This is a genomic window from Cupriavidus sp. 10L45, from assembly GCF_056395225.1.
This window is the reverse complement of record NZ_JBFTJC010000014.1, coordinates 112,051-167,847: the sequence shown is the minus strand read 5'-3', so window position 1 is coordinate 167,847 and position 55,797 is coordinate 112,051. Positions and strand designations below refer to the sequence as shown.

Sequence of the window (55,797 nt, the reverse complement as noted above, 5' to 3'; positions counted from 1 at the left end):
GCCAGACGAGGCCTCGGCGGCGCGCCTGGCACGGGCAGTGCTGGCGGCCCGCGTGGCGGCCTGCGTGAACCGGCTCGCGCCGTGCCAGTCCGAGTACTGGTGGCAGGGCAAGCTGGAGCAGGCGCAGGAATGGCCGTTGCTGATCAAAACCACGCGCGTCCAGTATGCGGCCCTTGAGGCGGTGATCCGCGCCGAGCATCCTTATGATGTGCCGGAGCTCGTCGCGTGGCCGGTTGGAGCAGGATTTGCGCCATATCTGGCCTGGGTGCGGGAGGAAGCCAGCGGCATGCCCACTGGCGACGCCAACGCGCCGCGCTAACACTTTGAAGAATCGGAAAAGCGACATGGGATCGACGGGAACGGGCATCGGCATGGGGTGGAACGCCGTTGCGGAATGGCAAATGCAGGGTCGGCGGGTGCGGCAAATCGTCGCAATGCTGCTGATGCTGTGCGCCTGCCTGATGCTCGGGCGCGTGGCCCATGCCGCGACCGAGGAGGATTTCCTGCCGCCCGAGAAGGCATTCCGGTTCGCGGCGAAGCAGGTGGACCCGCAGACCATCGAAGTCCGCTTCGATGTGGCCGATGGCTACTACATGTACCGCGAGCGGTTTGCGTTCGCCACCCAGCCGGCCACGATCAAGCTCGGGCCGCCAGTGTTGCCGCAGGGCCAGGTTCATTTCGACGAGACCTTCGGCAAGGACATGGAGACCTATCGCGGCAGCGTGGTGGTGCGCGTGCCTGTGGTCCAGGCCCCCGCCGATGGCAGCTGGTCGCTGGTCGTGACCTCGCAGGGCTGCGCGGACAAGGGGCTCTGCTATCCGCCGATGGAGAGCATTTACAAGGTGGGCGGGTCGGTGCTCGGCAACCTGTTCGGCGACCGTACGACACCCGCACCTTCCACGCAGGCGCCGGCAACGCCTGACCAGCCTGCTGCATCCGCTAAGGCGCCGCCGGTCACATCCGGGGCCATCGCACTGCGGGATGACAACGATCGCATTGCCGGGGCGCTGGCAAGCCGCAATCTGGGTCTCATCGCCGCGCTGTTCTTCGGACTGGGGCTCCTGCTGACCTTCACGCCGTGCGTGTTGCCGATGGTGCCTATCCTGTCGTCGATCGTTGTGGGCGAGCATGTGACGCGCGGTCGGGCGCTGCTAGTCTCTCTGGCCTACGTGCTGGGGATGGCGGTGGTCTACACCGCTGTGGGCGTGGCGGCCGGCCTCGCCGGCGAAGGGCTTTCCGCCGCGCTGCAGAACCCGTGGGTGCTAGGCGCATTCGCCGCGCTGATGGTGGCGCTCGCGCTGTCGATGTTCGGCCTCTATGAACTGCAACTGCCCCAGCGCTGGCAGACACGGCTCACGGCATCCTCAAACCAGCGCCAGAGCGGCCAGATTTTCGGCGCTGCGGCCATGGGGGCGATTTCGGCACTGATCGTCGGCCCGTGCGTGACCGCGCCACTGGCCGGTGCGCTGGCCTATATCGCCCAGACTGGCGATGCGTTCACCGGCGGTGCGGCGCTCTTCGCAATGGCCATTGGCATGGGGGTGCCCCTCGTGCTGGTGGGCGTGGGTGCTGGCAACCTGCTGCCCCGTGCGGGCAAGTGGATGGAGGCTACCAAGCGCTTTTTCGGATTTCTGCTACTTGGCGTCGCGCTCTGGATGGTGACGCCCGTGGCGCCGGTGTGGGCCGTGATGGTTGCCTGGGCCGCGCTGCTAATCGTGGCGGCGGTCTATCTGGGAGCTTTCGATGCGCTTGGCCCCGACCCGCGCGGACTGATGCGGCTGGGCAAGGGCCTGGGCCTGCTGGCCGCGCTGGCGGGTGCGATCCAGCTGGTGGGGCTCGCCTCGGGCGGACGGGATCCGTTGCAGCCGCTGTCCCACCTCGGGGTGGTGACTTCGGGTACCGCACCGCAGGCGCGTGCGGATCACATTCGATTCGAGCGCGTCCGTTCGGTGGCAGAACTCGACGCCCACGTGGCGCAGGCAGCCGCCAGTGGTCGGCCGGTGTTGCTCGACTTCTATGCCGACTGGTGCGTGAGTTGCAAGGAAATGGAGAAACTGACTTTTCCGGATGCGAAGGTGCGCGCCAGGCTTACCGACGTCGTTCTGTTGCAGGCGGACGTCACCGCCAACAATGCCGACGACCGCGCGCTGCTGAAGCGTTTCGGGCTGTTCGGGCCCCCTGGCATCATCCTGTTCGGCCCTGATGGGCGCGAGCGCCCGGTCCGCGTGATCGGCTATCAGACGGCCACGCGCTTCCTGGACAGCCTCGAGCGCGCGCTCGGCCCCAAGACGCGTACCTGAACCAGCGTCAGCGGTCCAGCCAGCGGCCAATCGCCCAGATCGTGCCGATGGTGGCCACCACGCCGCCCATCAGGCCGATCGACCACCAGAACCCGTTCGCCTCCCGCAGCCACGGCATTCGATCGAAATTCATGCCGAAGACGCCGGTAATCAGGGTCAGCGGCATGAACAGCGCGGTGATGACGGTCAGCGTGCGCATGGTGCGATTGGTCCGATGGGCCACTGCCGAGAAGTGGATCTGCACTGCCGACTCGATCGAGTCCTCCAGTCGCCGGGCGTGGGCCAGTACGCGCAGGATGTGCTCCATCAGGTCCGCGATGCGGACCAGCAGGACCTCATCGCGGCCCGCCACCACCGTGCCTTCGCCGCCGTCGCCGACGGCAGGATCGTTACTGCTGTAGCGATTGTCGAGCAGGCTGTCGCGGAATTCCTGGAGCGCGTCGCGCTGCTCCTCGCTCAGGTGCTCGAGCCGGCGCAATTGGATCCGGGCGTCGAGCAGACCTTCCCAGCTCGAGAAGTTCTTCTGGGTGCTGAGCAGGGCGCGTTGCCAGCGGTCCAGCTGGCGAGTGAGTGGCGCGCGCAGGTCGAGGTAGCGGTCCACCATCGCATTGAGCAGCCGCAGCATCAGGTCCTCGGGTCGCGTGGGCGGCCGCACGCCATGCACGAGCGGCGTCTGGCCATTGGCGCGCGCGGAGACGGGGCGAGGGGCGCCGCATAGTTCGAGCAGCCGCTGCCGGACCTGGTCGACGGTCCGGGAGGGCCCGGGGCGCACCGTCACCAGCACGCTGTCGAAGACGAAGAAGGTCACGGGCTGGGTGTCGATGCGGGCCAGCGCCGGCAGGAAGCCGGCTGGATACTTGCGCGCGGGCTTCTGCGGCGCGGCGGCGGGTGGCGCAGCAGGCGCCACTGGCACGGTTGCCGCAGGCGAGCCCGCCACGGCAGCCATCCCCGCCGCCGGCATAACCGAGGCTCCGGGCGTACTCACTGCTGCGCCCAATGCAACCCCGCCGGCGCCAGCGTGCGCAGCGTCGGCTTCCGCGAAGAGCCTGCTCGTTTCAAACGTGAGCTTGCGGAAGATCATCATGTCGTACGCATTGGTCGTGTCGAAGAACGACGGATGCGTGGGATTGATGGCATCGACCAGGTGCAGGTCGTGGATCGGCGAGCCGGTCAGGCCCGCCAGACGATCGCGCCACGCGGCCGGCGCCGGGCTGACTTCGTCGAAGAGAAAGTCGGCCCAGACAAAGCGCGCGGCGGCGTTGCCGGCCAGGAAGTCGTGGGCCTCGTCCAGCGTGGCCAGTGGATGGACCTGGCTGGCCGAGAAGCCAAGCAGTTGCATGCGAGGGGATCAGCCGGCCAGCAGCCGCGCGGCGTCGCGCGCGAAATAGGTCAGGATGCCATCGGCGCCGGCGCGACGGAACGCCAGCAGCGACTCCATCATGACCTTGTCGTGGTCCAGCCAGCCGTTCTGCGCCGCCGCCTTGAGCATGGCGTACTCGCCGCTCACCTGATAGACGTAAGTCGGGAAGCGGAACTCGTCCTTCACGCGCCGCACGATGTCCAGGTAGGGCATGCCGGGCTTCACCATGACCATGTCGGCGCCCTCCAGGATGTCCTGGGCCACTTCGCGCAGCGCCTCGTCCGTGTTGGCGGGGTCCATCTGGTAGGTCATCTTGTTGCCCTTGCCCAGATTGGCCGCCGAGCCCACCGCGTCGCGGAACGGGCCGTAGAACGCCGACGCATACTTGGCCGAGTACGCCATGATGCGCGTGTGGATGTGCCCGGCGTCTTCCAGCGCCGCACGCACGGCGCCGATGCGACCATCCATCATGTCGGACGGCGCGACGATATCCACGCCGGCCTCAGCCTGCACGAGTGCCTGCTTGACCAGGATCTCGACCGTAATGTCGTTGATCACATACCCGTTGTCATCGAGCACGCCGTCCTGGCCGTGGCTGGTGTACGGGTCCAGCGCCACGTCGGTCAGCACGCCCAGTTCGGGGAAGCGGTCCTTCAGCGCGCGCACCGCACGCGGCACCAGGCCTTCGAGGCGCGTGGCCTCGATGCCATCAGGCGTCTTGATCGACGGATCGATCACAGGGAACAGCGCGATCACCGGAATGCCGAGCTTCACGCAGTCTTCGGCGATAGGCAGCAGCAAGTCCACCGACACGCGCTCCACGCCGGGCATCGACGCCACTTGCTGGCGCTGGTTCTGGCCTTCCAGGATGAAAACCGGGTAGATCAGGTTGTCGGGCGAGAGACGATTTTCACGCATCAGACGGCGCGAAAAGTCGTCGCGACGCATGCGGCGGGGGCGGTACTCGGGGAAAGTGGACATGTCGGGATCGAGGCAGATTTCTGAACGGAAGCGGGACGAATGCGGGGCGCGCGTCACCGCGAAACCCCGCGGCCAGCCATCTCGATCGCGCGCCGAAAGAAAAACTAAACTTTTGTGCCTGCCCGCTATCATACTCGCGGACACCTTGTGTTGCTTCGCGCAGCGCGGGTGTCCCCCGCTACTCCTCCCTGAGCGGGTACCCGCCCTGAACCGGTGGGAAAGTTCGTCCCCGTTGCTTGCAACGGGGCTTTTTTTTGCCGGTTCGATGGCGGCCCGCCGGCTCAGGCGGCGGGCGCCTCCGGGGCCACGGGCGGCTGGGCCTCGGGCAAGGACAACCATCCGGCCACTACGCGCTGGGCTTCCTCGATGCCGCGACGCTTGAGGCTCGAGAACAGCTGGGCGCTCATCGGCGGGGGATTGTCCATCTGGGTCGAGTACTCGGCCAGGATACGACGCGTCTCGCGCAGGGCGTTGGCGTTTTCATTGTTCGTGAGCTTGTCGGCCTTGGTCAGCAGCACATGGATCGGCCGCCGCGTGGGCAGGAACCACTCCACCATCTGGCAGTCGAGATCCGTGAAGGGGCGCCGCGCGTCCATCATCAGCACCAGGCCGGCCAGTTGCTGGCGCGTCTGGACGTAGTCGGACAGCAGGCCCTGCCAGTGGAACTTGGCCGAACCGGACACCTCGGCGTAGCCGTAGCCGGGCAGGTCGACGAGGAAGGCCTGCGGGTCCGGTACCTTCACCGGCGCCACCGAGAAATAGTTGATGTGCTGCGTGCGCCCGGGCGTGCGCGAGGAGAACGCGAGCCGCTTCTGGTTGCACAGGATGTTGATGGCCGTCGACTTGCCGGCGTTGGAGCGGCCGGCGAAGGCCACCTCGGGGACGGCCGTGGCGGGCAGGTCGCGGAGGTGGTTGACGGTAATAAAGAAGCGAGCCTGGTGTAGGAGCGACATGCGGGTGGTGCGTTGAAGCACGGTGAGGCGTTGAGGCGGACGAGCGCGCGCGCCGTGGGCGCGCGGGCGGAATGCTCGCGCCGCGGGAAGGGGAGCCGGGACGGCTGGTGCGCCGGTGCCACACGGGCAGGGCCAAGACCTGAGCCAAGTCAATCCGGAAAGCGATTTATTGTACAATAACCCGGTTTACGGTCTCCTGAGCGGGTGACGTGTGGCATCCTTGCGGGTTGTAGTGCAGGGTGTCCTGTCCGGTCCGGGGCACCTTCGTGTATCCCGTTCCATCATGATCGGATGCACGATGCTCAGGCCCTTGCAATAAGGCGCGTCCTCACCGCCAGCAGGGGCAGATCGGCATGCATTACGGTGTTCATAACAATTCTGACAAGGTGTGTGCGAATGAACCGCATTGCGAAACTTCTGGGAGTCATGGCGCTGGCTGTACCGGCCGCCGCGATGACAGGGCTGGCATCTGCCGCAGAGCAGGCCGCCGCCAAGGCTGATCCCGCCAAGGGCGAAACGCTGTACACCCAGGGCGCGCCCGATCGCAATGTTCCCGCATGTCTCTCCTGCCACGGCGCCGCCGGCAATAGCGGCGCGGCCGCCAATCCCAAGCTGGCAGGCCAGCAGGCTGAGTACACCCACAAGCAACTCTCCGATTTCAAGGCCAAGACGCGTACTAACGCCATCATGACGCCGTATGCCTCCGCCCTGAGCGATCAGGAAATGAAGGACGTCGGTGCGTACCTGGCCAAGCAGCAGCTGAAGCCGGCCACGGCGAAGAACAAGGATACGATCGAGGCCGGGCAGAAGATCTACCGCGGCGGTATCGCGGCCAAGGGCGTGCCCGCGTGCGCGGCCTGCCATGGCCCGACCGGCGCCGGCATCCCGGCCCAGTACCCGCGCATCGGCGGCCAGTATTCTGAATACACCGAAGCGCAACTGGTGGCGTTCCGCCAGGGCACCCGTAAGAATAATTCGGTCATGAGCACGATCACAGCCAGGATGTCGGATGCCGAGATCAAGGCCGTGGCGGATTACGTCGCTGGCATCCGTTAAAGTCGTACCGGCCCACGCGCCACGGCGCCTCCAGCGGTGAACCGGACGCGCGGGCAACAATCGAAGAGGGTGGCCCTGCCTGCAAGCGGGACCACCCTTTTTTCATGTTTTTGCGACGTCAGCCGCATGCTGCACCGGCATTACCCAGAAACCTGTCACAGCCCATGTCCACCCCATCCACTTCAGGGCTGCACCTGAAGACCCCCCACCGTGTGCTGCGCGACGGCGTGGAACTGCTGTCCTCGATGCGCTTCGCCATCACGCTGCTGACGGTGATCGCCATCGCCAGCATCATCGGTACGGTGCTCAAGCAGAACGAGCCGTATCCAAACTACGTCAACCAGTTCGGGCCGTTCTGGGCGGACCTGTTCCACGCGCTGTCGCTCCAGAAGGTCTACAGTTCCTGGTGGTTCCTGCTGATCCTGGCGTTCCTCGTGATTTCCACGTCCCTGTGCATCACCCGCAACGGTCCGCGGATGATTGCCGACATGCGCTCGTGGAAAGACCATGTGCGCGAACGCAGCCTGCGCGCGTTCCACCATCGTGCCGAGTACGAGGCCCCGCGCGGCCGCGAGGAGGCGGTGGGCAGGCTGACCGCGCTGCTGCGCAACCGTGGCTACCGCGTGAAGCCGGTGGCACACGAGGGGGCCACGCTGCTGGCGGCCAAGGCCGGGGCAGCGAACAAGCTCGGCTATATCCTGGCGCACACGTCCATCGTGGTGATCTGCATCGGCGGCCTGCTCGATGGCGACATGCTGATCCGCGCCCAGATGTGGTTCGGCGGCAAGAGCCCAATCGACGGCAACGCCATCATCAGCGAGATTCCGGCCAAGCACCGCCTGTCGGCCAGCAACCCCGGGTTCCGGGGTAATGCCTTCGTGCCCGAGGGCGCCACGGTGTCCACGGCCATCCTGAACATTGCCGATGGCGCGCTGGTCCAGGACTTGCCGTTCACGATCACGCTCAAGAAATTTTCGGTGGATTACTACACTACGGGCATGCCGAAGCTGTTCGCCTCGGATGTGGTGGTGACGGACCGCGCCACGGGCAAGCAGACCGAGGCAACGATCAAGGTCAATGAGCCGCTGATCGTCGATGGCGTGGCAATTTACCAGTCGAGCTTCGAGGATGGCGGCTCCAAGCTCAAGTTCGTGGGCTATCCGATGTCGGGCGCGGCGCACCGCACCTTCGCGCTGGCTGGCACGGTCGGCGGCAACGCCAAGCTGGCTGGCACCGGTACCGGGGCGGATCAGGAGGATCTGACCGTCGAATTCAGTGATTTTCGACTGATGAATATCGAGAACGTCACCGATGCCTCGGGCAAGCCCGACGCTCGGGGCGTGGCGCGCAAGTCGCTGAACCAGACGCTCGAGCAGCACCTGGGCGCGGCGGCCAGCACGGACAAGGAGAAGACGCTGCGCAACGTCGGCCCGTCGGTGCAATACAAGCTGCGCGACCGCACCGGCCAGGCGCGCGAATACAACAACTACATGGTGCCGGTGCAGCTGGAGGGCCAGTCGGTGTTCCTGGCCGGCATGCGGGAGTCGCCGAGCGAGGCGTTCCGCTACCTGCGCATTCCGGCCGACGACCAGAACGGCGTGGGCGACTGGATGCGCCTGCGCGCGGCGCTGCAGGACAGCGCGATGCGTGGCGAAGCCGCGCGCCGCTTTGCGGCCATCTCGATGCCTGGCGCCGATAAGGACACGCTGCGCAAGCAACTCGCCGAGAGCGCCCAGCGCGCGATGGACCTGTTCGCCGGCGCCACGCGCAGCGCGCCCGATGCGCCGCCGGGCGGCTTCACCGCCATCGCCGCGTTCCTCGAAAAGTCCGTGCCGCCCGCCGAGCAACAGAAGGCGGCCGATGTGCTGCTGAGGATTCTCAATGGCTCGATGTGGGAATTGTGGCAACTGTCGCGTGAGCGCGACGACCTGCCGGCCATCGCGAACGACGCGAAAAGCGGCGCTTTCCTGCAGCAGGCCATCAACACGCTGTCGGACAGTTTCTTCTACGGCGCGCCGGTTTTCCTGCAGCTCGATGACTTCCAGCAGATCAAGGCCAGCGTGTTCCAGATGACGCGTGCGCCGGGCAAAAACATCGTGTATCTTGGCTGTTTGCTGCTCGTTCTTGGCGTTTTTTCGATGTTCTACATCCGCGAGCGGCGCGTGTGGATCTGGATCAAGGACAGTGCCGCGCAGGGGCCGGACAATGCGGCGCAGCAGGCCGGCAGCCATGTGCTGATGGCCATGTCGACGCAGCGCCGGACGATGGATTTCGAGAAGGAGTTCACGGCACTGCGCGACGATATCGGACGCGCAGCCGGCGCGGGGCCATCGCCGGGGACGCACCCGTCGCACCCCTCAGCCGATTCGTCGGCACATTGATGCGCACCGATCACCGGGATTCACGGCATCAATGCCCGGTGATATGCGGGTGCGATCGATATAGTACATATGCATAACTCCCAAAAGCGCAGGAAATAGAGCAGGAATGTCATGTCGTCCAATGTCAACCACGCCAACCCGGGCCTGAACCCGTCGCGCGCCAACGCTTCCAATGCCGCCAACGCCTCGATGGCGGATGCATCGGAGGCCTACCTCGAACCCTCGTTCCTGCGCCGGCTGGGCTGGCTCGACTGGGCCTTCGCGCTGTTGCTGGTGGTGGGCGCCGGGTTTGCGCTCACGCGCTACGGCGCCTGGATGAATGTCTACGACAAGGCCGTGCTGGTGGCCGCCGTGCCCACCTTCGCGCTGCTGGGCTGGCACTGGAAGGCGGTGCGGCCGCTGATGGTCGGCATGGCCGTGCTGGCGCTGTTCGCGATCCAGCTCTACCAGGGCGACCTCGCTCGCGCTGAGCAGGCCTTCTTCCTCAAGTACTTCCTGTCGAGCCAGTCGGCCATCCTGTGGATGAGCGCGCTGGTCTACCTGTCCACGCTGTTCTACTGGGTTGGTTTCCTCGCGCGGTCCGATACCGGCTCGAGTATTGGCAGCAAGCTGCTGTGGGCGGCCGTGGTGCTCGGCTTCACGGGCCTGCTGGTGCGCTGGTACGAGTCGTACCTGATCGGCGCGGACATCGGCCATATTCCCATCTCGAACCTGTACGAAGTCTTCGTCCTGTTCACGCTGATCACCTCGCTGTTCTACCTCTATTACGAACGCCGCTACGCCACGCGCGCGATGGGGCCGTTCGTGCTGCTGGTGGTGTCGGCGGCGGTGGGTTTCCTGCTCTGGTACACGGTCACCCGCAACGCGCAGGAGATCCAGCCGCTGGTGCCGGCGCTGCAAAGCTGGTGGATGAAGATCCACGTACCGGCGAACTTCATCGGCTACGGCACGTTCGCGCTGGCGGCGATGGTGTCGGTGGCGTACCTGCTCAAGGAGCGCGGGATCCTGGCTGAACGGCTGCCGTCGCTGGAACTGCTCGACGACGTCATGTACAAGGCCATCGCGGTCGGCTTCGCGTTCTTCACCATCGCCACCATCCTGGGCGCGCTCTGGGCCGCAGAGGCCTGGGGCGGGTATTGGAGCTGGGATCCGAAGGAAACCTGGGCGCTGATCGTCTGGCTCAACTACGCAGCGTGGCTGCACATGCGTCTGATGAAGGGCCTGCGCGGCACGATGGCGGCGTGGTGGGCGCTGGTCGGCCTGCTGGTCACGACGTTCGCGTTCCTGGGTGTCAACATGTTCCTGTCGGGGCTGCATAGCTACGGCGAACTCTGACGCTGAGGTCTCCCGCTTGATCGACGAAGGCCCGCTTTGCTCAAGCGGGCCTTTTTCTTTGTGGCTACCCGGTAGAAAGTGCTGCATTGGGCTTTTATTGACGCCTGCACCACATTTTTTTAACTTTTCGGGAATAAACGGATCACATCAGGTGTTTACTGAGGAAGTACGGCGTCGACTGGCGGCGCCGCCCTGGAGAAAAGGAGACCCAATGATGACCACTCATCGTCACACCGCTGCATCGCTGCTGCGTCCCGCCCTGCTGGCCGTGGCTTCCGCGTCCGTCGTGCTGCTGGGCGCGTGTTCCAGCATGGGCATGGGCGGCGGCAACATGCCTCCGACCGTCAAGGTGACGAACGGCGCGCTGACCGATCCGCAGGGCCTGACGCTGTACACGTTCGACCGCGACCCGGCGAATGGCGGCAAGAGTGTCTGTAACGCCACTTGCGCGACCAACTGGCCGCCACTGCTGGCGGAACCGGGCACCAGCGGCACGGGCAGCTACACCATCATCACGCGTGACGACGGCACCCGCCAGTGGGCCTACAAGGGTATGCCGCTGTATCGCTTCGCCAAGGATGCCAAGGCTGGCGACCGCGCCGGCGATAACCTCAATAACGTCTGGCACGTCGCCAAGCCCTGACCGTCTACACATTGCTCCCCGGGCCACGTCCGGGGAGATGTCGGACGGCAAACGGCGGGGAAATAGTTGTCAGGTTTCCCCGCACCATCCGACCAAGCCCCATGTCCAACAGAACATGCGGCCATCAGGAACGCTCCCATCATGTTGATCCCTTCCCCCAAATGGCTTCGTGGTGACGATATCGCCACGTCCGAAATCACCCCGCGCCATATTTTCGAGTCGCGCCGCCGCCTGCTCGCGATGGCCGCCGCCGGCGCCGCGGGCAGTGTGCTGACGCCGTGGTTCGCCCGTGAGGCGTTTGCACAGGGCAACCCGGGCAAGGGCCAGCGCCTGGCGGCCACGCCGAACAACACCTACGTGATCACCGAGAAGCGCACGCCTTACGAGGACGTGACCACGTATAACAATTTCTACGAGTTCGGCACGGACAAGTCGGACCCGGCCCGCAACGCCGGCACGCTGCGGCCCCGGCCGTGGCAGGTGTCGGTGGAAGGACTGGTCAAGCAGCCGAAGGTCTACGACATCGACGAACTCGTGAAGCTCGCCCCGCAGGAGGAGCGCGTCTACAGGTTGCGCTGCGTGGAGGGCTGGTCGATGGTGATTCCGTGGATCGGCTACCCGCTCGCCGAGCTGATCCGCCGCGTGGAACCGCTCCCCGGCGCGAAGTTCGTCCAGTTCATCACGCTGGCCGACAAGAAGCAGATGCCTGGCATCAGCAGTTCCGTGCTCGACTGGCCGTATAGCGAAGGGCTGCGCATGGACGAGGCGATGCACCCGCTGGCGCTACTCACCTTCGGCCTGTACGGCGAGGTGCTACCGAACCAGAACGGCGCCCCGGTGCGCATGGTGCTGCCGTGGAAATACGGCTTCAAGAGCGCCAAGTCGATCGTTAAGATCCGCTTCCTGGACAAGCAGCCGCCGACCAGCTGGAACCTGGCCGCTTCGAATGAATATGGCTTTTATTCGAATGTGAATCCAGACGTCGATCACCCGCGCTGGAGCCAGGCTACCGAGCGGCGCATCGGCGAAGAGAAGGGCGGCGGCGGTTTCTCCGCGCTGTTCGCGCCCAAGCGCAAGACGCTGCCGTTCAACGGCTACGGCGCGCAGGTGGCGTCGCTGTATCAGGGCATGGATCTGAAGAAGAACTTCTGATGGCGGAGCCGGACATGATCGCGAATCAAGCCACGGCGCCGCGTGCGTCGGCCGCCGCTGCGCCCGCCCCGCGCGCCGGCGGGCTGGCGACGCTGTCGCCGTCGGGCGTGCGCGCCGTCAAGGTACTGGTGTGGATCCTGGCGCTGCTGCCGTTCGCCCGATTGCTCTATCTCGGCGCCACGGCGCAGTTCGGCGCCAATCCGCTTGAATTCGTCACGCGATCCACCGGAACCTGGACGCTGGTCATGCTCTGCGTCACGCTGGCCATCACGCCGCTGCGCCGCTTCACGGGGTGGAACTGGCTGATCAAGCTGCGGCGCATGCTCGGGTTGTTTGCGTTCTTCTACGCCGTGCAGCACTTCCTGTTGTGGCTGGGCGTGGACCGCGGGTTCGACGTCGCGTACATGATCAAGGACATCGCAAAACGTCCATTTATCACGGTGGGGTTTGCTGCGTTCGTGCTGTTGGTGCCGTTGGCGGCTACGTCGACCAATGGCATGGTCAAGCGGCTGGGCGGCAAGCGGTGGCAGGCGCTGCACAAAGCGATCTATGCGATCGCCGTGCTCGGCATCCTGCATTTCTGGTGGCACAAGGCGGGCAAGAACGACTTCAGCGAAGTGTCGATCTACGCCGCCGTGGTGTTCGTGCTGCTGGGCCTGCGGATGTGGTGGTGGGCGCGCAAGCGCGCCGCGTAGCGAGGATGGCGCGCCCCCCGCCGTGCGGAGAGGGGCGCCGCTGGGTCAGCCCTTGAGCAGGTGCTCGCCCTTGAACAGGTCGGCCGGCAGTTCGCGCTCGCGCACCAGGTGCACGGTGTCGCCATCGACCATCACCTCGGCGGCGCGGCCGCGGGTGTTGTAGTTGGAACTCATCACGAAACCATAAGCGCCGGCGGACATCACCGCCAGCAGGTCGCCCGGCTGCACGGCCAGCGCGCGGTCGCGGCCGAGCCAGTCGCCCGATTCGCACACCGGGCCCACTACGTCATAGGTCACGGGCGCGTCGGCGCGCGGCGCCACGGGCTCGATCCGGTGGTAGGCCTCGTACATCGCCGGGCGCGCCAGATCGTTCATCGCCGCATCGACGATGCAGAAGTTCTTGGCCGCACCGGGCTTCAGGAATTCCACCTGCGTCAGCAGCGCGCCGGCGTTGCCTACCAGCGAGCGGCCCGGCTCGAACAGCACCTCGCGGTGGCCATGGCCACGTGCTGCTACGCGGTCCAGCAGGGTGGTGGCGAAGCCGGTGATATCGGGCGGGGTTTCATCGGCATAGGTGATGCCCAGGCCGCCGCCCACGTCGATGTGGTCCAGACGGATACCTTCGCGCTCAAGCGCTTCCACCACGTCGAGCACCTTGTCGAGCGCCTCCAGATAGGGCGCCACTTCCGTGATCTGCGAGCCGATATGGCAGTCGATGCCGACCACTTCGAGGTGCGGCAGCGCGGCGGCGGCACGGTAGGTCGGCAGTACGTCCTCGAACGCCACGCCGAACTTGTTGCCCTTGAGACCGGTTGAGATATAGGGATGCGTCTTGGCATCCACGTCCGGATTGATCCGCAGCGACACGCGCGCGCGCTTGCCCAGCCGGCCGGCCACGGCGTTCAGCCGGTCCAGTTCGGGGATCGATTCGACGTTGAAGCCGCGTACGTCGTGCTCCAGCGCCAGCGCCATGTCGGCCTCGCTCTTGGCCACGCCCGAGAACACCACCTTGCGCGGATCGCCGCCGGCGGCCAGCACGCGGAGCAGTTCGCCACCGGACACAATGTCGAAACCGGCGCCCAGCTGGGCGAACACCTGCAGCACGGCCAGGTTCGAATTCGCCTTCACGGCGAACTGCACATGCGCGTTGCGGCCCTTGCAGGCGGCGGCGTAGGCCTGGTAGGCCGTGGTCAGCGCGGCGCGCGAGTAGACGTAGGTCGGCGTGCCGAACTCGGCCGCGATACGGGCCAGCGGCACTTGTTCGACGGCCAGGGCGCCGTCGCGGCGGGTAAAGAAATCAGTCATGTTCTGCGTGCGGAGGGGCGAGGCGCCCAGGTTACTTCGTCGAATTCGTGTTCGTGGCCGGCTCGGCAGGAACCGGCGCGCTGGTGGCGGGTTCGCCCATCGGCCGTGCCGGTGCCACCGCGCCCGCCTGGCCCAGGCCCGGATCGGGCACCGTGGGCGGGGTCGGGGCGGGCGGTACCCGGGGCATGGTCAGCGGGCCGCGAACGCCGCATCCGGTCAGGGTCATCGCGAGTACGGCGGCAAACGCCGATACAATCGCACCACGACGCAGCTTCGGGGAGTCCTTCATTGTCTGAATGCCTTGGATGGCTTGGGGTGACTTTCTGGATGGCTGGCGAAACGGCCCGGAATCCGCAGGAATCCGCGGCAAGTCCCGACAATTTTCCATTTTTCCGCCAGCCGGATCGCGACCCGGGACGTCTGTCCGGGCGCGCTGCCGGCGGCCTTGGAGTGTAGCATGCCCCCCCTCACCGAAAGCGAGTTCCTGGTACTGGCCGGCAAGGCCCTGGACCGGCTGGAAGCCGACATCGAAACCGCCGCCGACGCGGCCGACGCCGATGTCGAGATCAACCGCACCGGCAATGTCATGGAGCTGGAATTCGAGGATGGCTCGAAGATCATCGTCAATAGCCAGGCGCCGATGCAGGAGCTGTGGGTGGCAGCGAAGGCCGGCGGTTTCCACTTCCGCCACGACGGCGCCAAGTGGATGGATACGCGCAGCGGCGCCGAACTGTACGCGGCGCTCTCCACCTATATGAGCCAGCAAGCGGGCGTCACGCTGACGCTCGGCTAAGGCAGCGCCGGCCCCAGCCAACAAAAAACCGGCCGAGTGGGCCGGTTTTTTGTTGGGGCGAAAATTGCCGTCCGGATGCCGATCAGGCGCCGCCGAACATCTCCAGGATCTTGCGCTTCTCGGCTTCCGTATCCTGCGCCGGACGCGCGCTCTCGTCGGGTTTGCCGGGCCACGGATCGCCTAGTCCCACCGATGCCACGCCGGCACCCGCCGCGTTCTCCTCGAGCGTCCAGTCGCCGGCCACCATCACCACGCCTTCCGGCGCCTGCCGGTCGGGGCTCTCGGGCACGCCCTTGAGCGCCTTGCTCATATAGCTGACCCAGATCGGCAGCGCCAGGCCGCCACCGGTTTCGCGCACGCCCAGGCTCTTGGGCTGGTCGTAGCCCATCCACGCAATCGCCACGAGCTTCGGCGTGTAGCCGGCGAACCAGGCATCCACGGCATCGTTCGTGGTACCGGTCTTGCCGGCCAGGTCGTTGCGGCCCAGGCGCTGCTTGGCCGGGTTGGCCGTGCCGCTACGTACCACCTCGCGCAGCATGCTGTCGGCGATGAACGCGGTACGCGCATCCAGCACGCGCACGGCGTCCTGGCCAGCCTTCTGCGGACGGGTCTCGGAGATCACGTTGCCGCGCGAATCCACCACGCGCTGGATCAGGTACGGATTGACGCGATAGCCGCCGTTGGCGAACACCGAGTAGGCGCCGGCCATCTGGAGCGGCGTCACCGCGCCGGAGCCCAGCGCCATCGGCAGGTAGGCCGGGTGCTTGTCGGCCTCGAAGCCGAACCGCGTGATGTAGTCCTGCGCGTACTGCGTGCCGATCGCGCGAAGAATTCGTACGGATACGAGGTTCTTCGACTTGGCCAGCGCGCGGCGCATCGTCATCGGGCCTTCGAACTTGCCGTCGTAGTTCTTCGGCTCCCAGACCTGGCCGCCGGTGTCGGGGCCGATCGTCAGCGGGGCATCGTTGATCACCGTGGCGGGCGAGAAGCCCTTCTCCAGCGCGGCCGTGTAGATGAACGGCTTGAAGCTCGAGCCCGGCTGGCGCCACGCCTGCGTCACGTGGTTGAACTTGTTGCGGTTGAAGTCGAAGCCGCCGACCATCGCCCGGATCTCGCCATCTTCAGGATTCAACGAGACGAAGGCGGCCGCCACCTCAGGCAGCTGGGTGACGGACCACGTGTTGTCCTTGGCATCCTGCGTGACGCGGATGATCGCGCCGGGGCGGATCTTGACCTTGGGCTGGGCATTGGCCGACAGCGACGGTGCGATGAACCGCAGCGCCGTGCCTTCGATCGTCGCCACCTCGCCCGAGAGCAGCGTGGCGCGTACCTGCTTCGGCGTCACGCTGGTGACCACGGCCGAGCGCAGGTCGTCGCTGCCCGGGTGCTCCACCAGGGCGTCGTCGATGGCCTGCTCGCGTTCGGACGGATTCGACGGCAGGTCGACGAACGCCTCCGGGCCGCGATAGCCGTGCTTGCGCTCGTAGGTCATGATGCCGCCGCGCACCGCGTCGTACGCGGCGTCCTGGTCGGCCTTGTTCAGCGTCGTGTAGACGTTGAGGCCGCGCGTATAGGTTTCCTCGCGATATTGTGCGTACATGAGCTGGCGCACGATTTCCGCGACGTATTCGGCATGGGTGGAGAACTCGTTACCCTCGCCGCGCACCTTCAGCTCCTCGCGCACGGCCTGGTCGTACTGCGCCGGCGTGATGTAGCCGAGGTCGCGCATGCGCTGGAGGATGTATTCCTGGCGCACCTTGGCGCGGCGCGGGTTCACCACGGGGTTGTAGGCCGACGGCGCCTTCGGCAGGCCAGCCAGCATGGCGGCCTCGGCCGGCGTCACGTCCTTGATCGACTTGCCGAAGTAGACCCGCGCGGCGCTGGCGAAGCCGTAGGCGCGCTGCCCCAGGTAGATCTGGTTCATGTACAGCTCGAGGATCTGGTCCTTGGTCAGGTTCGCCTCGATCTTGTACGCCAGCAGCATCTCGTAGATCTTGCGCGTGTAGGTCTTCTCGCTCGAGAGGAAGAAGTTGCGCGCCACCTGCATGGTGATGGTGGAGGCGCCCTGCGACAGCCCGCCACGCAGGTTGGCCAGCCCGGCGCGCAGCACGCCCACGAAGTCGACGCCGCCGTGCTCGTAGAAACGGTCGTCCTCGATCGCGAGCACGGCCTTCTTCATGACGTCCGGGATCTCGGTGATCGGCACGAAGTTGCGGCGCTCCTCGCCGAACTCGCCGATCAGCACGTTGTCCGCCGTGTAGATCCGCAGCGGGATCTTCGGCCGGTAGTCGGTGATGGTGTCCAGCGATGGCAGGTTGGGCGCGGCCACGACCAGCGCGTAGCCCACCAGCAGCGCCACGGCGACCAGCCCGGCGACAAGCAGTCCAATCAGCCCGAACATGATCCGCGCCCAGAGCGGACGGCGGACGGGAAGGGACGGCTTCTGTTGTGCTGTGGCCATAAGGGTTTACCTAATCAGAGTGCCCGGATTATATCGTCGGGGATGGGGCGTCCCAGGTGCGCCGTGCCGCAAAAGGCGCTATCGCCCTGTTACAAGATGTAATCCTGTTGAGATCAGGTTGTCACGGCGCGCAGGTCTCCGGCGCAGGGCGGGTTGGCGGGTGTCGCGAAGGCGTGTTGGCCGTGAGACCGGATCGAGGGTGACCGATGCGGTGGCGCGACGCTCTGTAACGGGCTTGAGGTGGACCGTGGGATTTTGGCAACGCTTTCGCGCGGCCCGTCTGAAAAAGAAAGCGTGGTCAGATCGGCACATTGCGCGCGCCTCTGCTTTTTGTGAGAATCCACGAACATAAAAGAGCAAACGTTTCATCCAAGAAACTAATCTGGCTCGCCCCATTAGAGCAGTCATGCCGTGGGCGAGTTCAAATGTCAGGGGGTCACCTTGCGACGGGGCATCTTGTCGGGTCTTCTGCGCCGGACTACGGTCGGCGTAGATATCGGGTCGTCCAGCGTCAAGGTCGTGGAGCTGTCCGTTGGGGCGGGCAAACACGACTTCAGGCTGGAAAAATGCGCCAGCGAACTGCTGGACCGCAACGCCGTTGCCGATGGCAACGTCGTCAACATCGAGGCCGTGGGCATCGCGCTGAAGCGAGCCCTTGGCAAGGCCGGTATTCGTACCAAGGACGTTGTCCTTGGCGTGCCGTCCATGCTGACGGAATCTCAGACTGTCAGTCTTCCGGACAACCTGTCCGAGGACGAACTCTATTCGCAGGTCGAATCGGAGGCGCACCGCCTCTATCCGCCTTCCCAGGCGGTGAATTTCGACTTCGCGGTGATTGGCCCCAACGAGACCGAAGGCGGGATTGGCGTGCGCGTGACGGCCGCCAACAGCGATCGCGTGCAGGAGCGGGTGACGGCGGCCGAAATGGCTGGCCTGAAGCCGCAGGTGATGGATGTCGAGGAGTACGCCGTGCAGCGCTCGGTCGTACAGATGCTCGGCGTGCCGTCCTCCCTGACCGAGACCGATGCCAAGGATCTCCCCGTGGTCGCCGTCATCCACCTCGGTGGCAGTCGCTCCAAGGCGATCTTCTACCAGGGCTGGAAGGAACTCTACGAACAGCCACTGAACAGCTACGGCGACCAGCTCACGCAGAGCGCCGCGCGCATGTTCACGCTGGATGCCCTCAAGGCCGAGATCAAGAAGCGCAAGAACACGCTGCCTGAAGCGTGGCGCGCGCAATTGCTCAAGCCGTCGCTGGAAGCCCTGGCGATGGAAGTGCAGGGCGCCATCGGCAATTTCGTAGCCAGTTCCAGCCTGGGCCGGGTCGACGAGATCCTGCTCTCGGGCGGACATGCCTCGCTGCTGGGGGTGCAGGCCGCCATCCAGCAGCAGACGCAGATCACTACCACGCTGGCCAATCCTTTCGCCAACATGATGACCGCAGGCAACGTCAACGAGCGCTATCTCCAGCGCGACTTGCCGGCCTACATCGTCAGTGCGGGACTGGCATTGCGCGGGCTGCAATAACCCACGGGGGGAGAAGCATGTCCACGACGACGAACACCATCCCGTCGGTCAACCTGCTGCCGTATCACGAGGCCCGCAAGGCCGCGCGGCGCAAGAAGGTCTATTCGCTCCTGGGCGGCGCGGCAGCCGCCGGGGCGGTCATCGTGCTGATCGGCGGGTTCTATATCGACTCGCAGATCGAGGCCGTGACGGCGCGCAACGCCGTGCTGCAGCAGGCCAACACGCAGATGGATGGCCAGATCCGCGAGGTCAACACGCTCAAGAAGGATATCGAGGCCCTGCTGGACCGCCAGCGCGCCATCGAGAGCCTGCAGGCGGAGCGCAACCTGCCTGTGCAGCTGCTCGAAGAGCTGGTGCGCCAGGTGCCGGAAGGCGTCTACCTGACCAGCCTGAAGCAGACCGGCGACAGCTTTGTCATGGCTGGCGTGGCGCAGTCCAACGAACGCGTGTCCGAACTGCTGCGCAATATCGACCAGGTGACGTGGCTCGACCGCGCCGAACTGGTGGAATCGAAGGCCGTGACGATGACCAACAACCTGCGCGAGCAGCGCCGGCTGTTTGATTTCTCGATGCGGTTCTCCTATCGCGCGCCGGAAGTGCCTGGCGACAAGAAGAAGGGCGCCGCCTCCGATGCCGCGGCCAAACCTGCAGCGGGGAAGGTCTGATCATGGCACTCAATTCGGATATTTCCCTCAATGACCTGACCGCGCAGTTCCGCGGCCTGAACCTGAACGAGCCCGAGACCTGGCCGGCCGCGCCGCGCCTGCTGTTCTCGGCGCTGGCCGCCGTGATCGTGCTGGTGGTCGGCTGGCAGTTCTACTGGAGCGACAAGAACACCGAACTCGAACGCAAGCATGCGGAGCACGAGACGCTGAAGCAGTCGTTCAAGACCAAGGTGGCGCAGGTGGCCAATCTGGACGCGCTGCGCGCCCAGAAGACGGAGGTGGAAAAGCGCGTGGCGCTGGCCGAGCGCCAGTTGCCGAACAGCACCGAGATGGATGCGCTGCTGGCCGACGTGAACCACGCCGGCGTGGCGCGCGGCCTCCAGTTCGAGCTGTTCAAGCCGCAGGCCGCCGTGGTCAAGTCGTATTTCGCCGAAATTCCGGTGAACCTGAAGGTCACCGGCCGCTACCACGACGTCGCGCTGTTCAACGCGGACGTGGCGGCGCTCTCCCGGATCGTTTCGATGCGCAACCTGAACATGGCGGTGGCCAAGGACGGCACGTTGTCGATGGAAGCGCAGGCCATGGCCTACCGCGCCCTGGATCCGGACGAGCAGGCGGCCCAACGCCGCGCCGCCGCGGACGCTGCCGCCAAGAAGGCCAAGGGAGGTGCCAAGTGAGCCGGTTGACACATCGCCCCCCGCATCGCATTGCCATGATGTCACGCACGTCCCGCACGCCGCGCCGGCTGGCAGCCGCCGCTGTTGCGATGCTGGCCGCCACCACGCTGACCGCCTGCGGCGCCAGCGAGGACGAAGGGCTGCAGCAGTGGATGAGCCAGACGCGCGCCGCCAAGGCGCCGCCGCCGGAGCCGCTGCCCGAGGTCAAGCCGTACGTGCCGCGCGAATACGGCGGCCGCACGTCGCCGGAACCGTTCGCGCAGACCAAGATTGGTGAGCTGAACAAGACGATGTCTGAGTCGCCGGAGGCCGGACGGCGACGCGAGCCGCTTGAGGAATTCCCGCTGGAAAACTTCAAGATGCTCGGCATGCTGAAAAAAAACGGCGAGACCTACGGTGTCGTACGCGTAGATAACAAGATCCACCACGTCAAAGTGGGTCAGTATCTCGGCCAGAGTTATGGCCGGGTGGTCCGCATCAACGATCAAGAGATCGTGTTGCGCGAATTGGTTCGGGAAGGGGTCTCAGATTGGAAAGAGAAAATGACCAGCCTGAAGCTGGAGGCATCCGCATGATCACGGCACGATGGTACCGGGCGCTTGCGGGCGCAGCAGCGATGGCATTGGTGCTGGCCTCTCCGGCCGCACACGCTCAGACTAACCAGCTCAAGCAGGTGGAAGCCAACGTCGTTGGCGAGCAGACCGTGTTCACGGTCGACCTGCAAGGGCCGCTCACGCAGAAGCCTGCGGACTTCACCACGCAGAATCCGGCGAAGATCGCGATCGACTTCTTCGACACGGGCTTCCCTGCCGGCCGTGCGCAGTACGAGTACGCCGGCAAGGTGCTCAAGAGCGCCAATGTGATGCAGATCGGCGACCGCACCCGCGTGGTGCTGAACCTGAGCCGCTCGGCCACGTATCGCACGGAAGTGCGCGGCAACCAGTTCGTGGTGTTGCTGGACAACGTGGCGCAGACCAGCACGACGTCGGCACCGACGTTCGCGGCCAGCCCGGCGCCGGCCCAGGCGGCCAACCGCCCGGCGCTGCGCAATATCGACTTCCGGCGCGGCACCGACGGTGCAGGGCGGGTGGTCGTGGACCTGTCCTCGCGCGACTCGGGCATCAATATCCAGCAACAGGGCCAGAACCTGGTGGTGGACTTCATGGGCACCGCGCTGCCGCAGGACCTGCGCCGCCGCTTCGACGTGACGGACTTCGGCACGCCGGTACAGGGCATGCGCGCCAGCGACGCCAACGGCAACGCCCGCCTGACCATCGAGCCGCGCGGTAACTGGGAGTACAGCTCGTACCAGACCGACAACCAGTTCGTGGTGGAAGTGCGTCCGGTCAAGGATGATCCGAACAAGCTGATCGCCGGCCAGGGTTACCGGGGCGAGCGCCTGTCGCTGAACTTCCAGAACATCGACATCCGCTCGCTGCTCCAGGTGTTCGCCGACTTCACGAACCTGAACATCATCACGAGCGACACGGTGCAGGGCAACCTGACGCTGCGTCTCAAGGATGTGCCGTGGGACCAGGCGCTCCAGATCGTGATGGATTCGAAGGGTCTGGCCTCCCGCCGCAACGGCAACGTGCTGTGGGTGGCACCCAAGGCGGAACTGGCGACCAAGGAGAAGCTGGAACTCGAGGCGGCGCAGCAGATCACCGAGCTCGAGCCGATCCGCAGCCAGGTCTACCAGCTCAACTACCAGCGGGCGGACGATGTGCGCCGCATGCTGCTGGGCCAGAGCACCGGCGGTTCGGGTGCCAGCTCGGGCGGCGTGGCCGCGGGCGGCGCGGCCGGCACGATGGGCGCGACGCGCATGCTGTCCAAGCGCGGCTCGCTGACGGCTGACCCGCGTACCAACCAGCTGTTCGTGTCGGACGTGGCGAGCAAGCTCGAGGAAGTGCAGAACTTCCTGACGAAGATCGACATCCCGGTGCGCCAGGTGATCATTGAGGCACGTATCGTCGAGGCCAGCGACACCTTCAGCCGGAACCTCGGCGTGAAGCTGGGCTTTGCCTCGCAGCGGTCGGGCGCTGGCTACGGCAACTCGTACACCAACGTGGTGAGCCCGATCACGCAGGACGCCACGTGGGATAACGGCCCGGCCCTGAGCCTGCCGGCCGCCGCGATCAACGGCACGAACCCGGCATCGGTGGCGTTCAGCATCTTCAACGCCGGTGCGGGCCGCTTCCTGGCGCTCGAACTGTCGGCGCTGGAAGCCGACGGCAAGGGCAAGATCATCTCCAGTCCGCGCGTGGTCACTGCCAACAACATCAAGGCGCTGATCGAGCAGGGCACGGAGTTGCCGTACCAATCCGCCACGTCGAGCGGTGCCACCTCGGTGCAGTTCCGCAAGGCCAACCTGAAGCTCGAGGTCACGCCGCAGATCACGCCGGAAGGCAACGTGCTGCTGGATGTGGACGTGAACAAGGACAGCGTGGGTATCCAGACCACCAACGGCTTCGCCATCGACACCAAGCACGTGCAGACGCAGGTGCTGGTGGAGAACGGCGGCACCGTGGTGATTGGCGGTATCTACAGCCAGGAAGAGAGCAACAACTACAACAAGGTGCCGTTCCTGGGCGATATCCCGGTGATCGGCTACCTGTTCAAGAACAACGCCAAGGTCAACAACCGCACCGAGCTGCTGGTGTTCCTGACGCCGCGTATCCTGAACGACAACGTGTCGCTGAAATAACCGCGCCGGGTGCAGTACCGGGCCCGGATGCAGTAGACTGAGAGGCCGCGTCGCTTGCCGACGCGGCCTTTTTTCATTGGCGGCGTCGTCAGGCAGCCAGGCCGGAAGCGCGCGATGCCGCGTGATGTATTGTCATCACCTGTTTTGCGAAAGTCCCGGCCGGGGCGATAATGCGAAGCCGCCAGGCACCACGCCTGCTTGACCTCGATACCCCAGTGACCGCGCAAGCCACTCGCCCGAATCTCTTCTTCGTTGGCCTTATGGGCGCCGGCAAGACTACCGTCGGCCGCACCGTGGCCCGGCGTCTCAACTACCCGTTCTTCGACTCCGACCATGAGCTCGAGGCGCGTTGCGGCGTGCGGATTCCGATTATTTTCGAGCACGAGGGCGAGGCGGGCTTCCGCGACCGCGAGGCGCACATCATTGCCGAGCTGGCTTCGCGCCAGGGCATCGTGCTGGCCACGGGCGGCGGCGCCGTGCTGCGCCCGGAGAACCGCGAGGTGCTGCGCGCCAATGGCACCGTGGTCTACCTGCGCGCGAGCCCGCACGACCTGTGGCTGCGCACCCGCCACGACCGCAATCGCCCGCTGCTCCAGACCCAGGACCCCAAGGGCCGGCTCGAGGCGCTGTACGCCGAGCGCGACCCGCTCTACCGCGAAGTGGCGGATTTCATCATCGAAACCGGCAAGCCGTCCGTGGCACAGCTTGCTAATATGGTTCTGATGCAACTTGAGATGGCCGGCTTTGTGTTTCCGCCCGCGGAAGCCATCCCGGACGGCGATGCGGCCACGCCCGCGGCGCCGGACCAGCCGGCGCAGGACACCCATTCATGATTACGCTTGAAGTCGACCTCGGGACGCGCAGCTACCCGATCCATATCGGTGGCGGTCTGCTCGACCGCGCCGAATTGCTGGCGCCGCACGTGCGCGGCCAGCACGCCGTCATCGTCACCAACGAGACGGTCGGCCCGCTGTACGCCGCCCGGGTGGAAGCCACGCTGGCCGCGCTCGGCAAGACCGTGCGCGTGGTCACGCTGCCGGACGGCGAGCGTTTCAAGCATTGGGAAACCCTGAACCTGATCTTCGATGCGCTGCTGAGCGCCGGCGCCGACCGCAAGACCACGCTGATCGCACTCGGCGGCGGCGTGGTGGGCGACATGACCGGGTTTGCCGCCGCCTGCTACATGCGCGGCGTGCCGTTCGTGCAGATGCCGACCACGCTGCTGGCGCAGGTGGATTCCTCGGTGGGTGGCAAGACCGGCATCAACCACCCGCTCGGCAAGAACATGATCGGCGCGTTCCACCAGCCGAACGCGGTGATCGCCGACATCGACACCCTGCGCACCCTCCCGGCCCGCGAGCTGGCGGCCGGTCTGGCCGAGGTCATCAAGCATGGCGCGATTGCCGATACGGCCTACTTCGACTGGATCGAGACCCATATCGCCGGCCTGAACGCCTGCGATACCAGCCTGATGGCCGACGCCGTGCGCCGCTCCTGCGAGATCAAGGCCGCCGTGGTGGCCCAGGACGAGCGCGAGGGCGGCCTGCGGGCGATCCTGAACTTCGGCCATACCTTCGGCCATGCCATCGAGGCGGGCATGGGCTACGGCGAGTGGCTGCACGGCGAGGCGGTGGGCTGCGGCATGGTCATGGCTGCCGACCTGTCGCACCGGCTGGGCTTCATCGATACCGAGACGCGCGCGCGCATCCGCGAGCTGACCCGGGCGGCCATGCTGCCCGTGGTGGCGCCGGAACTCGGCATCGACCGCTATATCGAACTGATGAAAGTGGACAAGAAGGCCGAGGCGGGCAGCATCAAGTTCATCCTGCTGAAGAAGCTTGGCGATGCTTTCATCACCACCGTGCCCGACGCGGACCTGCGCGAGACGCTGCGCCACGCGACGTTGAAACCCCCAACCGAGGCACCGGTCGCCTGAACCCGCGATCGGCCATGCCTTGCAACCCCAAGCCCCGCCACCGGATTGCCGCATGACCGACCTCGAATCCCACCTCGCCCCGTACGCCGCCCACTCGTCGCAGTCGCGGGGGCGGGTGCATGCCGAACCGGCGTCGTCGTCGCGCAGCGAATTCCAGCGTGACCGCGACCGCGTGATCCACAGCACCGCGTTCCGGCGCCTGGAGTACAAGACCCAGGTGTTTGTGAACCATGAGGGCGACCTGTTCCGCACCCGGCTCACGCACAGCCTGGAGGTGGCGCAGATCGCCCGGTCCATCGCCCGCAACCTGCGCGTCAACGAGGATCTGGTCGAGGCGATCTCACTGGCGCACGACCTTGGACACACGCCGTTCGGCCATGCCGGGCAGGACGCGCTGAACCTCTGCATGAAGAACCACGGCGGTTTCGAGCACAACCTGCAGAGCCTGCTGGTGGTGGACGAGCTGGAGGAGCGCTACGGCGGCTTCAACGGCCTGAACCTGACGTTCGAAACGCGTGAGGGCATTCTCAAGCATTGCTCGCGGGTCAACGCGGCGGCGCTCGGGGAGCTGGGGCGGCGCTTCTTGGAGGGCGCGCAGCCGTCGCTGGAGGCCCAGCTGGCCAATCTGGCCGATGAGATCGCGTACAACAACCACGATATCGACGATGGCCTGCGCTCGGGGCTGCTGACGCTGGAACAGCTCGACGAAGTGCCGATGTGGGGCCGCCACCGGGCCGAGGTCACGGCCGCATTCCCGGGCATCAATGGCCGGCGCGCCATCAATGAGACGGTTCGCCGCATGATCAACACGCTGATCGTCGACCTGATCGAGACCACCGGGCGCAATATCGCCGCAGCCAACCCCAAGAATATCGATGCGGTGCGCGCCGCCGGGCCGCTGGTCGCCTTCAGCCCCAAGGTCCACGAGGAGGCCGCGGCGCTCAAGCGCTTCCTGTTCCGTCATCTATATAGGCACTATCTGGTGATGCGGATGTCCGCCAAGGCCCAGCGGATCATTTCGGACCTCTTCGGGGCCTTCATGCAGGACTCCCGCCTGTTGCCGCCGCAGTACCAGGCCAGCCATGGCGGCGACCAGCCGCGCCTGATTGCCCATTACATCGCCGGGATGACGGACCGCTACGCGATTCGCGAGCACCGCCGGATCTTCGCCGTCAGCGAGAGCGACTGATCCCGCCACGTCCCGAATTAAATGGGGACGGATCAGGCTATCATGCGGGGATTGCTGATTCACGTTCCTCGAATCCCCCGATGGCGCGCCTTCCCCGATTCTCCCCAGCCGGCTTGCCGGCGCTCGTGTTGCAACGCGGCAACAATCGTCAGCCCGTGTTCCTGGGCCCGGACGACTACCTCCATTACCTCGATTGCCTGCGCATGGCCGCGCGCGAGCATGAACTGGCCGTCCATGCCTACGCGCTGCGCCCAAACCATATCCATCTGGTGGCCACGCCCAAGGGGCCCGATTCCCTGAGCCTGGCGATGCAGGCCGTCGGCCGCCGCTACGCGCGGCACTTCAACCGGGTGGCCAATCGCACCGGCACGCTCTGGGAAGGGCGCTTCCGCTCGGCCGTGATCGAACCCAATGCCTGGCTGCTGCCGGCCATGCTCTATGCCGAAGGCAACGCGCTGCGTGCCGGCGAGGTGATGACGGCCGAAGCCGATCGCTGGAGCAGCTACCGCCATCACGCGGGCATCGAGTCCAGCCCGCTTGTGAGCGATCACTCTGCCTACTGGGAGCTTGGCAACACGCCTTTCGAGCGCCAGTCGAACTATCGCGCGCTCACTGCCGAAGGGCTGTCCGGCAAGACGCTCGCCACACTGCGCAAACATGCCCATAGCGGGTGGCCGCTCGGCAACGAAGCCTTCCTGGCGCAGCTGGAGCGTCACGCCACGCGGCGCGTGCAGCCGTTGCCGAAGGGCCGGCCGCGCCGCGCCAGCGAGGAAGATCTCGACGAGGCTCCGGCCACCGATGCACCAGCCTGAAGAACAAGTGCGCAAAAGTTAATGTGTCCCCATTAAAAATGCGCCCTGAACCGGGGCGATTTTTAATGTGTTCTGACCCCATTTAAAATTTTTGCGATACATTCCCGATTCTCATATAGTTGCTCCACCCACAGTCATTGTGCGGCGCGTCACGCTCGTGTACGCCGCTGCGGTCCCGCTGCCTGCCATCCGCCCGTCAAAGAGGCGCCTGCATCCAGCCACCCCCGTTCGGTCTGCCTTGCCGCGCGCGCTGCCTTCACCGGAATTCAGCCCGTGGACCACTCGCAACACCCCGCCGATCCCATCGATACCGCCGCCCGCCCGCAAGCGCAGGGCCTCTATGACCCGGCCAACGAGCATGACGCCTGCGGCGTCGGCATGGTTGCGCACATCAAGGGCCGCAAGTCGCACGAGATCATCTCGCAGGGCCTGAAGATCCTCGAGAACCTCGACCATCGCGGCGCCGTGGGTGCCGACAAGCTGATGGGCGACGGCGCCGGCATCCTGATCCAGATCCCGGACCAGTTCTACCGCGAGGAAATGGCCAAGCAGGGCGTGACCCTGCCGCCGAACGGCGAGTACGGCGTGGGCATGATCTTCCTGCCGAAGGAACACGCCTCGCGCCTGGCCTGCGAGCAGGAGCTCGAGCGCACGGTGCGCCTGGAAGGCCAGGTCGTGCTGGGCTGGCGTGACGTGCCGGTGGACTGCAACATGCCGATGTCCCCCACGGTGCGCACCACCGAGCCGGTAATCCGCCAGATCTTCATTGGCCGTGGCCGCGACATCATGACCACGGACGCGCTGGAACGTAAGCTCTACGTCATCCGCAAGACCGCCAGCCACGCCATCCAGGCGCTCAAGCTCAAGCACGGCAAGGAATACTTCGTGCCGTCGATGTCGGCCCGTACCGTGGTGTACAAGGGCCTGCTGCTGGCCACCCAGGTGGGCGAGTACTACCTCGACCTGCAGGACCCGCGCGCCGTCTCGGCCCTGGCCCTGGTGCACCAGCGCTTCTCCACCAACACCTTCCCGGCCTGGGAGCTTGCCCACCCGTACCGCATGGTCGCCCACAACGGCGAAATCAACACGGTCAAGGGCAACGTCAACTGGGTCAACGCGCGCACGGGCGCCATCTCGTCGCCGGTGCTCGGCGACGACCTGCCCAAGCTGTGGCCGCTGATCTACCCGGGCCAGTCGGATACCGCATCGTTCGACAACTGCCTCGAACTGCTGACGATGGCCGGCTACCCGCTCGTCCACGCGATGATGATGATGATCCCGGAAGCCTGGGAACAGCACACGCTGATGGACGACAACCGCCGCGCGTTCTACGAGTACCACGCCGCCATGATGGAGCCGTGGGACGGCCCCGCCGCCATCTGCTTCACCGATGGCCGCCAGATCGGCGCCACGCTGGACCGTAACGGCCTGCGTCCGGCCCGTTTCTATGTGACGGAAGACGACGTGGTCGTGCTGGCCTCGGAAGCCGGCGTGCTGCCGTTCCCCGAGTCGCGCGTGGTGCAGAAGTGGCGCCTGCAGCCCGGCAAGATGTTCCTGATCGACATGGAACAGGGCCGCATCATCGACGACAAGGAGCTCAAGGACAACCTGGCCAATGCCAAGCCGTACAAGAGCTGGATCGATGCCGTGCGCATCAAGATGGACGAACTCGAAGCCAAGCCCGAGGACGTGGCCGCCGAGAAGAAGCCCGTGGCGCCGCTGCTGGACCGCCAGCAGGCCTTCGGCTACACGCAGGAGGACGTCAAGTTCCTGATGGCGCCGATGGCGCTGGCCGGCGAGGAAGCCACCGGCTCGATGGGCAATGACTCGCCGCTGGCCGTGCTGTCGTCCAAGAACAAGACGCTGTACCACTACTTCAAGCAGCTGTTCGCCCAGGTGACCAACCCGCCGATCGACCCGATCCGCGAGAACATGGTCATGTCGCTGGTGTCGTTCATCGGCCCGAAGCCGAACCTGCTCGAACTGAACAACATCAACCCGCCGATGCGCCTCGAAGTGTCCCAGCCCGTGCTGGACTTCAAGGACATCGCCAAAATCCGCAACATCGAGCACTACACCGGTGGCAAGTTCCGCGCTTATGAGCTGAACATCTGCTATCCGACGGCATGGGGCAAGGAAGGCATCGAGGCGCGCCTGGCGTCGCTGTGCGCCGAGGCAGTGGATGCCGTGCGCTCGGGCTACAACATCCTGATCGTGTCCGACCGCCGCGTCGATGCCGATCATGTGGCGATTCCGGCACTGCTGGCGACGTCGGCCATCCACCATCACCTGGTGGAGAAGGGCCTGCGCACGTCCGCCGGCCTGGTGGTGGAAACCGGCTCCGCGCGTGAAGTGCACCACTTCGCGCTGCTGGCTGGCTACGGCGCCGAGGCGGTCCACCCGTACCTGGCGATGGAAACGCTGGCTGACATGGCCACCGGCCTGTCGGGCGACCTGTCGCCGGAGAAGGCGGTCAAGAACTTCGTCAAGGCCATCGGCAAGGGCCTGTTCAAGGTGATGTCCAAGATGGGCATCTCCACGTACATGTCCTACACCGGCGCGCAGATCTTCGAGGCCATCGGCCTGTCGCGCGAACTGGTGCAGAAGTATTTCCACGGCACGCCGTCCAACGTGGAAGGCATCGGCATCTTCGAGGTTGCCGAGGAAGCCATCCGCCTGCACCGCGACGCGTTTGGCAACAACCCCGTGCTCGAGTCCATGCTCGAAGCCGGCGGTGAGTACGCCTACCGCGTGCGGGGCGAGGAGCATATGTGGACGCCGGATTCGGTGGCCAAGCTCCAGCACTCGGTGCGCGCCGATGACGGCAAGGGTGCCTACCAGACGTACAAGGAATACGCGAACATCATCAACGACCAGAGCCGCCGTCACATGACGCTGCGTGGCCTGTTCGAGTTCAAGGTCGATCCGTCGCGCGCCATTCCGCTCGAGGAAGTGGAGTCGGCCAAGGACATCGTGAAGCGTTTCGCCACGGGTGCCATGTCGCTCGGCTCGATCTCGACCGAAGCCCACACCACGCTGGCCGTGGCGATGAACCGCATCGGCGGCAAGTCGAACACCGGCGAAGGCGGCGAGGACGAGAAGCGCTACCGGAACGAACTGCGCGGCATCCCCATCAAGCAGGGCGATACCCTCAAGGGCCTGCTGGGCGACCACGTGATCGAGCGTGACCTGCCGCTGCAGGCAGGCGACTCGCTGCGCAGCAAGATCAAGCAGGTGGCATCGGGCCGCTTTGGCGTGACCGCCGAGTACCTGGCGTCGGCCGACCAGATCCAGATCAAGATGGCCCAGGGCGCCAAGCCTGGCGAGGGCGGCCAGCTGCCCGGCCACAAGGTGTCGGACTACATCGGCAAGCTGCGTTACTCGGTGCCGGGCGTGGGCCTGATCTCGCCGCCGCCGCACCATGACATCTACTCGATCGAGGATCTGGCACAGCTGATCCACGACCTGAAGAACGTGAACCCGGTGTCGGACATCTCGGTCAAGCTGGTGTCCGAAGTGGGCGTGGGCACCGTGGCGGCCGGCGTGGCGAAGGCCAAGGCCGACCACGTGGTGATCGCCGGCCATGACGGCGGCACCGGCGCTTCGCCGTGGTCGTCGATCAAGCACGCCGGCACGCCGTGGGAGCTGGGCCTGGCCGAGACGCAGCAGACGCTGATGCTCAACGGCCTGCGCAACCGCATCCGCGTGCAGGCTGACGGCCAGATGAAGACCGGCCGCGACGTGGTGATCGGCGCGCTGCTGGGCGCTGACGAGTTCGGCTTCGCCACGGCACCGCTGGTGGCCGAGGGCTGCATCATGATGCGCAAGTGCCACCTGAACACCTGCCCGGTGGGCGTGGCCACGCAGGATCCGGCGCTGCGCAAGAAGTTCCAGGGCAAGCCCGAGCACGTGGTGAACTTCTTCTTCTTCGTTGCCGAGGAAGCGCGCGAGATCATGGCCCAGCTGGGCATCCGCACGTTCGATGAGCTGATCGGCCGCGCCGACCTGCTCGACATGCGCAACGGCATCGAGCACTGGAAGGCGCGTGGCCTGGACTTCGGCCGCATCTTCTATCAGCCGGCGTTCGCCGCCGACGTGCCGCGCTTCCATACGGACGTGCAGGACCACGGTCTGTCGGTGGAAGCCGGCAAGGCGCTGGACCATGTGCTGATCGCCAAGGCGCGTCAGGCCATCGACAAGGGTGAGCGCGTGTCGTTCATCCAGCCGGTGAAGAACGTGAACCGCACGGTGGGCGCGATGCTGTCCGGCGTGATCGCCAAGCAGTATGGCCACGAGGGCCTGCCCGACGACACCATCCACATCCAGCTGCAGGGCACGGCCGGCCAGTCGTTCGGCGCGTTCCTGGCGCACGGCATCACGCTGGATCTGGTGGGCGACGGCAACGACTACGTCGGCAAGGGCCTCTCCGGCGGCCGCGTGATCGTGCGCACGCCGCACGAGTTCCGCGGCGACCCGACGCGCAACATCATCGTCGGCAACACGGTGCTGTACGGCGCCATCGCCGGCGAGGCGTTCTTCAACGGCGTGGCCGGCGAACGCTTCGCGGTGCGTAACTCGGGCGCCGTGGCGGTGGTCGAGGGCACGGGCGACCACGGTTGCGAGTACATGACCGGCGGCACGGTGGTCGTGCTGGGCGGCACGGGCCGCAACTTCGCGGCGGGCATGTCCGGCGGCGTGGCCTACGTCTATGACGAGGATGGCCTGTTCGACAAGCGCTGCAACACGTCGATGGTGGCGCTGGAGGCGGTGCTCGCCTCGGCCGACCAGGAGAAGGGCCAGCCCAAGTCGCAGTGGCACAAGCAGGGCGGCAAGCGCGAGCTGGACGAGGTGATCCTGCGCAACCTGATCGAGCAGCATTTCCGCTACACCGGTTCGGAGCGCGCCAAGGCGCTGCTGGCGGACTGGACCACGGCGCGCCGCAAGTTCGTCAAGGTCTTCCCGACCGAGTACAAGCGCGCCCTGGGCGAGATGTACGCCAAGGAGCAGGCCGCCCGCGACAACGACCGCGAGGCGATTGCCGCCTGACGGCGCGCATCGGCCATCCCCACGAGACGACGCCGCGCGGCATGCCCGCGGCGCCAACAAGATACTGACCCCACGCGAGGCCGGCCCCGCCGCCTCGCGCCAGCTAGACCAAGGACGCAACATGGGTAAGGCGACTGGCTTTCTCGAATTTCCCCGCCAGAACGAAGGCTATGAGCCGGTAGTCAAGCGTGTGAAGCACTACAAGGAGTTCGTCTTCGCGCTGTCCGACAGCGAGGCGAAGATCCAGGGTGCACGCTGCATGGACTGCGGCATCCCGTTCTGCAACAACGGCTGCCCGGTCAACAACATCATTCCGGACTTCAACGACCTGGTGTACCGCCAGGACTGGAAGACGGCCATCGAGGTCCTGCACCAGACCAACAACTTCCCCGAGTTCACGGGCCGGATCTGCCCGGCACCGTGCGAGGCGGCCTGCACGCTCGGCATCAACGAGCTGCCAGTGGGTATCAAGTCGATCGAGCACGCCATCATCGACAAGGCCTGGGAAGAGGGCTGGGTGGCGCCGCAGGTGCCCGCGCACAAGACCGGCAAGACCGTGGCCGTGGTTGGCTCGGGCCCGGCTGGCATGGCTGCCGCGCAGCAACTGGCGCGCGCCGGCCATGACGTGACGGTGTTCGAGAAGAACGACCGCATCGGCGGTCTGCTGCGCTACGGCATCCCCGACTTCAAGATGGAGAAGACGCTGATCGACCGCCGCATCGAGCAGATGCAGGCCGAAGGCGTCACGTTCCGGGCTGGCGTGATGGTGACCGAAGGCGAACTGCCCGCCGGCATCGTGAACTACGCCCGCGAGACCATCTCGGCACAGTCGCTGATGGAGCAGTTCGACGCCGTGGTGCTGGCCGGTGGCTCGGAAGTGCCGCGCGACCTGCCGGTGCCGGGCCGTGAGCTGGCCGGCGTGCACTACGCGCTGGAATTCCTGATCCCGCAGAACAAGGAAGTGGCCGGCGACGCCCTGAACGACATCCGCGCGGACGGCAAGCACGTGATCGTGATCGGCGGTGGCGATACGGGTTCCGACTGCGTCGGCACGTCGAATCGTCATGGCGCGGTGTCGGTGACCCAGTTCGAACTGCTGCCGCAGCCGCCGGACGAGGAAAACAAGCCGCTGGTGTGGCCGTATTGGCCGATCAAGCTGCGCACGTCGTCCTCCCACGACGAAGGCTGCTCGCGCGACTGGTCCGTGGCCACCAAGGAATTCATCGGCGAGAACGGCAAGATCAAGGCCCTGAAGGCCTGCCGCGTGGAGTGGAAGGACGGCCGCATGCAGGAAGTGCCGGACAGCGAGTTCGTGCTGCCGGCAGACCTAGTGCTGCTGGCCATGGGCTTCACCAATCCGGTGGGCTCGATGCTGGAAGCCTTCGGCGTGGACACGGACGCTCGCAAGAACGCCAAGGCCTCCACCGAAGGCGACCGCGCGTACTACACCAACGTGCCGAAGGTCTTCGCCGCCGGCGACGTGCGCCGCGGCCAGTCCCTCGTGGTCTGGGCCATCCGCGAAGGCCGCCAGGCCGCCCGCTCCGTCGACGCCTTCCTGATGGGCCACACGGTACTGCCGCGCTGATTGCAGGCGTTCCAGGTAAAGAGCCCGCCCGGGGTTTCTCGGGCGGGCTTTTTGTTTTGTGGACGGGGTGGACTAGAGCGTCATGGTCCACGGTACAGCGGCGGCGGCGATCGTCAGCACCGCCATCCATCTCGCCGATGCGCGTCTCGCCCGGCATGCCATGCCGCTATCGCCAGGAAGACCATGGTTGCCAGGACCGCCTCGTTGCCTGAGGCGTCCTCGATTGCGCCACGCGGAATCGAGGGGGCCATCTCGTACATCCAGCTATACGAGTTGCCCGCTAGAGCCGCCAGGAGAAGCACTCCCCAGATGCAAGAAGCTTGGGCAAGCCAGCGGATCGCGGATCTCATGGCGTTTCCCAGGCGCCCGACTCGATCGCCCGTTCCAGCATGCCGACGGTCAGCGGCATCTTTTCGTACTTCAGACGAAGCTTCCGTGAGAACGGCATGGCGAGGATCTCGAGCAGGCTGAAGCCCTCTTCGCAGAAGTAACGCTGGAACGCATAGTCGCCACGCTCGATGCCGAAGTGCGTGAGAAATTCCTCCATGAAATCAAAGGCTTCGTCGCCGGTCAGGTCCAGATCGCGCTCAAGGCTGTCGGTGCGGGAAATGCGCTGGCCTTCCGGAAGGCCGGTGCTTTGCCGGATAAAGGCAGTAACTGCCGCAAGCGTGGCGTCTGTCATTAGAAGGCCCTGTCTTCGCTTTTGACCAAACGGTTGTACTGGCCCACTGAGTTAGCAGTGATGATGGCTACGTCTCGAGCGAAGAGTGCCCAGCCGAGAACCGGAACGGAGCGGCGGACGAAAGTGCCAAGGTTTCGCGTCATGAACACTTTGAGTTGTCTGACGCTCGCATTCGTGACAGTCGGCAAGATCCTTCGCTTCAGATCGTAATTCAGGTAGGTTCGCGCGAGTTTTGAAGCCACGGAGGTTCGCGGCGTGGCCCCGTGAAATTTACCTCGCGTGGGCACCCAGTTCTGGCCCGCCAGAATCGCTCCAACAGTAGCGAAATCTTCAATCCCAAGCTGCTTGCAGGTTTCGTCGATGGTGACCAGCAGGAACAATTCTCCGGGCGAAAGGTTTTCGTGGATGCCATCGCGATAAGTGTTGCCCATACGTAGATCTCCAACTCTGTTGAGCTGGAAACCGTATCGCCACACCGCCGGTGAAGAAATCGGACTTCATCGAGTTCCCGGTCGGGCTTGCTGCACGTCAAACACGCGCGACGCGCTTGCCACCGCCCACCCTGTCAGCCTCCCGTCAGCCGCCAAACCTACGCTCCATGAGGATTGCATCTGCGCCGTAGGCGGCCAGTTTTTGGGCATGCGGGGCGGCGTCGTGTGCGGTCAGCGGGGCGTACCCGATCCTGCGCCACCAGGCGGCGGCGGACTGTACAGCGATGAGGCGTGACGACGTCAGGCCCAGCGCGCGGGCCGGTTGTTCGGCGGCGGCGTAGAGGCGGGCGGCCAGGCCGGAGCCTTGGCCGGCGGGGGCCACGGCCATGTCGTGGATGAACCAGGTGAGGGGCGCGGCGGGTGGCCAGTCGCGCGCCAGCACGCCGTCGAGCGGGGGCAGTGAGGCCTCCGGCCAGGCGTGGGTGAACAGGTAGGCGGCCAGCCGGCCTTCGGGCAGGGCGGCCACCCAGCAGGTTTCGGGCGACAGCGCGAGGCGGCTGGCGAGGGCGTCGGTGGATTCGATCAGCGTGGCGGCATAGCACTGCGCCTGGACGGCGAGCACGGCGGGCAGGTCGGCGGCCAGCATCCGCCGCAGGACAATTTCAGACATCGGGCGATTATAAAAGACCCATCCATTGCGCCCTGCGATCACCCATTGGGGTCCACCCGGCTATGGTTTACGTGGTCTGTGCCGTCCTGGGCATTGTTCGTACAATGCCCAAAAAACGATAACTAGAGACTGCCTCGAAATCCCTTTCAGCCGATTTGGTGCCATGGCCTTTGTGTCGTGGTCCGGAGGAAATTGATGCCCGAAGTGCGCAAAAGGTCGCGGCTTTGGCGAGGTAAAACGAAGTTGCCAACACTCGCTGCCTCCCCGGCGGCTCCGCGCCGTTCCTGGCGGGCCGTCCTGATGCTGCCCGCCTTCCTCGGTGCGGCAGTGGCATTCGCGCAGCCTCCCGTCGGACTGGCCACCGCACAATTCGCCAGCATTCCCAATGGCAGCCGCCCCGAGTTGCTGAACCGTTCCGTGTCGTTCCCGGCGCGGCCCATCCGCATGATCGTGCCGTTCCCGGCCGGCGGCGTGGCCGATGCCACGGCGCGATTGCTGGCCGAGCGTCTCGCGGTGCGCCTGGGCGTGCCGGTCGAGGTGGACAATCGCCCCGGCGCGGCGGGCACGATGGCCGGCGATGTCGTCGCCAAGTCCAGTTCCGATGGCCATACGTTGCTGTTCCATCAGGCCAACATGCTGATCCAGCCCGGCCTGGAGCCGGTGCCCTACGACGTAGTGCGCGACTTCACGCCCGTGGCGCGCGTGGCCACGATGCCGCTGTTCCTCGTGATCGATGGGCGCCTGCCGATGCAGACGCCGCAGCAATGGGTCACGGCGGTGCGGTCGAGCCCGGGCTCCCATAGCTATGGCTACGGCCAGCCCGGCAGCCCGTCCCAGTTCTATGCCGAATACGCCGTGCGCGGCATCCCGAGCGGCGTGCCGCTGGTGACGGCCAAGGGCGAGGCTGCCGTGGTCCTCGAAATGCTCGCCGGCCGGATCAGTGCCTGCTTCTGTTCGTATACAGCCGTGCAGAACCACGTGCGCAGCGGCGCGCTGCGCCTGCTCGGCGTGACCGGCGGCCAGCGCTCGCCGCTGGCGCCACAGGTGCCCACGCTGCAGGAAGCGGGTGTGGATGGCTATGGCGCCACCGCCTGGTATGGCGTGATGGCACCGGCCAAGACGCCGCGCGCCATCGTCGCCCGCCTGGCCACGGAGCTGGACAACGTCACCAACGAGCGCGAAGTGCGCGCGCGGCTGATGGCGTCCGGGCTCACGGCGGTGCGCGATTCGCCGGAGGCGTTCGCCACGGCCATCCGCGCCGACACCCTCCAGTGGCAGATGCTGGTGCGCCAGTCGACACAGGGCGGGGAGCCCTGACCGGCCACTATCCGGCGATTTGTTCCATTTCGGGAACACTGTTGTCCGGACTGGAATGTAGTGGTCGCCACACAGCAACCCGCGCGTCTAGGTGGTAGCCCTTATAATGGCGCCCTGCCCAATCCGGTGCCAACGTGACCGCTACCGTACCGAACCTCCCTGCCCAGTCCCTGATCAGCCCGGACATCGTCGAACTCACCGATGTCGATTTCGCCTATGCGGCGGGCGACAAACCGGTGCTTGCCGGCCTGTCGATGCGCTTCCCGCGCGGCAAGGTTGTGGCCGTAATGGGCGGCTCGGGCTGCGGCAAGACCACGGTCATGCGGCTGATCGGTGGCATGGTGCGCCCGTCCAGCGGGCGGGTGACCTTCAACGGCGCCGACATCGACGCCATGGACCAGTCCGGCCTCTACGCCGTGCGGCGCCAGATGGGCATGCTGTTCCAGTTTGGCGCGCTGTTCACCGACCTGTCGGTCTTCGATAATGTGGCGTTTCCGTTGCGTGAGCACACGGACCTGCCCGATTCGATGATCCGCGACCTCGTGCTGATGAAGCTCAACGCGGTGGGCCTGCGCGGCGCGCGGGACCTGATGCCCGCGCAGATCTCCGGCGGCATGGCGCGGCGGGTGGCGCTGGCGCGGGCCATTGCGCTGGACCCGGCGCTGCTGATGTATGACGAGCCGTTCGCCGGCCTCGACCCGATCTCGCTCGGCCTCACCGCCAACCTGATCCGCAGCCTCAACGACGCGCTGGGCGCCACCACGATCATCGTCTCCCATGATGTGCAGGAGACGTTCCAGATCGCCGACTACGTCTATTTCATCGCCAATGGCCGGATCGCGGCCGAGGGCGAGCCGGCCGCGCTGCGTGCCTCGACCGATCCGTTCGTGCGCCAGTTCGTCCATGCCGAGGCCGATGGCCCGGTGCCGTTCCACTACCCGGGCCCCTCGCTGGCCGAAGACTTCGCCGCCGGAGGTAGCCGTTGACCGCCTTCTTCATCAGCATCGGCGCCGCCGTGCGCAATTTCGTGGGCGGCGTCGGCCACGCCACGCGCATATTCTTCGCGCTGCTGTCGCTGTCCCCGGCGCTGCTGCGCCGGCCCCGGCTGGTCAGCGACCAGGTGTTCTTCGTCGGCAACCTGTCGCTGGTGATCATCGCCGTGTCCGGGCTGTTCGTCGGCTTCGTGCTGGGCCTGCAGGGCTATTACACGCTGAACCGCTATGGCTCCGAGCAGGCGCTCGGGCTGCTGGTGGCGTTGTCGCTGGTGCGTGAACTGGGGCCGGTGGTCTCGGCGCTGCTGTTCGCGGGGCGTGCGGGGACGTCGCTGACGGCCGAAATCGGCCTGATGAAGGCGGGCGAGCAGCTCACCGCCATGGAAATGATGGCCGTGAACCCGTTGCAGCGCGTGATTGCGCCGCGCTTCTGGGCCGGCGTGATTGCCATGCCAGTCCTGGCGGCCATCTTCAGCGCCGTGGGCATCCTGGGCGGCTATCTGGTCGGTGTGCAGCTGATCGGGGTGGACGCCGGCGCGTTCTGGTCGCAGATGCAGGGCGGCGTGGATGTGCGCGCCGACGTGCTGAATGGCGTGATCAAGAGCTTCATTTTTGGCATCGCGGTGACGTTTATCGCCTTGTACCAGGGCTTCGAGGCCAGCCCGACGCCGGAAGGCGTCTCGCGCGCCACCACGCGTACCGTGGTGATGGCCTCGCTGGCCGTGCTGGGCCTGGATTTCCTGCTGACCGCGCTGATGTTCAGCTGACGCGGCGGCAAACGAAACGCATTCGACAAGAGACTCGCATGAAGAAAAAATCACTCGACTACTGGGTGGGGCTGTTCGTGGTGGTGGGGTTTGTCGCGCTGCTGTTCCTGGCGCTCAAGGCCGGCAACATGAGCAGCTTCTCGTTCCAGGAGACCTACTCGGTCCAGGCGCAGTTCGACAACATCGGCGGGCTGAAGGCGCGCGCGCCGGTCAAGAGCGCCGGCGTGGTGGTGGGGCGCGTGGCGTCCATCCGCTTCGATGACAAGTCCTACCTGGCCACCGTCGAGCTGAACCTGGACAAGTCGTACCAGTTTCCGAAGGACACCTCGGCCAAGATCCTGACGTCCGGCCTGCTGGGCGAGCAGTACATCGGCCTCGAGGCCGGCGGCGACACCGCCATGCTGGCCCAGGGCAGCAAGATCACGATGACCCAGTCGGCTGTTGTGCTCGAAAACCTGATCGGTCAGTTCCTGTACAACAAGGCCGCCGACGCCGGCTCCGGCGGGGGCTCGGGCTCCACGGYCGCGCCTGCCGCGCCGTCTTCCGGCGCCGCCGCGCTGCCGGCCGCACCGGGCACGGAGGGCGCGAAATGAGCCGCCGTGCCAGGCATCGGCGCCCGCGGGCGCCGGGACAACTGTGTGCCGCCGCCCTTGCCGCCCTGCTGCTGGCGGGCTGCGCCACCGGCCCCGACGCCAATCCGAAGGACCCGCTCGAACCCCTGAACCGGGGCGTGCAGACGGTCAACGAACAAGTCGACAAATACGCGCTGAAACCGGTTGCCACGGTCTACGCGGACTACGTGCCGTCGCCGGTCCGAACCGCCGTCGGCAACTTCTTCTCGAATATGTCCGATGTCTACTCGGCGGCGAACAACCTGCTGCAGGGCAAGCCATCGCGCGCGGCGGAAGACACCATGCGGGTGGCCATCAACAGCGTGCTCGGCATTGGCGGGTTGATCGACATCGCCACGCCGGCCGGGCTGCCCAAGTACAAGGAAGACTTCGGCCAGACGCTCGGCGTGTGGGGCGTGCCGTCTGGCCCGTACCTGGTGCTGCCGCTGTTCGGCCCGAGCACCGTGCGCGACACCGGCGGGATGCTGGTGGACCGCCTGATGGACCCGTCCGCCTATATCTATCCGGTGTGGGCGCGCAATACGGCCGCCGGCGTGCGTATCGTCGATGGCCGCTCGCAGTTGATGGGCGCCTCGAACCTGATCGAGGCGGCCGCGCTGGACCGCTATGCCTTCCTGCGCGATTCCTATATGCAGCGCCGCCAGTACCTGATCTACGACGGCAACCCGCCGTCCCAGGATGACCCGGACCAGGAGGGCGCTTCACCGGCCAGCCCGGTGAGCCCGACCGCCCCGTCTGACGCGGCGCCGGCCCAGGACAAGCCCGCCAGCGAAGCCCCGGCCGACCAGGGCACCCAGCCGGCCCAGCCGATGCCGCTGCCGGCCCCGAACCTGATCGGGCCGGGCGGTGCATTGCGCTTCGGCCGGTAATTGATTAGCCAGCCCAGTGCTGGCAAGGGTTCGCGGCGACTGTGCCAGCGCTGTGAGCCCTGCAACAAAGTGTTTTAAAGCGGCGCAATAGACGCTCGGATGCTAAACGTTTCCAGAGCGCCTATGTTTCAATGAATGCGCGGTCTGGCAGCTCCACGCCTGCCGCGCTGGTTACCTGGGCACCTGACGTTGTGCGTTGGCCGACGCGAAGCCCTTGATAGATAAGGATATTTACGATGCTGAAGCGACTGTTGGTCCCCTTTGTTTCTGTCTTCACCGTGCTAGCTTTCACCGGCACCGCACAGGCCCAGCAGGCCACGGACACGTCCTCGCCGGACGCGCTGGTCAAGACCGTGGTGAACGAGGTCATGGCCACCGTGCGGTCAGACAAGGACATGCAGGCCGGCAACCTCGGCAAGATCACGGCGCTGGTCGAGCAGAAGATCCTGCCGAACGCCAACTTCGGCAAAACCACGCAGATCGCCATGGGCCGCAACTGGTCGAAGGCCACGCCGGAACAGCAGAAGATCATTACCGATGAGTTCAAGACGCTGCTGATCCGTACGTATGCCGGCGCCATCGCCCAGATCCGCGACCAGCAGGTGCAGTTCCGCCCGTACCGCGGCACGGCCGAGGACACCGACGCCACGATCCGCACGCAGGTCATCAACAAGGGTGAGCCGATCCAGATGGATTACCGCCTTGAGAAGACGCCGCAGGGCTGGAAGGTTTACGACATCAATGTGCTCGGCGCGTGGCTGACCGAAGCCTACAAGGGCAGCTTCAACACGATCGTGACGCAGCAGGGCGTGGACGGTGTCATCAAGACCCTGCAGGACCGCAATCGCCAGCTGGCCAACGCCAAGAGCTGATGCGGAATCTGGTTGCGGCGCAGCACGCCGCAGCCATTCCGGTCTACAATGGCCGCTCGGCGCCGACCTGTTTCTCGTAGAAATATGCGTGGGCGCCGGGTCTCCAAACCTCTGTTTTCCCTTCTTCGATCGATCTGATGCCTGCGCTCGGCACTTCGCTGACTAACCGCAACGCCGCCGCCGTGCTGCGTGAGGGGCTGTCGCGCGTGTCCCAGGGCGACGTGGCCATCGATTGCAGCGCACTGGCGCAGGTCGATTCGGCTGCCGTGGCCGTGCTGCTGGCGTGGCAACGCGCCGCCGCCGCACAGGGTCAGACGCTGGCGCTGCATGGCGTGCCGCCACAGCTGGCCTCGCTGGCCACGCTCTACGGGGTGGACAGCCTGCTGGGCCTGCCGCCCGCGCCGATCTCCCACCCGGAACACCACCACCACCGACATTGAACCGGCATCCATGGCTGCGCGTGATTGGCGCGGCCGATGCGATGCCCCGGCGTCAGGCTGCGGCCGGCGCCGCGTCGGAACGGTGGCGGGCCAGTCGGGCCAAAGCGAGACACCCCCCGCATCCCCTATAATTCCGGGTTGTTCGTCCCCAAGTCGCCCCCAAGTGTCCTGATACGGCTCCACCAGGTGCTGCGCGGCTAACCTCAAGGACGTCCCCCCAAACTCCAGTGAGGCGGCCCGCCCAGGCGCCACTCACAAGACCATCGGCCATGAAAGCCATCGAAATTACCGATGTCCGCAAGCGCTACCGCAACCTGCAGGCGCTCAAGGGTGTCAGTTTCACCGTCGAGCGCGGCGAGTTCTTCGGCCTGCTCGGTCCCAACGGTGCCGGCAAGACCACGCTGATCTCGATCCTCGCGGGCCTGAACCGCGCCGATTCGGGCCGCGTGAGCGTGCTCGGGCACGATGTGGTGGACGACTACCGCATGGCGCGCCGCATGCTCGGCGTGGTGCCCCAGGAACTGGTTTTCGATCCGTTTTTCACGGTTCGGGAGACGTTGCGGCTGCAATCGGGCTATTTCGGCCTGACGCGCAACGACGACTGGATCGACGAAATCATGGCCAACCTGGACCTCACCAGCAAGGCGGACGCCAACATGCGCCAGTTGTCCGGCGGCATGAAGCGGCGCGTGCTGGTGGCGCAGGCGCTGGTACACCGGCCGCCCGTGATCGTGCTCGATGAACCGACCGCCGGCGTGGACGTGGAGCTGCGCCAGACGCTCTGGAAGTTCATCTCGCGCCTGAACAAGGAAGGCCACACGATCATCCTGACGACGCACTACCTCGAGGAAGCCGAGGCGCTGTGCGATCGCATCGCCATGTTGAAGTTCGGCGAGGTGGTGGCGCTGGACCGCACCAGCAGCCTGCTGACCCAGTTCGCGGGGCTGCAACTGGTGCTCACGCTGTCGCGCGGCACGCTGCCGCCGGCGCTGGAGGCGCTGCGCACCCCGTCCAACCCCGGGGAGCGCGCCCACCGGCTGCGGCTGTCCGGCTATGAAGCCGTCGAACCGATCCTGGCCGCGCTGCGCGAGGCTGGCTGCGAAGTGGAAGACATGGAAATCAGCAAGGCCGACCTCGAAGACGTGTTCGTCCAGATCATGCGCCGAGAAGGTCACATGCCGGGCGCGGTGCCTGATGCGTCGCTGGAGGCCGCGGCATGAACCAACCCATCGAGCATCTGGACAATCGCGCCTCGGAGGCGTCCGACCTGACCGAGAAGGCCCGGCTCGACACCATGGCCGTGGGCGGCTTCGTCGGCTTCCGCACGCTGCTCTATAAGGAAGTGCTGCGTTTCTGGAAGGTGGCGTTCCAGACCGTGGCCGCGCCGGTGCTGACCGCCGTGCTGTACCTGCTGATCTTCGGCCATGTGCTGGAAGACCGCGTGCGGGTGTACGACCAGATCAGCTATACCGCTTTCCTGGTGCCGGGGCTGGTGATGATGAGCATTCTCCAGAATGCGTTTGCGAACAGTTCGTCGTCGCTGATCCAGTCCAAGATCACCGGAAACCTTGTATTCATCATGCTGCCGCCGCTTTCCCACTGGGAGATGTACGGCGCCTACGTGGCGGCGTCGGTCATCCGTGGCCTGAGCGTGGGTCTGGGCGTGCTGCTGGTGACGGCGTGGTTCGCGAACCTGCATGTGTACAACGTCGGCTGGATCCTGGTCTTCGCGCTGGCCGGGGCCGGCATTCTCGGCACGCTGGGGCTGGTGGCGGGTATCTGGGCCGAAAAGTTCGACCAGCTGGCCACGTTTCAGAATTTCCTGATCATGCCGGCGACATTCCTGTCCGGCGTGTTCTATTCGATTCACTCGCTGCCGCCGTTCTGGCGGGCGGTGTCGCACGCCAACCCGTTCTTCTACATGATCGACGGGTTCCGCTACGGCTTCTTCGGCGTATCGGACGTGCCGCCGCTGCAGAGCCTGGCCGTGGTGGCCGTGTCGTTCGCGGTGCTGGCCGGGCTGGCGCTGCGGATGCTCAGCACCGGTTACAAGCTGCGCCACTGACGCTACCCCCTCACGCGATCGACACAAATTCACAAGAGACAGACATGCTGCCTACACCGGAACAAGTCAGGGAATACATTGCCCAAGGGTTGCCCTGCGACCATCTGGAAGTGGAAGGCGACGGCCAGCACTTCTTTGCCACCATCGTCAGCGCCGAGTTCGACGGCAAGCGCCTGATCCAGCGGCACCAGCGCGTCTACGCGGCGCTGGGCGACCGTATGCGCGCCGAGATCCATGCGCTGTCGATGAAGACGCTGACCCCGGCCGAATGGAAGTCCGGGTCGGGCGCCGCCTGATGTCCGTCCAGGGACGCATCACGCCGCCTAACGCTGCATAACGAATACCGACACAACATGGACAAATTCCAGATCGAGGGCAACGGCCCGCTCAAAGGCGAGATCCGGGTTTCCGGCGCCAAGAATGCGGCGCTGCCGATCCTGTGCGCCAGCCTGCTGACCGCCGATGCCATCACCATCGACAACGTGCCGAACCTGCAGGACACGCGCACGATGCTCAAGCTGCTGCGCCAGATGGGCACCCGGGCCGACATTGACGGCGCCACGGCCACGCTGGCCGCCGCCGACATCAACGCGCCCGAGGCACCGTACGAGCTGGTGAAGACCATGCGCGCGTCGATCCTCGTGCTGGGGCCGCTGGTGGCGCGCTTCGGCGAGGCCCGCGTCTCCCTGCCGGGCGGCTGCGGCATCGGTGCACGGCCGGTGGACCAGCACATCAAGGGCCTGCAGGCGATGGGCGCCGACATCACCATCGAGCACGGCTTCATCCACGCCCGCGCCAGCCGCCTGAAGGGCGCGCGCGTGGTGACGGACATGATCACCGTGACCGGCACCGAGAACCTGCTGATGGCCGCCACGCTGGCCGAGGGCGAGACCGTCCTCGAAAATGCCGCGCGCGAGCCCGAGGTGACCGATCTGGCCAACCTGCTGGTGAAGATGGGGGCCAAGATCGACGGCATCGGCACCGACCGCCTGGTGGTGCAGGGCGTGGACCGCTTGCACGGCGCGCGCCACGCCGTGGTGGCCGACCGCATCGAGGCCGGCACCTTCCTCTGCGCGGCCGCGGCCACGCTGGGCGACGTGACGTTGCGCGACATCCCGCCGACCATCCTGGACGCCGTGCTGATCAAGCTGCGCGAAGCCGGCGCCACAATCGAGACCGGCGACGACTGGATCCGCCTGGCCATGCCGCGCCGCGCGCAGGCCGTGAGCTTCCGCACCTCGGAATACCCGGCCTTCCCGACCGACATGCAGGCCCAGTTCATGGCGCTCAATGCCGTGGCCGAAGGCACCGCGCGGATCACCGAGACGATCTTCGAGAACCGCTTCATGCACGTGCAGGAACTGAATCGCCTGGGCGCCAACATCACCGCCGAAGGCAACACGGCCGTGGTGACCGGCGTGCCGCGCCTGTCCGGCGCGAGCGTGATGGCGACCGACCTGCGCGCCTCGGCCGGGCTGGTGATTGGTGGCCTGGTGGCCGATGGCGAGACCGTCATCGACCGCATCTACCATCTGGACCGCGGCTACGACCGCATGGAAGCCAAGCTGTCGGCCGTGGGCGCGAAGATCCGCCGCATTGCCTGAGACGGCCCCTGAAACACTGCACGACGAATTGAAGAACGTACGATGAGCCCAGCTTTCAACGCCTCGCCCGACCAGCTTACGCTGGCGCTGTCCAAGGGCCGCATCTTTTCCGAGACGCTGCCGCTGCTGGCGGCCGCCGGCATCCACGTGACCGAGGACCCGGAGACGTCGCGCAAGCTGATCCTGCCGACGTCGGACCCGGCGGTGCGCGTGATCATCGTGCGCGCCTCGGACGTGCCGACCTACGTGCAGTACGGCGCGGCGGACTTCGGCGTGGCGGGCAAGGACGTGCTGATGGAAACCGGCATGACCGGGCTGTACGCGCCGATTGACCTGAATATCGCCCGCTGCCGCATGTCGGTGGCGGTGCCGGCCGGCTTCGACTACGCCAACGCGGTGCGCCAGGGCGCGCGGCTGGCCGTGGCCACCAAGTATGTGCAGACCGCGCGCGAGCACTTCGCCAAGAAGGGCGTGCACGTCGACCTGATCAAGCTGTACGGCTCGATGGAGCTGGGCCCGCTGGTGGGCCTGTCCGATGCCATCGTCGACCTGGTGAGCACTGGCGGCACGCTGCGCGCCAACAACCTCGTCGAAGTGGAAGAGATCGTGCAGATTTCGTCGCGGCTGGTGGTCAACCAGGCCGCGCTCAAGCTCAAGCGGGAACGGCTCACGCCGATTCTCGAAGCATTTGAACGGGCCTCGGCGGCACTCGCCTGAGGCATTGCCGCACCCGGGGACCCGTGAGGAAGGAAGTCATGACCGAAAGCGAAATGGATAACCTGTCGATACGCCGGCTGGACGCGGCGGAGCCGGGCTTCGCGCACGCGCTGCGCCAGGTGCTGGCGTTCGAGGCGTCCGAGGACGAGGCCATCGACCGTGCCGCGGCCGAGATCCTGGCCGATGTGCGCCAGCGCGGCGACGAGGCCGTGCTCGAATACACGCGCCGCTTCGACCGCCTGGAGGCGGCCTCGATGGGCGCGCTGGAACTGTCGCAATCCGAACTGGAAGCGGCGCTGGAAGATCTGGAGCCGAAGCGCCGCGCCGCCCTGGAGGCCGCCGCCGCGCGCGTGCGGGCCTACCACGAGAAGCAGAAGATCGAATGCGGCAGCCATAGCTGGGAATACACCGAGGCCGACGGCACGATGCTGGGCCAGAAGGTGACCCCGCTGGACCGCGTGGGCCTGTACGTGCCGGGCGGCAAGGCCGCGTATCCGTCGTCGGTGCTGATGAACGCCATTCCGGCCCGCGTGGCCGGCGTGAAGGAAGTGGTCATGGTCGTGCCCACGCCCGGCGGCGTGCGCAACGAACTGGTGCTGGCCGCCGCGCAGATCGCCGGCGTGGACCGCGTGTTCACGATCGGCGGCGCCCAGGCCGTGGGCGCGCTGGCCTACGGCACGGCTACGCTGCCGCAGGTGGACAAGATCGTCGGCCCGGGCAATGCCTACGTGGCGGCGGCCAAGCGTCGCGTGTTCGGCACGGTCGGCATCGACATGATCGCCGGGCCGTCCGAGATCCTGGTGATCTGCGACGGCACCACCGACCCGGACTGGGTGGCGATGGACCTGTTCTCGCAGGCCGAGCACGACGAGCTGGCGCAGTCGATCCTGCTGTGCCCGGACGCCGACTACCTGAACCGCGTGGAGGCGAGCATCCGCCGCCAGCTGCCGACCATGCCGCGCCGCGAGGTGATCCATGCCTCCCTGACGGGCCGGGGCGCGCTGATCAAGGTGCGCGATATGGAAGAGGCGTGCGAGATCGCCAACGCCATCGCCCCGGAACACCTGGAGATCTCCGCCGAGAATCCGCGCCAGTGGAGCGAGAAGATCCGCCACGCCGGCGCCATCTTCCTGGGCCGCTATACCAGCGAGTCGCTGGGCGACTACTGCGCGGGCCCGAACCACGTGCTGCCGACCTCGCGCACGGCGCGCTTCTCGTCGCCGCTGGGCGTGTACGACTTCCAGAAGCGCTCGAGCCTGATCGAGGTCAGCGAAGCCGGCGCCCAGATGCTGGGCCAGATCGCCGCCGAACTCGCCTATGGCGAGGGCCTCCAGGCCCACGCCCGCAGTGCGGAATACCGTTTCAAGCGCGGCTGATGTCAGCGCGCGCAACGCTTTGAACCAAAAGGACTTTTCATGTCGGCCGTAGACCCTTCCCTGATCGAACGCATCATCCGTGACGACGTACGCGCCATGGGCGCCTACCACGTGGCGGACTCGCACGGTCTGGTGAAGCTGGACGCCATGGAGAATCCGTACCGCCTGCCGCCCGTGCTGCGCGACCAGCTGGCCGCGCGGCTAGGCGAGGTGGCGCTGAACCGCTACCCGGTGCCGAGCAGCGAGGCGCTGCGCGCCCGGCTGCGCGACGTCATGGACGTGCCGGCCGGCATGGACGTGCTGCTGGGCAACGGTTCGGACGAGATCATCAGCATGCTGTCGCTGGCCGCCGCGCGCCCCGGCGCCAAGGTGCTGGCCCCGGTGCCCGGTTTCGTCATGTATGCGATGTCGGCGCAGTTCGCCGGGCTGGCGTTCGTCGGCGTGCCGCTGCGCGCCGATTTCACGCTGGACCGCGCCGCGATGCTGGCCGCTATGGCCGAGCACAAGCCGGCCATCATCTATCTCGCCTACCCGAACAACCCCACCGGCAACCTGTTCGATGCGGCCGACATGGAGGCCATCGTCCGTGCCGCCCAGGGCGAGGTCTGCCACAGCCTGGTGGTGGTGGACGAGGCCTACCAGCCGTTCGCCCAGGAAAGCTGGATGCCGCGCCTGACCGAATTCGGCAACCTGCTGGTCATGCGCACGGTGTCGAAGCTGGGCCTGGCCGGGATCCGCCTCGGCTACGTGGCCGGCGCGCCCGAGTGGCTGGCGCAGCTGGACAAGGTGCGCCCGCCGTACAACGTCAACGTGCTGACCGAGGCCACCGCGCTGTTCGCGCTCGAACATGTGGATGTGCTCGACGAGCAGGCGGCCCAGCTGCGTGCCGAGCGCGGCCGGCTGGCCGAGGCCATGGCCGCCCAGCCGGGCGTGACGGTGTTCCCGAGCGCCGCCAACTTCCTGTTGATCCGCGTGACGGATGCAGCACAGACGTTCGACCGACTGCTCGCGCGGAAGGTATTGATCAAGAACGTGAGTAAAATGCACGCATTGCTGGCCAACTGTCTGCGCGTGACGGTCAGCACACCCGAAGAAAACGCGCAGTTTCTTGAAGCATTTGCTGCTTCATTGCAGGATTAACCCCACCATGCGTGTAGCAGAGGTCACCCGCGATACCTCGGAAACGCAGATCCGCGTTTCGCTGAATCTTGATGGCACCGGTCGCCAGAAGCTGGCCACCGGCGTGCCGTTCCTCGACCACATGCTGGACCAGATCGCCCGCCATGGCATGGTCGACCTCGAGGTCGAGGCCCGTGGCGACCTGCATATCGACGACCACCATACGGTGGAAGACGTCGGCATCACGCTCGGCCAGGCCGTGGCCAAGGCGATCGGCGACAAGAAGGGCATCACCCGCTACGGCCACAGCTATGTGCCGCTGGATGAGTGCCTGTCGCGCGTGGTGATCGACTTCTCGGGCCGCCCGGGCCTGGAATTCCACGTGCCGTTCACCCGTGCCCGCGTGGGCAGCTTCGACGTGGACCTGACCATCGAATTTTTCCGAGGTTTCGTCAATCACGCCGGCGTGACGCTCCATATCGACAACCTGCGCGGCATCAATGCCCACCATCAATGCGAAACGGTGTTCAAAGCCTTCGGGCGGGCCCTGCGCATGGCGGTGGAGCTTGACCCGCGCGCGGGCAACACGATTCCATCGACAAAAGGGACGCTTTAAGGCATAAGGCGAGGGGCCCGCTGCCGGGCCCGACCCGAACCTGCAGGCGTGCCGGCCGGTTGCGGCGCCCGCTGACGCTCACCCGACCCCGCAACCGATGGATACGCTCAAGTCCTTTATCTCGCTGCTGGCGCTGATCAATCCGATCGGGGCGATCCCGTTCTTCATCAGCCTGACCAGTCAGCAGACGGAAGCGGAAAAGCTGCGTACCATCAAGACGGCGTCGATGTCGGTGGCGATCGTGGTGGCGGTTTCGGCGCTGCTGGGGCAGCAGATCATCGAGTTCTTCAATATCTCGGTGGCGTCGTTGCAGGTGGGTGGCGGGCTGATCATGATCATGATGGCCATGAACATGCTGAACGCGCAGACCAGCCGCACCAAGGCCACGCCCGAGGAAGAGGACGAGGCTGACGCCAAGGCCAGCATCGCGGTGGTGCCGCTGGCGATTCCGCTGCTGACCGGGCCAGGGTCCATCAGCACGGTGATTGTCTATGCCGGCAAGTCCGCGCACTGGTGGCAGTCGCTGGTGCTGGTGGGGATTGGCGTGTTGCTGGGGGCCGTGGTGTACCTGACGTTCCGCGCGGCGGACCCCATCGCACGGGTGATGGGGCGCACCGGAATCAATATTGGCACGCGTCTGATGGGTTTGATCCTGTCGGCGCTGGCCGTCGAGTTCATTGTGGACGGGCTGAAGACATTGTTGCCTGTTTTGAAATCATGACTACCATAGCAATTGTGGATTACGGCATGGGCAACCTGCGCTCGGTGGCGCAGGCGTTGCGCGCCGCGGCACCGGAAGCGGATGTCCAGGTGGTGGATCGGCCCGAGGCCATCCGCGCGGCGGACCGCGTGGTGCTGCCGGGGCAGGGCGCCATGCCCGACTGCATGGGCGCGCTGGGCGCATCCGGGTTGCAGGAGGCCGTGCTGGAGGCGGCCGCGAGCAAGCCGATGCTCGGCGTGTGCGTTGGCGAACAGATGCTGTTCGACCGTAGCACCGAAAGTCGCACTGGCAACGCGGCCACGCCTTGCCTGGCACTGATGCCGGGCGAAGTGGTCCGTTTCGAGCTGGAAGGGCTGACGCAGCCCGACGGCTCGCGCTTCAAGGTGCCGCAAATGGGCTGGAACCGCGTGCGGCAGTCGCGCGCGCACCCGCTCTGGCAGGGCATTCCGGACGATAGCTGGTTCTATTTCGTCCACAGTTACTATGTGCGCGCGCAGGATGCGTCGCACATCGCGGGCGAAACCGACTACGGCGGCGTGTTTACCAGCGCGGTGGCACGCGATAATATTTTCGCCACGCAGTTCCACCCGGAGAAGAGCGCCGCGATGGGTTTGCAGCTTTACCGGAATTTCGTGCACTGGAATCCGTAACGCGCCGAGAAGCGCGTGAGAAGCACCCGAGAACCGAAGCGCCCCGATACTGACCAGCGATCGTTCAGAGCCACCGACCAGACTGCGCATCCAACTGCCAAACTGACATGACCTGAGCCCACCGGCGCTCGCGCCGGCATCGCTGCCTTTTTCCTTTTACACAACCACCACGCTCGTCACGCTTATGTTGCTCATTCCGGCCATCGACCTGAAGGACGGTCAGTGTGTACGCCTCAAACAAGGCGACATGGACCAGGCCACCGTCTTTTCCGAAGATCCCGCCGCCATGGCACGTCACTGGGTCAACCAGGGCGCGCGTCGCCTGCATCTGGTCGACCTCAACGGCGCATTTGTCGGCAAGCCCCGCAACGAGGCCGCCATCAAGGCCATCATCGCCGAGGTGGGCGACGAGATCCCCGTCCAGTTGGGCGGCGGCATCCGCGACCTCAACACCATCGAGCGCTGGCTCGATGACGGGCTGTCGTACGTCATCATCGGCACCGCGGCGGTCAAGAACCCCGGCTTCCTGAAGGACGCCTGCTCGGCCTTCGGCGGCCACATCATCGTCGGCCTCGATGCCAAGGACGGCAAGGTCGCCACCGACGGCTGGAGCAAGCTGACCGGCCACGAAGTGGCGGATCTGGCACGCAAGTACGAGGACTACGGCGTCGAAGCCATCATCTACACCGATATCGGCCGCGACGGCATGCTGCAGGGCATCAATATCGACGCCACGGTGAAGCTGGCCCAGTCGATGTCGATCCCGGTGATCGCCAGCGGCGGGCTGTCCAACCTGACCGACATCGAGCAACTGTGCGCGGTGGAGCGCGAAGGCGTGGAAGGCGTGATCTGCGGCCGTGCCATCTACTCGGGCGACCTCAACTTCACCGAGGCGCAGGCGCGCGCGGACAAGCTGGGCGAAGAGTAAGCCGCCCCGGCGCGGGTGCGCCGGGCAACACGCCGCCACCCGGCAAGGGGCGGGCGGCAAGGAAACCCATGTTAGCCAAACGTATCATCCCCTGCCTGGACGTGACCAACGGGCGGGTGGTCAAGGGGGTCAACTTCGTCGAACTCCGCGACGCGGGCGACCCGGTCGAGATCGCGCGCCGATACGACGAGCAAGGTGCCGATGAAATCACTTTTCTCGACATCACCGCGACCAGCGACGGCCGCGACCTGATCCTCCACATCATCGAGGCTGTGGCTTCGCAGGTGTTCATTCCGCTGACCGTGGGTGGCGGCGTGCGCGCCGTGGAAGACGTGCGCCGGCTGCTCAATGCCGGGGCGGACAAGATCAGCGTGAATTCCTCGGCCATCGCCAATCCGCAACTGGTATCCGATGCCACGGGCAAGTACGGCTCGCAGTGCATCGTGGTGGCCATCGACGCCAAGCGCAGTTCCGCGCCGGGCGAGCCGCCGCGCTGGGAAGTCTTCACGCACGGCGGCCGCAAGGCCACCGGCCTGGACGCCGTGGCATGGGCGAAGGAAATGGCCACGCGCGGTGCCGGCGAGATCCTGCTGACCAGCATGGATCGCGACGGCACCAAGAGCGGTTTCGACCTCGAACTGACCCGCGCGGTCAGCGACGCGGTGCCGGTGCCCGTGATCGCCTCGGGCGGCGTGGGCGGCCTGCAGGACCTGGCCGACGGCATCCGCCTGGGCCACGCCGACGCCGTGCTGGCGGCCAGCATCTTCCACTATGGCCAGCACACGGTAGGTGAGGCCAAGGCATTCATGGCCCGCGAGGGCATTCCCGTCCGGATGTGATCATGGCGAAGAAGTGGCTGAACAAGGTGAAGTGGGACGACAACGGCCTGGTGCCGGTGATCGTCCAGGAAGTCGGCTCGAACGATGTGCTGATGTTCGCGTTCATGAACCGCGAGGCGCTCCAGCGCACCGTGGAGCTGGGCGAGGCCGTGTTCTGGTCGCGCTCGCGCAAGCGGCTCTGGCACAAGGGCGAGGAATCGGGCCACGTGCAGAAGGTCCATGAGATGCGTCTGGATTGCGACGAGGACGTGGTGCTCCTGAAGGTGACGCAGGTGGACAGCATCGCCTGCCACACCGGCCGTCACTCGTGCTTCTTCCAGAAATTCGAGGGCGATGTGGAGTCGGGCGACTGGCAGACCGTGGAGCCGGTGCTCAAGGACCCCTCCACCATCTACGCCAAATAACCATGAGCGACACCCCGAACCCCGCCGTCCCGGCAGATCTGGCCGACGTGCTGGCGCGCGTGGCCGCCACGCTCGAGTCCCGCAAGCCCGAGAACGGCGGCGATCCGGACAAATCCTACGTGGCCAAGCTGTTCCAGAAGGGCGACGACGCCATCCTGAAGAAGATTGGCGAGGAAGCGACCGAGACCGTGATGGCCGCCAAGGACGCGCGCGCCGCCGGCCTGAGCGCCGAGGCCACCGGCAAGGTGGTCTACGAGGTGGCCGACCTGTGGTTCCACACCATGGTGCTGCTGTCCCGCTTCGGGCTGAGCCCGGCGGACGTGGTGGGCGAACTGGCGCGGCGCGAGGGACTTTCCGGCCTGGCCGAGAAGGCGAGCCGCAAGGCGTAGCATAATGCGCATGTGGGCGCGGGAATCGTCCCGCGCCGCGCGCAATGCACGCAACGGACGCTGGAGGGCACGATGGCGACTGACACCACCACGCAAGTCACGACCACGGCTGAGGACGACAGGCTGAGCAGCCTGCGCAAGCTCACGCATATCCTGTATGCGCTCTACGCCATTTTTTGGCTGACGGGCGGGATCACGGCGCTGATCGCGATCGTGGTGAACTACGTGAAGCGCGACGATACGCGCGGCACGCTGTATGCCTCGCACTTCGCCTGGCAGATCCGCACGTTCTGGTGGTCGATCCTCTGGTTCGCGCTGAGCTGGGTCCTGTTCTTCACGATTTTGCTGGCGCCGGTAGCCTGGGTGATGTGGTGCGTGTTGTCACTATGGATGCTGTATCGTATCGTCAAGGGTTGGCTGTATCTGAACGATCGCAAGCCCATGTATCCGGACCAGCAGTTCTGAGAACGCGACGATCCGACATCACGCAACAAAAACGTCATGAAATCTCAGGACAATTGCATTTTCTGCAAGATCGTGGCCGGGCAGATCCCGTCGAACAAGCTGTACGAAGACAACGAACTGCTCGCGTTTCACGACATCCATCCCAAAGCGCCGGTACACTTCCTGCTAATTCCGAAGACTCACGTCGATTCGCTGGCGGATTGCGGACCCGGCGATGGGGATGTGCTTGCTAGAATAATGCTCAAGGTGCCTGAACTGGCGCGCCAAGCCGGCTGCGATAACGGCTTCCGGACGGTGATCAACACCGGTCCGGACGGCGGGCAGGAGGTCTACCACCTTCATGTCCACGTGCTCGCCGGCCCGCGCGAACAGTGGAAGGCACCGGCGCCCTGAGCAATCGGGGCAGCCAGGGTATCAGCGGACCGGGACTCGCGTCCCGGCCACGTGCTGCGTCGGCAACCGTCGCCCGACGCGGCCTTTGAGGGACGGAACTACGGGGCCGGGCGGCCAATCTCCATCGCCCGCGGCTTCATCAGGAGCAAGAAATGGGTTCGTTTAGCATTTGGCACTGGCTGATCGTGCTGGTCATCGTCATGCTCGTGTTCGGCACCAAGAAGCTGCGCAATATCGGCACCGACCTGGGTGGCGCGGTCAAGGGCTTCAAGGATGGCATGAAGGACGGCAATGGCAACGCGGCCGAGGAGCCGGGTGCCCCGGCCAAGGAACTGCGCGATACCACCACGATCGACGTGGAAGCGAAGGACAAGTCGCGTCAGCAGTAAGCCGAATTGCCTGAATTCCTCATGGCGGCCGCGTTCGCGTCGGCCCGCCCCTCTCGTGTCCCTGGCTCCATGTCCGCATGATCGATCTCGGCATTTCCAAGCTGGCACTGATAGGCGCCGTGGCGCTCATCGTGATCGGTCCCGAACGGCTGCCCAAGGTGGCACGCACAGTGGGCGCGCTCGTCGGGCGCGCGCAGCGCTATATCAATGATGTGAAGGCGGAAGTCAGCCGCGAGGTGGAGTTGGACGAACTGCGCAAGATGCGCACGGAGTTCGAAGACGCCGCGCGCGATGTCGAGCGCACGATCCACAAGGAAGTGAACGAGCAGTCCCAGGCGCTGAACGAAGCCCTGGGCGGCACCGACACAGCGGCTTCCGACACCGGCAGCCCCGGCGTGGGTGGCGGCTACGTGCCGAGCTGGGACGCCGCGCACAAGTCGCACAACGGACGCAAGAGCTGGCGCGTCAAGCAGGGCGCGCGGCCGATCTGGTTCAAGCGCCAGCAGAACATGCGCGTGTGGGTGCAGTCAGGCGCCGCGCGCGTGAAGCGGCATCGCCCGCCCACCGGACGCTCCCGCTCGTTCTTCGAGTAACCATGCCGTGCAGCGCCGTCCCGCCGCCGTGCAGGCTGGCGGCGGCCGCCACGATAACTACGATGCCAGCCAGCACGGCTGAAGCGGCTACGCCATGAGCGACTCCCCCTCCCAAGACCCCAACGACGAAACCCAGCAGGAAACCTTCATCTCCCACCTGATCGAGCTGCGCGAGCGGTTGGTCAAGGCGGTGGCGGGGGTCATCATCGTCTTCCTCAGCCTGATCTACTGGGCGCCGCAGATCTTCAACCTGTTCTCCGCGCCGCTGATGGAATCGCTGCCGAAGGGCGGCAGGATGATCGTGACCGATGTCACCGGCTCGTTCTTCGTACCGATGAAGGTGACGATGCTCGTGGCGTTCCTGATCGCGCTGCCGTGGGTGCTCTACCAGGTCTGGCAGTTCGTGGCGCCGGGCCTGTATCAGCATGAGAAGAAACTGATCATGCCGCTGGTGAGCAGCAGCTACCTGCTGTTCCTGTGCGGCGTGGCGTTTGCCTATTTCCTCGTGTTTCCCACCGTGTTCCATTTCATGGCGCATTACAACGCGCCATTGGGTGCGGACATGTCCACGGACATCGATAAATACCTGAGTTTCGCCATGACGACGTTCCTGGCGTTCGGTATTACCTTCGAGGTGCCCGTGGTGGTCATCGTCCTCGTGCGATTTGGTGTGGTGGAACTCGAGAAACTGAAGCAGATCCGCCCGTATGTGATCGTCGGGGCCTTCATCGTCGCCGCCGTGGTGACGCCGCCCGATGTGATGTCGCAGTTGCTGCTCGCCGTGCCGCTGATCGCGCTATACGAATTGGGCCTGTTGCTCGCCCGATTTGTGACCAAGCAGCCGCTTGGTACGCCCGCGCCGGGCGAAAACCCCGCCGACTGAGTTCCCCGGTACTTGTAACGGAGATGTTTCTGCCACGTCCGAATGGGCGGTTTTGCACCAACATGGGGAAAAATGCTGCATTTGTTGTTGCTTGATGACAACAAACCACGTTGGTAAACCGTGTTTACGGCGAAAAAGTCTTCTGGCGGGGAGGGGGGGTGTCACATAATACGACGCAGACGTGAAGGTTAATGCGTCGCCCAAGCACTTGGGCAACCAAGATTTCCCAATCAGTTGACAAGGAAAGTGTCGATATGAAGATGAAACTGTTTGCAGCTGCCGTTGCCGCCATGGCCGCCGGTGGCGCGTATGCCCAATCGAGCGTAACCCTGTACGGTGTGGTTGACGCTGGTATCGAGTACCAGAACCACCAGCCGAACGTGGCTGGTAGCCACGACGTTGTGCGCCTGACCTCGGG

The 55,797-nt window shown here is 65.8% G+C and carries 56 protein-coding genes (2 of these 56 cut by a window edge); 47 read left to right on the top strand and 9 right to left on the bottom strand.

Going from position 1 to position 55,797, the window contains the following annotated elements:
- Window positions 1-319 carry the 3' portion of a divalent-cation tolerance protein CutA gene (cutA, locus tag AC1DFU_RS23335; protein WP_143093933.1) on the top strand. It extends 77 nt beyond the left edge of the window, so the window shows 319 of its 396 coding nt (coding positions 78-396); the start codon falls outside the window, past its left edge; it ends in the stop codon at window positions 317-319.
- 52 nt (window positions 320-371) lie between these two features.
- On the top strand, window positions 372-2,300 hold the full coding sequence (gene dsbD / locus AC1DFU_RS23330; protein WP_441593432.1) for a protein-disulfide reductase DsbD: 1,929 nt from the start codon (window positions 372-374) through the stop codon (window positions 2,298-2,300).
- Between the two features lie 7 nt (window positions 2,301-2,307).
- On the opposite strand, the gene AC1DFU_RS23325 is transcribed toward dsbD, so the two are convergent.
- From AC1DFU_RS23325 to yihA, 3 genes are all read right to left on the bottom strand, one after another.
- Window positions 2,308-3,639: a magnesium transporter CorA family protein gene (locus tag AC1DFU_RS23325; protein ID WP_441593425.1), complete on the bottom strand. Its 1,332-nt coding sequence runs from the start codon at window positions 3,637-3,639 to the stop codon at window positions 2,308-2,310.
- Window positions 3,640-3,648: 9 nt separating this feature from the next.
- Window positions 3,649-4,641, bottom strand: coding sequence for a porphobilinogen synthase (gene hemB / locus AC1DFU_RS23320; RefSeq protein ID WP_092299393.1), 993 nt, complete (start codon window positions 4,639-4,641; stop codon window positions 3,649-3,651).
- A gap of 281 nt (window positions 4,642-4,922) precedes the next feature.
- Window positions 4,923-5,594, bottom strand: a complete 672-nt coding sequence (gene yihA, locus AC1DFU_RS23315; protein WP_092299390.1) for a ribosome biogenesis GTP-binding protein YihA/YsxC — start codon at window positions 5,592-5,594, stop codon at window positions 4,923-4,925.
- Window positions 5,595-5,990: 396 nt separating this feature from the next.
- Here yihA and AC1DFU_RS23310 point away from each other — a divergent pair, with 396 nt between their 5' ends.
- From AC1DFU_RS23310 to msrQ, 6 genes are all read left to right on the top strand, one after another.
- The gene (locus tag AC1DFU_RS23310; protein WP_441593424.1) at window positions 5,991-6,650 is read left to right on the top strand and encodes a c-type cytochrome; all 660 of its coding nucleotides are present in this window, start codon (window positions 5,991-5,993) and stop codon (window positions 6,648-6,650) included.
- Between the two features lie 164 nt (window positions 6,651-6,814).
- Complete coding sequence (locus AC1DFU_RS23305; RefSeq protein ID WP_092299383.1) at window positions 6,815-9,031, top strand: cytochrome c biogenesis protein ResB; 2,217 nt, start codon at window positions 6,815-6,817, stop codon at window positions 9,029-9,031.
- Window positions 9,032-9,142: 111 nt separating this feature from the next.
- Complete coding sequence (ccsB, locus tag AC1DFU_RS23300; RefSeq protein ID WP_092299380.1) at window positions 9,143-10,366, top strand: c-type cytochrome biogenesis protein CcsB; 1,224 nt, start codon at window positions 9,143-9,145, stop codon at window positions 10,364-10,366.
- Window positions 10,367-10,580: 214 nt separating this feature from the next.
- Window positions 10,581-11,009, top strand: a complete 429-nt coding sequence (locus tag AC1DFU_RS23295; RefSeq protein ID WP_092299503.1) for a COG4315 family predicted lipoprotein — start codon at window positions 10,581-10,583, stop codon at window positions 11,007-11,009.
- Window positions 11,010-11,150: 141 nt separating this feature from the next.
- Window positions 11,151-12,161, top strand: coding sequence for a protein-methionine-sulfoxide reductase catalytic subunit MsrP (msrP, locus tag AC1DFU_RS23290; RefSeq protein WP_092299377.1), 1,011 nt, complete (start codon window positions 11,151-11,153; stop codon window positions 12,159-12,161).
- 14 nt (window positions 12,162-12,175) lie between these two features.
- Window positions 12,176-12,856: a protein-methionine-sulfoxide reductase heme-binding subunit MsrQ gene (gene msrQ / locus AC1DFU_RS23285; protein ID WP_092299500.1), complete on the top strand. Its 681-nt coding sequence runs from the start codon at window positions 12,176-12,178 to the stop codon at window positions 12,854-12,856.
- Between the two features lie 45 nt (window positions 12,857-12,901).
- Here msrQ and lysA read toward each other — a convergent pair whose 3' ends face one another.
- Window positions 12,902-14,161, bottom strand: a complete 1,260-nt coding sequence (gene lysA / locus AC1DFU_RS23280; protein WP_441593423.1) for a diaminopimelate decarboxylase — start codon at window positions 14,159-14,161, stop codon at window positions 12,902-12,904.
- A gap of 31 nt (window positions 14,162-14,192) precedes the next feature.
- On the bottom strand, window positions 14,193-14,450 hold the full coding sequence (gene lptM, locus AC1DFU_RS23275) for an LPS translocon maturation chaperone LptM (protein ID WP_092299371.1): 258 nt from the start codon (window positions 14,448-14,450) through the stop codon (window positions 14,193-14,195).
- Window positions 14,451-14,618: 168 nt separating this feature from the next.
- Between lptM and cyaY the strand changes: the two genes are divergently transcribed.
- Window positions 14,619-14,954, top strand: a complete 336-nt coding sequence (gene cyaY / locus AC1DFU_RS23270) for an iron donor protein CyaY (protein ID WP_092299368.1) — start codon at window positions 14,619-14,621, stop codon at window positions 14,952-14,954.
- 82 nt (window positions 14,955-15,036) lie between these two features.
- On the opposite strand, the gene AC1DFU_RS23265 is transcribed toward cyaY, so the two are convergent.
- Entirely contained in the window at window positions 15,037-17,415 is a 2,379-nt protein-coding gene (locus AC1DFU_RS23265; protein ID WP_092299365.1) for a penicillin-binding protein 1A, read from the bottom strand.
- A gap of 456 nt (window positions 17,416-17,871) precedes the next feature.
- On the opposite strand from AC1DFU_RS23265, the gene pilM reads away from it, so the two are divergent.
- The 11 genes from pilM to AC1DFU_RS23210 all read left to right on the top strand — a co-directional run bounded on the left by pilM (window position 17,872) and on the right by AC1DFU_RS23210 (window position 33,556).
- On the top strand, window positions 17,872-18,942 hold the full coding sequence (gene pilM, locus AC1DFU_RS23260; protein ID WP_177219987.1) for a type IV pilus assembly protein PilM: 1,071 nt from the start codon (window positions 17,872-17,874) through the stop codon (window positions 18,940-18,942).
- Window positions 18,943-18,959: 17 nt separating this feature from the next.
- Entirely contained in the window at window positions 18,960-19,607 is a 648-nt protein-coding gene (locus tag AC1DFU_RS23255; protein WP_092299361.1) for a PilN domain-containing protein, read from the top strand.
- A gap of 2 nt (window positions 19,608-19,609) precedes the next feature.
- The gene (locus AC1DFU_RS23250; protein ID WP_092299358.1) at window positions 19,610-20,284 is read left to right on the top strand and encodes a type IV pilus inner membrane component PilO; all 675 of its coding nucleotides are present in this window, start codon (window positions 19,610-19,612) and stop codon (window positions 20,282-20,284) included.
- Window positions 20,285-20,322: 38 nt separating this feature from the next.
- Window positions 20,323-20,859, top strand: a complete 537-nt coding sequence (locus AC1DFU_RS23245) for a pilus assembly protein PilP (RefSeq protein WP_177219992.1) — start codon at window positions 20,323-20,325, stop codon at window positions 20,857-20,859.
- The gene (locus AC1DFU_RS23240; RefSeq protein WP_092299355.1) at window positions 20,856-22,988 is read left to right on the top strand and encodes a type IV pilus secretin PilQ; all 2,133 of its coding nucleotides are present in this window, start codon (window positions 20,856-20,858) and stop codon (window positions 22,986-22,988) included. Before AC1DFU_RS23245 ends, AC1DFU_RS23240 begins: the two co-directional genes overlap by 4 nt.
- 260 nt (window positions 22,989-23,248) lie before the next feature.
- Entirely contained in the window at window positions 23,249-23,821 is a 573-nt protein-coding gene (locus AC1DFU_RS23235) for a shikimate kinase (RefSeq protein ID WP_092299352.1), read from the top strand.
- Window positions 23,818-24,924 carry a 3-dehydroquinate synthase gene (aroB, locus tag AC1DFU_RS23230; protein WP_092299348.1) on the top strand — a complete coding sequence of 369 codons (1,107 nt, stop codon included), beginning with the start codon at window positions 23,818-23,820 and terminating at the stop codon, window positions 24,922-24,924. The genes AC1DFU_RS23235 and aroB overlap by 4 nt, the downstream gene beginning before the upstream one ends.
- Window positions 24,925-24,976: 52 nt before the next feature.
- On the top strand, window positions 24,977-26,113 hold the full coding sequence (locus AC1DFU_RS23225) for a deoxyguanosinetriphosphate triphosphohydrolase (RefSeq protein WP_092299345.1): 1,137 nt from the start codon (window positions 24,977-24,979) through the stop codon (window positions 26,111-26,113).
- Between the two features lie 80 nt (window positions 26,114-26,193).
- Entirely contained in the window at window positions 26,194-26,925 is a 732-nt protein-coding gene (locus AC1DFU_RS23220) for a transposase (RefSeq protein ID WP_441593422.1), read from the top strand.
- A gap of 378 nt (window positions 26,926-27,303) precedes the next feature.
- Window positions 27,304-31,971, top strand: a complete 4,668-nt coding sequence (locus AC1DFU_RS23215) for a glutamate synthase-related protein (protein WP_441593431.1) — start codon at window positions 27,304-27,306, stop codon at window positions 31,969-31,971.
- 121 nt (window positions 31,972-32,092) lie between these two features.
- The gene (locus AC1DFU_RS23210) at window positions 32,093-33,556 is read left to right on the top strand and encodes a glutamate synthase subunit beta (protein ID WP_441593421.1); all 1,464 of its coding nucleotides are present in this window, start codon (window positions 32,093-32,095) and stop codon (window positions 33,554-33,556) included.
- A 346-nt stretch (window positions 33,557-33,902) separates the two neighbouring features.
- Here AC1DFU_RS23210 and AC1DFU_RS23205 read toward each other — a convergent pair whose 3' ends face one another.
- From AC1DFU_RS23205 to AC1DFU_RS23195, 3 genes are all read right to left on the bottom strand, one after another.
- Window positions 33,903-34,238, bottom strand: a complete 336-nt coding sequence (locus AC1DFU_RS23205) for a DUF1493 family protein (RefSeq protein ID WP_144200380.1) — start codon at window positions 34,236-34,238, stop codon at window positions 33,903-33,905.
- On the bottom strand, window positions 34,238-34,669 hold the full coding sequence (locus AC1DFU_RS23200; protein WP_441593420.1) for an STM2901 family protein: 432 nt from the start codon (window positions 34,667-34,669) through the stop codon (window positions 34,238-34,240). The genes AC1DFU_RS23205 and AC1DFU_RS23200 overlap by 1 nt, the downstream gene beginning before the upstream one ends.
- A 145-nt stretch (window positions 34,670-34,814) precedes the next feature.
- Complete coding sequence (locus AC1DFU_RS23195) at window positions 34,815-35,339, bottom strand: GNAT family N-acetyltransferase (RefSeq protein WP_441593419.1); 525 nt, start codon at window positions 35,337-35,339, stop codon at window positions 34,815-34,817.
- A 195-nt stretch (window positions 35,340-35,534) separates the two neighbouring features.
- Here AC1DFU_RS23195 and AC1DFU_RS23190 point away from each other — a divergent pair, with 195 nt between their 5' ends.
- From AC1DFU_RS23190 to AC1DFU_RS23060, 27 genes are all read left to right on the top strand, one after another.
- The gene (locus tag AC1DFU_RS23190; RefSeq protein WP_441593418.1) at window positions 35,535-36,656 is read left to right on the top strand and encodes a tripartite tricarboxylate transporter substrate binding protein; all 1,122 of its coding nucleotides are present in this window, start codon (window positions 35,535-35,537) and stop codon (window positions 36,654-36,656) included.
- Between the two features lie 134 nt (window positions 36,657-36,790).
- The gene (locus AC1DFU_RS23185; protein WP_441593417.1) at window positions 36,791-37,642 is read left to right on the top strand and encodes an ABC transporter ATP-binding protein; all 852 of its coding nucleotides are present in this window, start codon (window positions 36,791-36,793) and stop codon (window positions 37,640-37,642) included.
- A complete protein-coding gene (gene mlaE / locus AC1DFU_RS23180) occupies window positions 37,639-38,415 on the top strand; it encodes a lipid asymmetry maintenance ABC transporter permease subunit MlaE (protein ID WP_092299321.1) in 777 nt (258 codons plus the stop codon). Before AC1DFU_RS23185 ends, mlaE begins: the two co-directional genes overlap by 4 nt.
- A 38-nt stretch (window positions 38,416-38,453) precedes the next feature.
- Window positions 38,454-39,008, top strand: a complete 555-nt coding sequence (gene mlaD / locus AC1DFU_RS23175) for an outer membrane lipid asymmetry maintenance protein MlaD (protein ID WP_477159880.1) — start codon at window positions 38,454-38,456, stop codon at window positions 39,006-39,008.
- The gene (locus AC1DFU_RS23170) at window positions 39,005-39,916 is read left to right on the top strand and encodes an MlaA family lipoprotein (RefSeq protein ID WP_092299315.1); all 912 of its coding nucleotides are present in this window, start codon (window positions 39,005-39,007) and stop codon (window positions 39,914-39,916) included. The genes mlaD and AC1DFU_RS23170 overlap by 4 nt, the downstream gene beginning before the upstream one ends.
- A gap of 236 nt (window positions 39,917-40,152) precedes the next feature.
- Window positions 40,153-40,788: an MlaC/ttg2D family ABC transporter substrate-binding protein gene (locus tag AC1DFU_RS23165; RefSeq protein ID WP_092299312.1), complete on the top strand. Its 636-nt coding sequence runs from the start codon at window positions 40,153-40,155 to the stop codon at window positions 40,786-40,788.
- Between the two features lie 137 nt (window positions 40,789-40,925).
- Window positions 40,926-41,228, top strand: a complete 303-nt coding sequence (locus AC1DFU_RS23160) for an STAS domain-containing protein (RefSeq protein WP_441593416.1) — start codon at window positions 40,926-40,928, stop codon at window positions 41,226-41,228.
- A 269-nt stretch (window positions 41,229-41,497) separates the two neighbouring features.
- Window positions 41,498-42,448 carry an ABC transporter ATP-binding protein gene (locus tag AC1DFU_RS23155; RefSeq protein ID WP_092299306.1) on the top strand — a complete coding sequence of 317 codons (951 nt, stop codon included), beginning with the start codon at window positions 41,498-41,500 and terminating at the stop codon, window positions 42,446-42,448.
- A gap of 74 nt (window positions 42,449-42,522) precedes the next feature.
- Window positions 42,523-43,293 (top strand): ABC transporter permease, encoded by a 771-nt coding sequence (locus AC1DFU_RS23150; protein ID WP_369823521.1) that lies wholly within the window; start codon window positions 42,523-42,525, stop codon window positions 43,291-43,293.
- 44 nt (window positions 43,294-43,337) lie between these two features.
- Complete coding sequence (locus AC1DFU_RS23145; RefSeq protein WP_092299300.1) at window positions 43,338-43,589, top strand: BolA family protein; 252 nt, start codon at window positions 43,338-43,340, stop codon at window positions 43,587-43,589.
- Window positions 43,590-43,646: 57 nt separating this feature from the next.
- A complete protein-coding gene (gene murA / locus AC1DFU_RS23140; RefSeq protein ID WP_092299297.1) occupies window positions 43,647-44,897 on the top strand; it encodes a UDP-N-acetylglucosamine 1-carboxyvinyltransferase in 1,251 nt (416 codons plus the stop codon).
- Between the two features lie 42 nt (window positions 44,898-44,939).
- Window positions 44,940-45,614, top strand: a complete 675-nt coding sequence (hisG, locus tag AC1DFU_RS23135) for an ATP phosphoribosyltransferase (RefSeq protein WP_092299294.1) — start codon at window positions 44,940-44,942, stop codon at window positions 45,612-45,614.
- 38 nt (window positions 45,615-45,652) lie between these two features.
- The gene (gene hisD, locus AC1DFU_RS23130; RefSeq protein WP_092299291.1) at window positions 45,653-46,990 is read left to right on the top strand and encodes a histidinol dehydrogenase; all 1,338 of its coding nucleotides are present in this window, start codon (window positions 45,653-45,655) and stop codon (window positions 46,988-46,990) included.
- Window positions 46,991-47,029: 39 nt separating this feature from the next.
- Window positions 47,030-48,130: a histidinol-phosphate transaminase gene (gene hisC, locus AC1DFU_RS23125; protein WP_092299288.1), complete on the top strand. Its 1,101-nt coding sequence runs from the start codon at window positions 47,030-47,032 to the stop codon at window positions 48,128-48,130.
- Between the two features lie 7 nt (window positions 48,131-48,137).
- Window positions 48,138-48,725 carry an imidazoleglycerol-phosphate dehydratase HisB gene (gene hisB, locus AC1DFU_RS23120; RefSeq protein ID WP_092299285.1) on the top strand — a complete coding sequence of 196 codons (588 nt, stop codon included), beginning with the start codon at window positions 48,138-48,140 and terminating at the stop codon, window positions 48,723-48,725.
- Window positions 48,726-48,822: 97 nt separating this feature from the next.
- On the top strand, window positions 48,823-49,446 hold the full coding sequence (locus AC1DFU_RS23115; RefSeq protein WP_092299282.1) for a YchE family NAAT transporter: 624 nt from the start codon (window positions 48,823-48,825) through the stop codon (window positions 49,444-49,446).
- Window positions 49,443-50,096: an imidazole glycerol phosphate synthase subunit HisH gene (hisH, locus tag AC1DFU_RS23110; protein ID WP_177219986.1), complete on the top strand. Its 654-nt coding sequence runs from the start codon at window positions 49,443-49,445 to the stop codon at window positions 50,094-50,096. Before AC1DFU_RS23115 ends, hisH begins: the two co-directional genes overlap by 4 nt.
- A gap of 184 nt (window positions 50,097-50,280) precedes the next feature.
- Window positions 50,281-51,024, top strand: coding sequence for a 1-(5-phosphoribosyl)-5-[(5-phosphoribosylamino)methylideneamino]imidazole-4-carboxamide isomerase (gene hisA / locus AC1DFU_RS23105; protein WP_092299279.1), 744 nt, complete (start codon window positions 50,281-50,283; stop codon window positions 51,022-51,024).
- A 68-nt stretch (window positions 51,025-51,092) separates the two neighbouring features.
- Window positions 51,093-51,863: an imidazole glycerol phosphate synthase subunit HisF gene (gene hisF, locus AC1DFU_RS23100; RefSeq protein ID WP_092299276.1), complete on the top strand. Its 771-nt coding sequence runs from the start codon at window positions 51,093-51,095 to the stop codon at window positions 51,861-51,863.
- A gap of 2 nt (window positions 51,864-51,865) precedes the next feature.
- Window positions 51,866-52,267: a phosphoribosyl-AMP cyclohydrolase gene (hisI, locus tag AC1DFU_RS23095; RefSeq protein ID WP_092299274.1), complete on the top strand. Its 402-nt coding sequence runs from the start codon at window positions 51,866-51,868 to the stop codon at window positions 52,265-52,267.
- A gap of 2 nt (window positions 52,268-52,269) precedes the next feature.
- Complete coding sequence (locus tag AC1DFU_RS23090; RefSeq protein ID WP_092299271.1) at window positions 52,270-52,656, top strand: phosphoribosyl-ATP diphosphatase; 387 nt, start codon at window positions 52,270-52,272, stop codon at window positions 52,654-52,656.
- Between the two features lie 72 nt (window positions 52,657-52,728).
- A complete protein-coding gene (locus tag AC1DFU_RS23085; RefSeq protein ID WP_092299268.1) occupies window positions 52,729-53,121 on the top strand; it encodes a DUF4870 family protein in 393 nt (130 codons plus the stop codon).
- 36 nt (window positions 53,122-53,157) lie between these two features.
- Window positions 53,158-53,514 carry a histidine triad nucleotide-binding protein gene (locus AC1DFU_RS23080; protein ID WP_441593415.1) on the top strand — a complete coding sequence of 119 codons (357 nt, stop codon included), beginning with the start codon at window positions 53,158-53,160 and terminating at the stop codon, window positions 53,512-53,514.
- Window positions 53,515-53,666: 152 nt separating this feature from the next.
- Window positions 53,667-53,903, top strand: a complete 237-nt coding sequence (gene tatA / locus AC1DFU_RS23075) for a Sec-independent protein translocase subunit TatA (RefSeq protein WP_092299262.1) — start codon at window positions 53,667-53,669, stop codon at window positions 53,901-53,903.
- A gap of 77 nt (window positions 53,904-53,980) precedes the next feature.
- The gene (tatB, locus tag AC1DFU_RS23070) at window positions 53,981-54,496 is read left to right on the top strand and encodes a Sec-independent protein translocase protein TatB (protein ID WP_092299259.1); all 516 of its coding nucleotides are present in this window, start codon (window positions 53,981-53,983) and stop codon (window positions 54,494-54,496) included.
- Window positions 54,497-54,590: 94 nt separating this feature from the next.
- Window positions 54,591-55,379, top strand: coding sequence for a twin-arginine translocase subunit TatC (gene tatC / locus AC1DFU_RS23065; RefSeq protein ID WP_092299256.1), 789 nt, complete (start codon window positions 54,591-54,593; stop codon window positions 55,377-55,379).
- Between the two features lie 254 nt (window positions 55,380-55,633).
- Window positions 55,634-55,797, top strand: the 5' end (the start) of a protein-coding gene (locus AC1DFU_RS23060; protein WP_255370939.1) for a porin. 979 nt of this gene lie beyond the right edge of the window; the window shows 164 of its 1,143 coding nt (coding positions 1-164); it begins with the start codon at window positions 55,634-55,636; the stop codon falls past the right edge of the window.

Bases quoted from the DNA above. Each gene is read 5' to 3' on its own strand.
- murA (WP_092299297.1), top strand. From the start codon at position 43,647: ATGGACAAATTCCAGATCGAGGGCAACGGCCCGCTCAAAGGCGAGATC.
- hisA (WP_092299279.1), top strand. From the start codon at position 50,281: ATGTTGCTCATTCCGGCCATCGACCTGAAGGACGGTCAGTGTGTACGC.
- AC1DFU_RS23220 (WP_441593422.1), top strand. From the start codon at position 26,194: ATGGCGCGCCTTCCCCGATTCTCCCCAGCCGGCTTGCCGGCGCTCGTG.
- msrQ (WP_092299500.1), top strand. From the start codon at position 12,176: ATGATCGCGAATCAAGCCACGGCGCCGCGTGCGTCGGCCGCCGCTGCG.
- AC1DFU_RS23310 (WP_441593424.1), top strand. From the start codon at position 5,991: ATGAACCGCATTGCGAAACTTCTGGGAGTCATGGCGCTGGCTGTACCG.
- AC1DFU_RS23225 (WP_092299345.1), top strand. From the start codon at position 24,977: ATGACCGACCTCGAATCCCACCTCGCCCCGTACGCCGCCCACTCGTCG.
- AC1DFU_RS23250 (WP_092299358.1), top strand. From the start codon at position 19,610: ATGGCACTCAATTCGGATATTTCCCTCAATGACCTGACCGCGCAGTTC.
- hisG (WP_092299294.1), top strand. From the start codon at position 44,940: ATGAGCCCAGCTTTCAACGCCTCGCCCGACCAGCTTACGCTGGCGCTG.
- cyaY (WP_092299368.1), top strand. From the start codon at position 14,619: ATGCCCCCCCTCACCGAAAGCGAGTTCCTGGTACTGGCCGGCAAGGCC.
- AC1DFU_RS23190 (WP_441593418.1), top strand. From the start codon at position 35,535: ATGCCCGAAGTGCGCAAAAGGTCGCGGCTTTGGCGAGGTAAAACGAAG.
- AC1DFU_RS23235 (WP_092299352.1), top strand. From the start codon at position 23,249: ATGGGCGCCGGCAAGACTACCGTCGGCCGCACCGTGGCCCGGCGTCTC.
- AC1DFU_RS23325 (WP_441593425.1), bottom strand. From the start codon at position 3,639: ATGCAACTGCTTGGCTTCTCGGCCAGCCAGGTCCATCCACTGGCCACG.
- yihA (WP_092299390.1), bottom strand. From the start codon at position 5,594: ATGTCGCTCCTACACCAGGCTCGCTTCTTTATTACCGTCAACCACCTC.
- hisD (WP_092299291.1), top strand. From the start codon at position 45,653: ATGACCGAAAGCGAAATGGATAACCTGTCGATACGCCGGCTGGACGCG.
- AC1DFU_RS23090 (WP_092299271.1), top strand. From the start codon at position 52,270: ATGAGCGACACCCCGAACCCCGCCGTCCCGGCAGATCTGGCCGACGTG.
- AC1DFU_RS23255 (WP_092299361.1), top strand. From the start codon at position 18,960: ATGTCCACGACGACGAACACCATCCCGTCGGTCAACCTGCTGCCGTAT.
- AC1DFU_RS23145 (WP_092299300.1), top strand. From the start codon at position 43,338: ATGCTGCCTACACCGGAACAAGTCAGGGAATACATTGCCCAAGGGTTG.
- AC1DFU_RS23080 (WP_441593415.1), top strand. From the start codon at position 53,158: ATGAAATCTCAGGACAATTGCATTTTCTGCAAGATCGTGGCCGGGCAG.
- AC1DFU_RS23240 (WP_092299355.1), top strand. From the start codon at position 20,856: ATGATCACGGCACGATGGTACCGGGCGCTTGCGGGCGCAGCAGCGATG.
- ccsB (WP_092299380.1), top strand. From the start codon at position 9,143: ATGTCGTCCAATGTCAACCACGCCAACCCGGGCCTGAACCCGTCGCGC.
- dsbD (WP_441593432.1), top strand. From the start codon at position 372: ATGGGGTGGAACGCCGTTGCGGAATGGCAAATGCAGGGTCGGCGGGTG.
- AC1DFU_RS23160 (WP_441593416.1), top strand. From the start codon at position 40,926: ATGCCTGCGCTCGGCACTTCGCTGACTAACCGCAACGCCGCCGCCGTG.
- lysA (WP_441593423.1), bottom strand. From the start codon at position 14,161: ATGACTGATTTCTTTACCCGCCGCGACGGCGCCCTGGCCGTCGAACAA.
- AC1DFU_RS23195 (WP_441593419.1), bottom strand. From the start codon at position 35,339: ATGTCTGAAATTGTCCTGCGGCGGATGCTGGCCGCCGACCTGCCCGCC.
- AC1DFU_RS23305 (WP_092299383.1), top strand. From the start codon at position 6,815: ATGTCCACCCCATCCACTTCAGGGCTGCACCTGAAGACCCCCCACCGT.
- tatB (WP_092299259.1), top strand. From the start codon at position 53,981: ATGATCGATCTCGGCATTTCCAAGCTGGCACTGATAGGCGCCGTGGCG.
- AC1DFU_RS23165 (WP_092299312.1), top strand. From the start codon at position 40,153: ATGCTGAAGCGACTGTTGGTCCCCTTTGTTTCTGTCTTCACCGTGCTA.
- AC1DFU_RS23215 (WP_441593431.1), top strand. From the start codon at position 27,304: ATGGTTGCGCACATCAAGGGCCGCAAGTCGCACGAGATCATCTCGCAG.
- hemB (WP_092299393.1), bottom strand. From the start codon at position 4,641: ATGTCCACTTTCCCCGAGTACCGCCCCCGCCGCATGCGTCGCGACGAC.
- hisF (WP_092299276.1), top strand. From the start codon at position 51,093: ATGTTAGCCAAACGTATCATCCCCTGCCTGGACGTGACCAACGGGCGG.
- tatC (WP_092299256.1), top strand. From the start codon at position 54,591: ATGAGCGACTCCCCCTCCCAAGACCCCAACGACGAAACCCAGCAGGAA.
- tatA (WP_092299262.1), top strand. From the start codon at position 53,667: ATGGGTTCGTTTAGCATTTGGCACTGGCTGATCGTGCTGGTCATCGTC.
- hisB (WP_092299285.1), top strand. From the start codon at position 48,138: ATGCGTGTAGCAGAGGTCACCCGCGATACCTCGGAAACGCAGATCCGC.
- lptM (WP_092299371.1), bottom strand. From the start codon at position 14,450: ATGAAGGACTCCCCGAAGCTGCGTCGTGGTGCGATTGTATCGGCGTTT.
- AC1DFU_RS23245 (WP_177219992.1), top strand. From the start codon at position 20,323: ATGTCACGCACGTCCCGCACGCCGCGCCGGCTGGCAGCCGCCGCTGTT.
- AC1DFU_RS23155 (WP_092299306.1), top strand. From the start codon at position 41,498: ATGAAAGCCATCGAAATTACCGATGTCCGCAAGCGCTACCGCAACCTG.
- AC1DFU_RS23170 (WP_092299315.1), top strand. From the start codon at position 39,005: ATGAGCCGCCGTGCCAGGCATCGGCGCCCGCGGGCGCCGGGACAACTG.
- AC1DFU_RS23150 (WP_369823521.1), top strand. From the start codon at position 42,523: ATGGCCGTGGGCGGCTTCGTCGGCTTCCGCACGCTGCTCTATAAGGAA.
- AC1DFU_RS23085 (WP_092299268.1), top strand. From the start codon at position 52,729: ATGGCGACTGACACCACCACGCAAGTCACGACCACGGCTGAGGACGAC.
- msrP (WP_092299377.1), top strand. From the start codon at position 11,151: ATGTTGATCCCTTCCCCCAAATGGCTTCGTGGTGACGATATCGCCACG.
- aroB (WP_092299348.1), top strand. From the start codon at position 23,818: ATGATTACGCTTGAAGTCGACCTCGGGACGCGCAGCTACCCGATCCAT.
- AC1DFU_RS23200 (WP_441593420.1), bottom strand. From the start codon at position 34,669: ATGGGCAACACTTATCGCGATGGCATCCACGAAAACCTTTCGCCCGGA.
- hisC (WP_092299288.1), top strand. From the start codon at position 47,030: ATGTCGGCCGTAGACCCTTCCCTGATCGAACGCATCATCCGTGACGAC.
- AC1DFU_RS23295 (WP_092299503.1), top strand. From the start codon at position 10,581: ATGACCACTCATCGTCACACCGCTGCATCGCTGCTGCGTCCCGCCCTG.
- hisI (WP_092299274.1), top strand. From the start codon at position 51,866: ATGGCGAAGAAGTGGCTGAACAAGGTGAAGTGGGACGACAACGGCCTG.
- hisH (WP_177219986.1), top strand. From the start codon at position 49,443: ATGACTACCATAGCAATTGTGGATTACGGCATGGGCAACCTGCGCTCG.
- AC1DFU_RS23210 (WP_441593421.1), top strand. From the start codon at position 32,093: ATGGGTAAGGCGACTGGCTTTCTCGAATTTCCCCGCCAGAACGAAGGC.
- AC1DFU_RS23205 (WP_144200380.1), bottom strand. From the start codon at position 34,238: ATGACAGACGCCACGCTTGCGGCAGTTACTGCCTTTATCCGGCAAAGC.
- AC1DFU_RS23115 (WP_092299282.1), top strand. From the start codon at position 48,823: ATGGATACGCTCAAGTCCTTTATCTCGCTGCTGGCGCTGATCAATCCG.
- AC1DFU_RS23265 (WP_092299365.1), bottom strand. From the start codon at position 17,415: ATGGCCACAGCACAACAGAAGCCGTCCCTTCCCGTCCGCCGTCCGCTC.